General features: G+C 64.4%; 48 protein-coding genes and 2 tRNA genes (2 of these 50 cut by a window edge). 28 read left to right on the top strand and 22 right to left on the bottom strand.

The window, feature by feature from the left end; genetic code table 11:
• The 3 genes from rpsA to aroA form a co-directional block, all read right to left on the bottom strand.
• On the bottom strand, window positions 1–1,154 hold the 5' portion of the coding sequence (gene rpsA / locus HNR59_RS04570) for a 30S ribosomal protein S1 (RefSeq protein WP_183826580.1). Its footprint begins 544 nt before the window's first position; 1,154 of the gene's 1,698 nt are visible here — the first part of the coding sequence; it begins with the start codon at window positions 1,152–1,154; its stop codon lies beyond the left edge, outside the window.
• A 188-nt stretch (window positions 1,155–1,342) separates the two neighbouring features.
• On the bottom strand, window positions 1,343–1,996 hold the full coding sequence (gene cmk, locus HNR59_RS04565; protein WP_183826577.1) for a (d)CMP kinase: 654 nt from the start codon (window positions 1,994–1,996) through the stop codon (window positions 1,343–1,345).
• The gene (aroA, locus tag HNR59_RS04560; RefSeq protein ID WP_183826574.1) at window positions 1,993–3,354 is read right to left on the bottom strand and encodes a 3-phosphoshikimate 1-carboxyvinyltransferase; all 1,362 of its coding nucleotides are present in this window, start codon (window positions 3,352–3,354) and stop codon (window positions 1,993–1,995) included. Before aroA ends, cmk begins: the two co-directional genes overlap by 4 nt.
• 196 nt (window positions 3,355–3,550) lie before the next feature.
• On the opposite strand from aroA, the gene HNR59_RS04555 reads away from it, so the two are divergent.
• The 7 genes from HNR59_RS04555 (at window position 3,551) to HNR59_RS04525 (ending at window position 10,869) form a co-directional block, all read left to right on the top strand.
• Window positions 3,551–3,937: a TIGR02300 family protein gene (locus tag HNR59_RS04555; RefSeq protein WP_183826571.1), complete on the top strand. Its 387-nt coding sequence runs from the start codon at window positions 3,551–3,553 to the stop codon at window positions 3,935–3,937.
• Between the two features lie 165 nt (window positions 3,938–4,102).
• Window positions 4,103–4,178: transfer RNA gene (locus HNR59_RS04550), tRNA-Ala, on the top strand.
• A 349-nt stretch (window positions 4,179–4,527) separates the two neighbouring features.
• Window positions 4,528–5,031 carry an RNA polymerase sigma factor gene (locus HNR59_RS04545; RefSeq protein ID WP_183826568.1) on the top strand — a complete coding sequence of 168 codons (504 nt, stop codon included), beginning with the start codon at window positions 4,528–4,530 and terminating at the stop codon, window positions 5,029–5,031.
• 96 nt (window positions 5,032–5,127) lie between these two features.
• Window positions 5,128–6,081, top strand: coding sequence for a FecR family protein (locus HNR59_RS04540; RefSeq protein ID WP_183826565.1), 954 nt, complete (start codon window positions 5,128–5,130; stop codon window positions 6,079–6,081).
• A gap of 120 nt (window positions 6,082–6,201) precedes the next feature.
• Window positions 6,202–9,117: a TonB-dependent receptor gene (locus HNR59_RS04535; protein WP_210307203.1), complete on the top strand. Its 2,916-nt coding sequence runs from the start codon at window positions 6,202–6,204 to the stop codon at window positions 9,115–9,117.
• 192 nt (window positions 9,118–9,309) lie between these two features.
• Entirely contained in the window at window positions 9,310–10,455 is a 1,146-nt protein-coding gene (locus HNR59_RS04530; RefSeq protein WP_183826562.1) for a GGDEF domain-containing protein, read from the top strand.
• 84 nt (window positions 10,456–10,539) lie between these two features.
• Complete coding sequence (locus tag HNR59_RS04525; RefSeq protein WP_183826559.1) at window positions 10,540–10,869, top strand: hypothetical protein; 330 nt, start codon at window positions 10,540–10,542, stop codon at window positions 10,867–10,869.
• A 287-nt stretch (window positions 10,870–11,156) separates the two neighbouring features.
• Here HNR59_RS04525 and hisG read toward each other — a convergent pair whose 3' ends face one another.
• The 4 genes from hisG to HNR59_RS04505 all read right to left on the bottom strand — a co-directional run bounded on the left by hisG (window position 11,157) and on the right by HNR59_RS04505 (window position 15,277).
• Window positions 11,157–11,873 carry an ATP phosphoribosyltransferase gene (gene hisG / locus HNR59_RS04520; protein WP_183826556.1) on the bottom strand — a complete coding sequence of 239 codons (717 nt, stop codon included), beginning with the start codon at window positions 11,871–11,873 and terminating at the stop codon, window positions 11,157–11,159.
• Complete coding sequence (locus HNR59_RS04515) at window positions 11,870–12,994, bottom strand: ATP phosphoribosyltransferase regulatory subunit (protein WP_183826554.1); 1,125 nt, start codon at window positions 12,992–12,994, stop codon at window positions 11,870–11,872. Before HNR59_RS04515 ends, hisG begins: the two co-directional genes overlap by 4 nt.
• A 25-nt stretch (window positions 12,995–13,019) precedes the next feature.
• Window positions 13,020–14,525 carry a histidine--tRNA ligase gene (hisS, locus tag HNR59_RS04510; RefSeq protein WP_183826551.1) on the bottom strand — a complete coding sequence of 502 codons (1,506 nt, stop codon included), beginning with the start codon at window positions 14,523–14,525 and terminating at the stop codon, window positions 13,020–13,022.
• Between the two features lie 116 nt (window positions 14,526–14,641).
• Window positions 14,642–15,277, bottom strand: a complete 636-nt coding sequence (locus tag HNR59_RS04505) for a DNA-3-methyladenine glycosylase I (RefSeq protein ID WP_183826548.1) — start codon at window positions 15,275–15,277, stop codon at window positions 14,642–14,644.
• A gap of 205 nt (window positions 15,278–15,482) precedes the next feature.
• Here HNR59_RS04505 and HNR59_RS04500 point away from each other — a divergent pair, with 205 nt between their 5' ends.
• Entirely contained in the window at window positions 15,483–16,304 is an 822-nt protein-coding gene (locus HNR59_RS04500) for a L,D-transpeptidase (RefSeq protein WP_183826545.1), read from the top strand.
• 136 nt (window positions 16,305–16,440) lie between these two features.
• Here HNR59_RS04500 and glcF read toward each other — a convergent pair whose 3' ends face one another.
• From glcF to HNR59_RS04475, 5 genes are all read right to left on the bottom strand, one after another.
• Window positions 16,441–17,742, bottom strand: a complete 1,302-nt coding sequence (glcF, locus tag HNR59_RS04495) for a glycolate oxidase subunit GlcF (protein ID WP_183826543.1) — start codon at window positions 17,740–17,742, stop codon at window positions 16,441–16,443.
• Between the two features lie 3 nt (window positions 17,743–17,745).
• Window positions 17,746–18,981, bottom strand: a complete 1,236-nt coding sequence (locus tag HNR59_RS04490) for an FAD-binding protein (protein ID WP_183826540.1) — start codon at window positions 18,979–18,981, stop codon at window positions 17,746–17,748.
• Window positions 18,978–19,559 (bottom strand): ASCH domain-containing protein, encoded by a 582-nt coding sequence (locus HNR59_RS04485; protein WP_183826537.1) that lies wholly within the window; start codon window positions 19,557–19,559, stop codon window positions 18,978–18,980. The genes HNR59_RS04490 and HNR59_RS04485 overlap by 4 nt, the downstream gene beginning before the upstream one ends.
• Window positions 19,559–21,055: an FAD-linked oxidase C-terminal domain-containing protein gene (locus tag HNR59_RS04480; RefSeq protein WP_183826534.1), complete on the bottom strand. Its 1,497-nt coding sequence runs from the start codon at window positions 21,053–21,055 to the stop codon at window positions 19,559–19,561. The genes HNR59_RS04485 and HNR59_RS04480 overlap by 1 nt, the downstream gene beginning before the upstream one ends.
• 161 nt (window positions 21,056–21,216) lie before the next feature.
• Window positions 21,217–22,491 (bottom strand): DUF3422 family protein, encoded by a 1,275-nt coding sequence (locus HNR59_RS04475; RefSeq protein WP_183831324.1) that lies wholly within the window; start codon window positions 22,489–22,491, stop codon window positions 21,217–21,219.
• Between the two features lie 232 nt (window positions 22,492–22,723).
• Between HNR59_RS04475 and HNR59_RS04470 the strand changes: the two genes are divergently transcribed.
• From HNR59_RS04470 to HNR59_RS04460, 3 genes are read left to right on the top strand one after another with little or no spacing between them, the layout of a single operon-like run.
• Window positions 22,724–23,515 carry an FCD domain-containing protein gene (locus HNR59_RS04470; RefSeq protein ID WP_183826531.1) on the top strand — a complete coding sequence of 264 codons (792 nt, stop codon included), beginning with the start codon at window positions 22,724–22,726 and terminating at the stop codon, window positions 23,513–23,515.
• A gap of 7 nt (window positions 23,516–23,522) precedes the next feature.
• Window positions 23,523–24,662 (top strand): alpha-hydroxy acid oxidase, encoded by a 1,140-nt coding sequence (locus tag HNR59_RS04465; protein WP_183826528.1) that lies wholly within the window; start codon window positions 23,523–23,525, stop codon window positions 24,660–24,662.
• A gap of 4 nt (window positions 24,663–24,666) precedes the next feature.
• Entirely contained in the window at window positions 24,667–25,458 is a 792-nt protein-coding gene (locus HNR59_RS04460; protein WP_183826525.1) for a metallophosphoesterase, read from the top strand.
• Here HNR59_RS04460 and HNR59_RS04455 read toward each other — a convergent pair.
• Both HNR59_RS04455 and HNR59_RS04450 read right to left on the bottom strand, forming a co-directional pair.
• Window positions 25,431–25,571 carry a hypothetical protein gene (locus HNR59_RS04455; protein ID WP_183826522.1) on the bottom strand — a complete coding sequence of 47 codons (141 nt, stop codon included), beginning with the start codon at window positions 25,569–25,571 and terminating at the stop codon, window positions 25,431–25,433. The genes HNR59_RS04460 and HNR59_RS04455 overlap by 28 nt on opposite strands.
• 238 nt (window positions 25,572–25,809) lie before the next feature.
• Window positions 25,810–26,514, bottom strand: a complete 705-nt coding sequence (locus HNR59_RS04450; RefSeq protein WP_183826520.1) for a type 1 glutamine amidotransferase — start codon at window positions 26,512–26,514, stop codon at window positions 25,810–25,812.
• A 105-nt stretch (window positions 26,515–26,619) separates the two neighbouring features.
• Between HNR59_RS04450 and HNR59_RS04445 the strand changes: the two genes are divergently transcribed.
• A complete protein-coding gene (locus HNR59_RS04445; RefSeq protein WP_183826517.1) occupies window positions 26,620–27,282 on the top strand; it encodes a hypothetical protein in 663 nt (220 codons plus the stop codon).
• 31 nt (window positions 27,283–27,313) lie between these two features.
• Window positions 27,314–28,048: a 16S rRNA (uracil(1498)-N(3))-methyltransferase gene (locus tag HNR59_RS04440; RefSeq protein WP_183831322.1), complete on the top strand. Its 735-nt coding sequence runs from the start codon at window positions 27,314–27,316 to the stop codon at window positions 28,046–28,048.
• Window positions 28,049–28,150: 102 nt separating this feature from the next.
• Here HNR59_RS04440 and HNR59_RS04435 read toward each other — a convergent pair whose 3' ends face one another.
• Window positions 28,151–30,103 (bottom strand): AI-2E family transporter, encoded by a 1,953-nt coding sequence (locus HNR59_RS04435; RefSeq protein WP_183826514.1) that lies wholly within the window; start codon window positions 30,101–30,103, stop codon window positions 28,151–28,153.
• A gap of 230 nt (window positions 30,104–30,333) precedes the next feature.
• Here HNR59_RS04435 and HNR59_RS04430 point away from each other — a divergent pair, with 230 nt between their 5' ends.
• Together HNR59_RS04430 and HNR59_RS04425 are read left to right on the top strand one after the other, a co-directional pair.
• Entirely contained in the window at window positions 30,334–31,707 is a 1,374-nt protein-coding gene (locus tag HNR59_RS04430) for a glutamate--cysteine ligase (RefSeq protein WP_183826511.1), read from the top strand.
• Between the two features lie 66 nt (window positions 31,708–31,773).
• Window positions 31,774–32,673: a DUF937 domain-containing protein gene (locus tag HNR59_RS04425; RefSeq protein ID WP_183826508.1), complete on the top strand. Its 900-nt coding sequence runs from the start codon at window positions 31,774–31,776 to the stop codon at window positions 32,671–32,673.
• Between the two features lie 209 nt (window positions 32,674–32,882).
• Here HNR59_RS04425 and HNR59_RS04420 read toward each other — a convergent pair whose 3' ends face one another.
• Entirely contained in the window at window positions 32,883–33,167 is a 285-nt protein-coding gene (locus tag HNR59_RS04420) for a DUF1127 domain-containing protein (protein WP_183826505.1), read from the bottom strand.
• Window positions 33,168–33,391: 224 nt separating this feature from the next.
• On the opposite strand from HNR59_RS04420, the gene HNR59_RS04415 reads away from it, so the two are divergent.
• Both HNR59_RS04415 and xseA read left to right on the top strand, forming a co-directional pair.
• Window positions 33,392–34,345: a LysR substrate-binding domain-containing protein gene (locus tag HNR59_RS04415; protein WP_183826502.1), complete on the top strand. Its 954-nt coding sequence runs from the start codon at window positions 33,392–33,394 to the stop codon at window positions 34,343–34,345.
• Between the two features lie 63 nt (window positions 34,346–34,408).
• Window positions 34,409–35,983: an exodeoxyribonuclease VII large subunit gene (gene xseA / locus HNR59_RS04410; protein ID WP_183826498.1), complete on the top strand. Its 1,575-nt coding sequence runs from the start codon at window positions 34,409–34,411 to the stop codon at window positions 35,981–35,983.
• A 115-nt stretch (window positions 35,984–36,098) separates the two neighbouring features.
• On the opposite strand, the gene HNR59_RS04405 is transcribed toward xseA, so the two are convergent.
• From HNR59_RS04405 to HNR59_RS04395, 3 genes are all read right to left on the bottom strand, one after another.
• Window positions 36,099–36,401 carry a DUF768 domain-containing protein gene (locus tag HNR59_RS04405; protein ID WP_183826495.1) on the bottom strand — a complete coding sequence of 101 codons (303 nt, stop codon included), beginning with the start codon at window positions 36,399–36,401 and terminating at the stop codon, window positions 36,099–36,101.
• Between the two features lie 297 nt (window positions 36,402–36,698).
• Window positions 36,699–36,775 (bottom strand) — tRNA-His (locus HNR59_RS04400).
• A 263-nt stretch (window positions 36,776–37,038) separates the two neighbouring features.
• Window positions 37,039–37,488 (bottom strand): phasin, encoded by a 450-nt coding sequence (locus HNR59_RS04395; RefSeq protein WP_183826492.1) that lies wholly within the window; start codon window positions 37,486–37,488, stop codon window positions 37,039–37,041.
• 246 nt (window positions 37,489–37,734) lie between these two features.
• Between HNR59_RS04395 and HNR59_RS04390 the strand changes: the two genes are divergently transcribed.
• The gene (locus tag HNR59_RS04390) at window positions 37,735–41,055 is read left to right on the top strand and encodes a PAS domain S-box protein (protein WP_183826489.1); all 3,321 of its coding nucleotides are present in this window, start codon (window positions 37,735–37,737) and stop codon (window positions 41,053–41,055) included.
• A 538-nt stretch (window positions 41,056–41,593) separates the two neighbouring features.
• On the top strand, window positions 41,594–43,462 hold the full coding sequence (locus HNR59_RS04385; protein ID WP_183826485.1) for an AsmA family protein: 1,869 nt from the start codon (window positions 41,594–41,596) through the stop codon (window positions 43,460–43,462).
• Window positions 43,463–43,497: 35 nt separating this feature from the next.
• Here HNR59_RS04385 and HNR59_RS04380 read toward each other — a convergent pair whose 3' ends face one another.
• Window positions 43,498–44,064: a L,D-transpeptidase gene (locus HNR59_RS04380; RefSeq protein WP_484477024.1), complete on the bottom strand. Its 567-nt coding sequence runs from the start codon at window positions 44,062–44,064 to the stop codon at window positions 43,498–43,500.
• Window positions 44,065–44,504: 440 nt separating this feature from the next.
• Here HNR59_RS04380 and asnB point away from each other — a divergent pair, with 440 nt between their 5' ends.
• The 4 genes from asnB to nadE are packed head-to-tail and all read left to right on the top strand — an operon-like array spanning window position 44,505 to window position 49,288.
• Window positions 44,505–46,430, top strand: a complete 1,926-nt coding sequence (gene asnB, locus HNR59_RS04375) for an asparagine synthase (glutamine-hydrolyzing) (protein WP_183826482.1) — start codon at window positions 44,505–44,507, stop codon at window positions 46,428–46,430.
• A 24-nt stretch (window positions 46,431–46,454) separates the two neighbouring features.
• Window positions 46,455–46,715, top strand: coding sequence for an acyl carrier protein (locus HNR59_RS04370; protein ID WP_183826479.1), 261 nt, complete (start codon window positions 46,455–46,457; stop codon window positions 46,713–46,715).
• A 9-nt stretch (window positions 46,716–46,724) separates the two neighbouring features.
• The gene (locus HNR59_RS04365) at window positions 46,725–48,305 is read left to right on the top strand and encodes an AMP-binding protein (protein ID WP_183826476.1); all 1,581 of its coding nucleotides are present in this window, start codon (window positions 46,725–46,727) and stop codon (window positions 48,303–48,305) included.
• A gap of 2 nt (window positions 48,306–48,307) precedes the next feature.
• Window positions 48,308–49,288 (top strand): NAD(+) synthase, encoded by a 981-nt coding sequence (gene nadE / locus HNR59_RS04360; protein ID WP_183826473.1) that lies wholly within the window; start codon window positions 48,308–48,310, stop codon window positions 49,286–49,288.
• Between the two features lie 7 nt (window positions 49,289–49,295).
• On the opposite strand, the gene hutC is transcribed toward nadE, so the two are convergent.
• Window positions 49,296–50,021: a histidine utilization transcriptional repressor HutC gene (gene hutC, locus HNR59_RS04355; RefSeq protein ID WP_183826472.1), complete on the bottom strand. Its 726-nt coding sequence runs from the start codon at window positions 50,019–50,021 to the stop codon at window positions 49,296–49,298.
• 75 nt (window positions 50,022–50,096) lie between these two features.
• On the bottom strand, window positions 50,097–51,440 hold the full coding sequence (locus tag HNR59_RS04350) for a formimidoylglutamate deiminase (protein WP_183826469.1): 1,344 nt from the start codon (window positions 51,438–51,440) through the stop codon (window positions 50,097–50,099).
• Between the two features lie 114 nt (window positions 51,441–51,554).
• Here HNR59_RS04350 and hutI point away from each other — a divergent pair, with 114 nt between their 5' ends.
• The 5 genes in view from hutI to HNR59_RS04325 are tightly spaced (at most 23 nt apart) and all read left to right on the top strand, a layout consistent with a single transcriptional unit that may run on beyond the window.
• Window positions 51,555–52,781, top strand: a complete 1,227-nt coding sequence (gene hutI, locus HNR59_RS04345; protein ID WP_183826466.1) for an imidazolonepropionase — start codon at window positions 51,555–51,557, stop codon at window positions 52,779–52,781.
• Between the two features lie 23 nt (window positions 52,782–52,804).
• The gene (gene hutH, locus HNR59_RS04340; RefSeq protein ID WP_183826463.1) at window positions 52,805–54,340 is read left to right on the top strand and encodes a histidine ammonia-lyase; all 1,536 of its coding nucleotides are present in this window, start codon (window positions 52,805–52,807) and stop codon (window positions 54,338–54,340) included.
• A gap of 1 nt (window position 54,341) precedes the next feature.
• A complete protein-coding gene (hutG, locus tag HNR59_RS04335; protein ID WP_183826461.1) occupies window positions 54,342–55,145 on the top strand; it encodes an N-formylglutamate deformylase in 804 nt (267 codons plus the stop codon).
• Between the two features lie 14 nt (window positions 55,146–55,159).
• Window positions 55,160–56,833 (top strand): urocanate hydratase, encoded by a 1,674-nt coding sequence (gene hutU, locus HNR59_RS04330; RefSeq protein WP_183826458.1) that lies wholly within the window; start codon window positions 55,160–55,162, stop codon window positions 56,831–56,833.
• 8 nt (window positions 56,834–56,841) lie between these two features.
• Window positions 56,842–57,383 carry the 5' portion of a HutD/Ves family protein gene (locus tag HNR59_RS04325; RefSeq protein ID WP_183826455.1) on the top strand. Its footprint extends 28 nt past the window's final position, so 542 of the gene's 570 nt are visible here — the first part of the coding sequence; the start codon lies at window positions 56,842–56,844; its stop codon lies off the right edge, out of view.

The following is a 57,383-nucleotide window of genomic DNA, read 5'->3' as shown; positions in this document are numbered from 1 at the left end:
AGGCCGAACTCGGTCTTGTTCTTGACCTCGCCCTCGACTTCCGAACCAACCGGATGGTTGCGGGCGAAAGCTTCCCACGGATTCTCAAGCGTCTGCTTGAGGCCGAGCGAGATGCGGCGCTTGGCCGGATCAACCTCGAGCACGACCACGTCAACCTGCTGCGAGGTGGACAGGATCTTGCCGGGGTGCACGTTCTTCTTCGTCCACGACATTTCCGAAACGTGGATGAGGCCCTCGATGCCCGGCTCCAGCTCGACGAACGCGCCGTAGTCGGTGATGTTGGTGACGGTGCCGGTGATCTTCTTGCCGATCGGGAACTTGGTGCCGATGTCGGACCACGGATCGCTCTCAAGCTGCTTCATGCCCAGCGAGATGCGGTGCGTCTCCTGGTTGATGCGGATGATCTGCACCTTGACCGTCTGACCGATGTTGAGGATCTCGGTCGGATGGTTGACGCGGCGCCATGCCATGTCGGTGACGTGCAGCAGGCCGTCGATGCCGCCGAGATCAACGAACGCACCGTAGTCGGTGATGTTCTTGACCACGCCCTCGACGACCTGACCCTCTTCGAGGTTCTGGACGATCTCGGAGCGCTGCTCGGCACGGCTCTCTTCAAGCACGGTGCGGCGCGAAACGACGATGTTGCCGCGGCGCTTGTCCATCTTGAGGATTTCGAAGGGCTGCGGGTTGTGCATGAGCGGGGTGACGTCGCGGATCGGACGGATGTCGACCTGCGAACGCGGCAGGAAGGCGACGGCGCCGTCCAGATCGACGGTGAAGCCGCCCTTGACCTGGTTGAAGATGACGCCTTCGACGCGCTCACCCTTGCCGAACTTCTCTTCCAGACGGACCCAGCTTTCCTCGCGGCGAGCCTTTTCGCGCGACAGCATGGCCTCGCCCAGCGCGTTCTCGATGCGCTCGACATAGACCTCGACGGTGTCGCCGACCTTCAGCGTGCCGTCCTTGGCCTTGGCGCCGAATTCCTTCAGCGGAACGCGACCTTCGACCTTCAGGCCGACGTCGATGATGGCCATGTCCTTTTCGATGGCGGTGACGATACCGCGAACGACCTGGCCCTCACCGGCATGACCGTCGGCAAAGGATTCTTCGAGCAGGCTCGCGAAATCATCGCGAGTAGGGTTTGAAACTGACATATGTTCTCCTGAAATGCCTCATTACCGGAGGCGGCGCCGTGGGTTCGTGTTGCGTTTGCCCGACCGATATTCCGGACCCTCGGGTCCCGGACCGCACAGGGCGGTCGAAATACGGCGCGTAGAATGCCGGCAGGCAGTTTGGTCTCAGATCGAATGAGAAGCAGGCTTCACGTCGCCCACAATCCCGTTCAGCTTTCGCTTGCTGCAGCCACTATACCATCAATGATGGTTCTGGCGGCAATAAACGCGGTTTCTATATCCATTTCGCTGGTATCGAGCAAGTGCGCATCGGCGGCAGGCCGCAGCGGGGAGTCGGCGCGGCCCATGTCGCGCTCGTCCCGACGTGCTATATCGGCAAGAATGGTGGCGAAATCGCCGGTGCCGTCACGCGCCTCGATCTCGGCCAGCCGCCGCCGCGCCCGCACCTCGGCGCTCGCCGTCACATAAAGCTTCACCGTCGCATCCGGGCAGACGACCGTGCCTATGTCGCGGCCATCCAATACCGCCCCCGAGACCTGCGCGGCGAATGCGCGCTGCTTGTCCACCAATATGCGCCGCACCTCGGGAATGACGGCGATCTTCGAGGCCGCCTCGCCAACGGCGTGGACGGAGAGCACGTCGCGGTCCAGGCTGCCGAGATCGACAAGACGCGCGGCCTCCACCGCATGCGGCGCATCACCCAGCGGCCAGCCCTTCGTCAGCAGCATATGGGCGACCGCCCTGTAGGTCAGGCCGGTATCCAGATGCGGCAGGTGGTAATAGTCGGCCAGCCGCCGCGCCAGCGTGCCCTTGCCGGAAGCGGCAGGTCCGTCGATGGCGATGACGAGAGAAGCGGCGGTCATGCTGCGGCTTCCACCGCTTCAATCTGCGCTCCAAGCCCGGTCATCAGGCCCATGAACTCGGGAAACGAGGTCGCGATCATGGCCTGATCATCGATGGTGACCGGCTTTTCCGCAGCCAGCCCCATGATCAGGAAGCTCATTGCGATGCGATGGTCGAGATGGGTCCTGACCGCTTCACCCCCGCCCAGGCCCTTTCCGCCCGGAACGCCACGCACGGCGAGCGTCGCCTCGCCTTCCGTGCAGTCCACATTGTTCTGACGCAAACCGGCAGCAACTGCCGCAAGCCGGTCGCTTTCCTTCACGCGCAACTCTTCAAGCCCCTGCATCAGCGTTTCGCCTTCGGCAAAGGCGGCGGCAACGGCCAGCACCGGATATTCGTCGATCATCGACGGCGCCCGCTCGGCCGGAACGGTGACGCTCTTCAGCTGCGAATGACGCACACGCAGATCGGCAACATCTTCGCCACCCTCGCTGCGCGGGTCCTGCACCTCGATATCGGCGCCCATTTCCTGAAGCGTGAGAATCAAACCCGTCCGCGTCGGGTTCATCAGCACATTGCGGATGACGATGTCGGAACCGGGCACGATCAGGGCCGCAATCAGCGGGAATGCGGCCGAGGACGGGTCACCGGGCACGGCAATCGTCTGGCCGGCAAGCCTGCCCTGCCCCTCGATGAAGATATGACGCACGCCGCGCTCGTCGGTTTCCACATCTATATTGGCGCCGAAACCCTTCAGCATCTTTTCGGTGTGGTCGCGGGTCATCACCGGCTCGATGACGGTGGTGATGCCGGGCGTGTTGAGCGCGGCCAGCAGCACGGCCGACTTCACCTGCGCCGACGGCATCGGCACGCGGTAAGTGATGGGTGCGGCATGTTTGGGCCCGCGCAGGGTCAGCGGCATGCGATCGCCGGGGGCTGCATTCAGCACCTGCACGCCCATCTGGCGCAGCGGATCGAGCACGCGGCCCATGGGGCGCGAATGCAGCGACGCGTCGCCGATGAAGGTGGTTTCCATGTCATAGGTGCCGACAAGCCCCATGGTGAGGCGCGAGCCGGTGCCGGCATTGCCGAAATCAAGCGGACCCTGAGGCTGCAGGAGCGCGCCGTTGCCGGTGCCACGAATGATCCATTCGTCGCCCTTCTTTTCAATATGGGCGCCCATGGCCTTCATCGCTTCGCCGGTGCGCAGCACATCCTCGCCCTCAAGCAGACCGGTTATGCGCGTCTCGCCCGAAGCGAGGCCGCCAAACATAAAGGAGCGATGCGAAATCGACTTGTCGCCGGGAACCCGTGCCTCGCCCCGGAGGGCGGAAGAGCGGCGGGCGATGGCCGGTTGCGGGGCGGCGGAATGCGACATGACTATTCCTCTTGCGAAGATCCCGGTTGGCGGGCAATTTCAAAGGGAGCGCGGCGGTCTCGTATCATGACCGGCTGCGACGGTCATCCCCCTTGGTAAGCTGCAGGAAACTCCGGTTTTCCGGTGGCGGCATTTGGCTTTGACAGGCTTGCAAGGAGCCGTTAAGGGGACCAAACTTTTTTCGACGAGGCTTGTCGTGGCAAAATCCGAACTTGGCACCAAACGAATCGACCCGGAAACGGGCCAGAAATTCTATGATCTGAACAAGGATCCGATCGTCTCGCCTTATACGGGCAAGACCTATCCGCGTTCCTATTTCGAGGACACCAAGGCTTCCATCCTTGAAGAAGAGGATGAAGTTGCAGAGAAGGAGCTGGACGCCGAGGAAGATGGCGCCGTTCTGGTTCCGCTCGAAGACGCCGACGGTGATTCGAAGGACGACGATCTGCCGGATCTCGGCGACGACGATGACGACGTCGATCTGGGCGACGATGACGACACCTTCCTTGCCGACGAGGAAGAGGGTGACGACGACGTTTCCGACATGATCGGCGTTGGCGACGACGACGAAGACGACATCTGATCGGGACGATGTCCACATGCCGCGTTTTTATGCGCACGGCATGAAAAAAGCAGGCTGAAGAGGCTTGCTATTCACAACGGGCGGCGCTAGAAGCCGCCCACATCGGGTGAAGATGCTTTGCCCGATACCTAGCCGGAAACGGCTCCCGGCAAACAAACCGGGTGTGGGGCCATAGCTCAGCTGGGAGAGCGCCTGCATGGCATGCAGGAGGTCAGCGGTTCGATCCCGCTTGGCTCCACCAAATTTCCTCAGATCTGCAACATATGCTGCCGTTACGGGCTGCCGCTCACTCGTCCTGCATGCGATGTGGCCTGCACGGTCGCGCGCCTCACCGCCCTTTTTCATTTGTGTTGCAAATATGCAAATTGTTCGCGCTTTCGGTGACACAGGGCGATTTGTGCCTTGCCACAAAAACATGAGCTTATTAATCAACAAAATCATATTTGCCGGGTCTGGCTGGTCTCGATGGCCAATGCTGGATTTGTTCTGCCAGTTCCCGGAAGCGGCACAGGAATCAGCGCGGTAAAGACGGGCATCGTTACGGCCCTTTGTCCCACCTGCTGCCCTCGACGAGCAGGAACAGATTGCCAATGTGGGATTTGCAGCATCTTTTCAGAAAGCATGCGCGTGACATTGCCCAATCGCTGCGCCGCCGGGGCATAGCCGAAGAGACCGCAGCCGATCTCACGCAGGACACGTTCGTCCGCGTGCTCGTCTCTCCGCCGGCCAGTGGCACGGCCGCGCACAATCCGGCCGGCTATCTTTTCCGCGTTGCGCGCAACCTCGGCATCGACCATCAGCGCCGCGAACGGCGCGTCACCTTCGTGGATCTCGCACCGGAGGCGTTTGCCGCACTGGCCGACACTGCCCCTTCCGCGGAGACCATCGTCTACGACCGGCAAAAGCTCGCCCTTACGAAGGCCGCGCTTGCCGAATTGCCCGAGCGGACCCGCAAGGCTTTCGAGATGCACCGTCTCGAGGCGATGACCATTGCAGCAGTGGCGGCCGAGCTTGATCTTTCCGTATCGCGCACATGGTCTCTCATACGCCATGCCTATGAGCATATCGACACGCGGCTTTCCGCAGTGCGATAAGTTTTCCCTGCCTCCGCAGAAAATTTCTGCCCGCTAACCGTATTAGGTGTTACGGGCATTTTTTGCGTGCCCTGAACCGGCCATTGGGAGACCCGCATGAATGACGAGACGGATGGTCGCCAGCTGTTTCTTGAGGCAGCCGATCTCGCCATCCGCTTGCAGAACGACCCTGCCAATCCCGTTTCGGTCGAGACGATTCGCAACTGGGTGGCGCGCAGCCCGCATCATGCCGCTGCATGGGCACGGGTGGCTGAAATCCATGGCATGACCGGAAAGATACTGGCCGGCCAGCGCACACAGAGCACGGACGGCAAGCTTTCGCGCCGCAACCTGTTGATGGGCGGTGCCGCAGGTCTGGCCGCGGTGGCCGTCGGATCCTGGGGCGTTCCGCTGGCCTTGCTGCATGCCAGGGCCGACCACATCACCACCACAGCCGAAATCCGCCGGATTACCCTTCCGGATGGCAGCATGGCGACACTCGGGCCCGATACCGCCATTGCCACGCTTTACAGCGATTCACAGCGCATGATCGAATTGCTGGCCGGAATGGCCTTCTTCGAGGTTGCGCCCAATCCTCATCGTCCTTTTATGGTCAGCGCGGGACCGGTGACGGCGAGAGCCCTGGGCACCGCCTTCGATGTCTCGCAGGATGCAGGTTTCATTTCCGTATCCGTTTCGCACGGCATGGTGGAGGCGCGAGCTGACGATGCGCTTCCCGCACAGACAACCCGCCTGTCTGCAGGAGACTGGGCCACCCTCGACCCCGCCTCGCACCTTCTGAAGCGGGGCACGCGCGATGCGGATCAGGTTGCCGCATGGCGCGAAGGCCTGATCGTGGCCGAGCAGGAGACCGTCTCGGCCATGGTGGCGAAGATCGCGCGCTGGCTGCCGGGCCGCGTCATGCTGGCCGATCCTTCGCTCGGCAGGCGCGAGGTCAGCGGCGTTTTCGACCTCGGCGATCCTGGCCGCGCACTGGAAGCGGTGGTGAGCCCGTTCGGCGCGAAACTGCGCACTGTCGGCCCGCTGATGACGATAATCTCGCCCGTCTGAAAAAAGATCGGCAAAAAACAGAAAAAAACGCAGACCCGTTCGTAAGGCTTGAATAGGAGCTGCACCACCCGGCGATCAGGCATGTCAGCTCTCCCAATTCGAAAACGGAGTGCATAGGACATGGGGTTCGGGCCTGTGAAGAATAAAGCCGGCCGCATCGGCGGTAAAATGCTTGCTGCGGCGCTGCTGGCAACCACGGCATTGCCGCCGGGCATTGCGTTGATGTCGACCGGCAGTTTTGCCCAGTCACGCGCGGAAACGACCTTCAACATCCCCTCAGGCTCGCTCAGCCGGGCTCTGGCCGCGTTCGGCAGCCAGTCGGGAACTCAGGTCTCCTATGAAGCTTCGATCGCGGCAGGCAAATCGTCGCCCGGCATTCGTGGTGCGGCTACACGCGAGCAGGCACTGGCGCAGATCCTGCAGGGCTCCGGCCTCGTCTACACGTTCAAGGATCCGTCGAACGTTCTCATCACCGATCGTGTTTCGGCGGCCCATGCCACCACACCTTCGGGCAGCTCGATGCTTCTGAGCACCATCAATGTTTCCGGACGCGGCGGGGCGCAGTCCGTCTATACCGATCCGGCATCTTCCGTTTACATCACCGCTGAACAGCTCGACCGCTATGGCCGGCTGTCCCCTTCCGACATGCTCAGGGGCCAGCCCGGTGTTCAGGTGGGAGACAGCCGCAATGGCGGCGGTGTCGACGTCAACATTCGCGGATTGCAGGGTCAGAGCCGCGTTGCCGTCACGGTCGATGGCTCGCAGCAGTCGCTCAATGTCTATCGCGGCTATGCGGGCACGCAGCAGCGCAGCTATTTCGATCCGGACCTCATCAGCGACGTGACCATCACCAAGGGTCCGGGCCTGTCTCCTTCGGCCGCAGGCGCGATCGCCGGCACTGTCAACATGACGACGCTTCGCCCCGAAGACATCATCAAGCCCGGCAAGAACTGGGGCGTGCGCCTGAAGGGCGAGTTGTGGGACAACGGCGTGAAGCAGGCCTACCGGCCCGAATATCTGGGAAGCAGCAGCGAACTTACCACCACGCCCCATGACAGCCGCCCCAATCTCTTCGATTCCAAAGCCAAGTCCGGAAGCGTGGCGGCAGCCTTCACCAGCGACCATATCGATCTGGTGGCAGCCTATGCGCGCCGCAATCAGGGCAATTACTTCGCCGGCAAGCATGGACGCGAAAAATATCGCGAATTCGACAAATGGGGCTATGAGAACAATACCGTGGCCAAGTCCTACATGGCCGGCGAAGAGGTTCTCAACACCTCGGTCAGCACCGAGTCGGCTCTGCTGAAGGCCACCATCAAGCCAACCGACGAGCAGCAGCTGGAACTCAGCTACCGCTATTTCGACGGCGAGTTCGGCGAGATCATGCCTTCCGATATTTTCAGGTTCGGCACCGGCGGCGTCTACCAGTATCCGGTCGGCAGCATGGTCATCAATTCGGCCTCGGCGCGCTACTCGTTCGACCCGAAGGACAATGACCTGATCGACTTCAAGGCCAATTTCTGGGCCACGGGCGCCAAGAGCGACCAGATCAACGCCACCAACGGTCCGAAGTCGCAATGGGTCTATGGCAGCAGCGACCGCAGCTGGGTGCGCATGGACAACACCCGCGTCGGCGGCGATCTTTCCAACCGCTCGGAGTTCAAGACAGAGGCCGGCGCCTTCGCCCTCGATTTCGGCGGCGGATTCCAGTACGAGGACATCCGCCCGCAGGACGGAGTCGTGATCACCGAACACGACCTGAACTCCAACCGCAACCTGCGCGACGGCTACCGCACCGAAGTCAACCTCTCCGGCAAGCTCGAATACAAGCCGCGCGAGAACCTGCAGTTCTGGGCCGGCGGGCGCTATGGCCGCTACTCCTCGCACGACCGCAACGCGCCTTCGGTGGCCCGCCGTGAGAACGTCTATGGAAAGTGGGTCTCGGTCTACAACGGCAAGGTCTTCGGCAACATGTACTGGACGCCGGACGAAAACGGCCAGTTCACCGACGCTACCGATCCGCGCCTGAACAACGGCATGGTCATTACCGACACGAACAACCCGTTCGACGGCATTCCCTTCGACGAGTTCGGCACACCAACCTACATGGCCGAAGGCAATCCAGGCTACACCAACATGGTGGTCGGCTTCGATCGCGGCGAGAGGATGTCGAACAGCGCCAGCGGCTTCACACCGGCCATCGGCGTCAACTACGAGATTTCGCCGCAGACCTTCCTCTATGCAAGCTATACGCAGGGCTATCGCCTGCCGTCGCTGTTCGAGACGACGATCGGCACGTTGCAGGTCGACCCGGCCTCGGGACTGAAGCCGGAGCGCTCGCGCGCCATAGAGATCGGCGCCAGCACCACACGCGAAAGCCTGATCACCGAAGGCGACGTAGCCTCCTTCAAGCTCGCTTATTTCAACAATGACGTGAAGAACTACATCGTCCGCTACTATGACCCCTTCGGCACCGGACTGATGACTTTCTCCAACGCCGACAGCTATCAGACCAGCGGTCTGGAATTCCAGTCGAACTACGACAACGGCCGTTTCTTCGCCGAGCTTGGCGCAACCTACTATCTGCGAACAGAGACCTGTGATGCAGCCTTCGCAGCCTATCTGCGCGAAAAGGCGAATGCCTATGTGAAGACGCAGGATGCGCCTGACTGCACGCCCGGCAGCTATGTCGGCTCCTACATCAACACCCAGAACCCGCCGAAATATGCGGTGAACCTGACCGTGGGCGGCCGATTCTTTGAAGACAGGCTGACGGTGGGCGGTCGCATGACCTACACGTCAGGCCCGACAGAAACCATCGACAAGCCCTGGCAGAGCAGCGACACCACTCCGCAGCTCTATTACCACCCCGTCACCGTCTTCGACGCGTTTGTGAGCTACAAGCTGCGCGAGGACACGATCCTCAACGCCTCGGTGCAGAACATCACCGACCGCTACTATCTGGATCCGCTGGCGCAAAGCTATATGCCGGCACCCGGCCGTACCTTCCGGGCCGGCCTGACGGTGAAGTTCTGATCACTCCATTCCCCTGCCCGGCCTGAGGTCGCGGCAGGGGAACCTTCGTTTTCGGCCCTGTTCTGCACGGCATTGCAGTACAGGACGAGAACGCGTAACCTTCTGTTTACCCTTCTCGTAGTCGCTTTCGTATCACCTGCAGCCTTATGTTACGGGCAAGGAATCGGACCCACGGCAAGAGGCGTGACCAGAATGGGGATGGATTCGGACACGCTGTTCTTTGCAGCCGGCATCTGTGCGACCGCGCTTGCCCTGACGATGCTGAGTGTCTGGCTTCAGAACAGGATGGACCGTTTCCTCATCGGATGGTTCATCGGCATGGTGCTGCTGGGCTGCGGCGTCGTCATCTATTCGACGATCCCTTTCGAATTCACGGCCGTGACTGCTTCCGGTTTCGCTCTCCAGACGGCCGGCTTCATCGCCGTCTATGCCGCAGCAAAGCTGTTCGTCGGGAAACGAATGAACTGGCCGGCCACGGCAGCTCTGTTCGTCTGTCTCAGCGTTCCCGTAAGCGGGCTCATCGTCATGGGCTTCGAAGGGATCGGCATCGCTCTCTACAATCTGATCGCGGCAGGCCTGATCGTGCTGACAGCCCGGCTCTACTGGAATGCGCGGCGTGAGGCTCCAACCTCGATTACCGGCGTAACGGCGCTTTACCTGCTGACTGCCCTGTCATTCATGGCCTGCGCCGCCGTGCTCGTGCTGGACGGAAAATGGTCGCTGGATCACCGGCCCGACAACTGGGCGGAAAACCTCAATGCCATCATGGCCATCGCAGGCATAACCGGCATCGGCGCCCTTTCGCTCGGGCTCAATCAGTCGCGCGTGGCGCGCCGGCACCGGATAGAAGCCCGGACCGACCCGCTGACCGGCACGCTGAACCGGCGCGCGCTGCTGGACAGCCTGAAGATGGATCATCTGCAACCGGGCGACGCCGTAATCGTCTTCGATCTCGATAACTTCAAGTCCATAAACGACCAGTATGGGCATCATGCAGGCGACCGCATCCTGTGCCAGTTCGCGCATGAACTGCGTTCCATCCTGCGGCGCGGGGATCTGGCCGCCAGAATGGGCGGCGAAGAGTTCGTCGTGGTGATCCGGCAGGCTTCGGTGCCGTCGTCGATTGCGATAGCCGAGCGCGTGAGATCTGCCTTCGCGGCCAACCAGATCCAGACGGATCAGGGACCCGTTCCGGCCACGGCAAGTGCCGGCATCGCGATCATGCTTCCGTCTGACGATGGCTTCGAGAGCGTCTTTCGCAGAGCCGACAGCGCGCTCTATCGAGCCAAGAACAACGGCAGGAACCGCGTCGTCACCGAATTGCAGGTGGTTGCCTGAGGCTGCTTCCGGCCGGTTCGGCTTTGACAGGCGCGGCCACATGTTTCAGTTTCTCCGGCGTCATTGGCACAGAGGGAGAGCAGCATGCACATACGAGGGGTGCTCACAGTGATCGCGGCCGGCGTCATTCTAAGCGGCTGCGTAACGGAATCGAGCTACAAGCAGGCGCAGGAGATCGTGCGCGGCAGCCCGGCCATGAAGCGGGACGCGATCAACAAATGCTACAGCGGCGCCTCCAGGGCCTCGCCGGCCCGCAAGGCGGAGATGGCGAAGATCATGAATGTCAGCCCGCGCAGCAATGTCGCGCGCACCTATTGCACGCGCGCCTTCAACGGCATCGCCAGCGGCCGCATCACCTATGAGGATTTCCGCACCAAGAGCCCACGGTTCATCCGCGTCATTCAGGGCAGGTGACTTCCGCAGAAGGCAGGAGCCGGCGGGTCTGATGCGAGCAAGATCGGGAAGCCGATCAGCCGTGGCGCAGGTCACCCATTATCGTTCGGCCGGGATGCGGCCTCTTCCGGAGCCCGGCTGGCGGGATCCTCAAATCCCCACCGCTCTAAATCAGAATGCGCGTGAAATTCTGTTCCTGTTCCTGCGGCAGCAGTCAGCCGGTCTGGCCGCTGCCGCATGAGGAACTTACCCCATATGAACTGAGCGATCTCACGCGGCGGCGCGCGCTCTTTCGAAACCACCGCCGGTCAGGCTGATGCGGTTTCGCCCACGGAGGCACTGACGGCAGCGGCGATCTCGCGGATCAGCGCATCGTCGGATGCCGAACGCTCCCTGCGCGACGCGACCAGACAGGCCTGCGAGCGCAGGATCACGCCATCCCCCAGAATTTTGAGATGATTGGCGCGGAGCGTCGAGCCGGTGGAGGTGATGTCGACGATGACATCGGCGGAACCTGCCGCCGGAGCACCCTCGGTGGCGCCCAGGCTTTCGACGATGCGATAGACCTGAATGCCGTGCTTGCCGGAAAAGAACTGCTGCGTGAGACGCCAGTATTTGGTGGCGATGCGCAGCCGCCGGCCATGGCGCTGGCGGAAATCGGCCGCCACGTCGTCAAGATCGGCCATGGTGTCGACGTCGAGCCACATGTCGGGCACGGCCACCACCACGTCGGCATGGCCGAAGCCAAGCCGCGCGACGATTTCGGCACGGCTTTCCCAGTCGGCCAGATTCTCGCGCACCAGATCCTCGCCGGTGACGCCGAGATCGATGCCGCCGCTGCCGATCTCGCCCGAAATTTCCGAGGCCGACATGAACACGACCTCGATGTCGCTGCGGCCCTCGACATGGGCATGGTAACGGCGGTCATCCTCGGGCAGGCTGACGGCAAGACCTGCCCCAGCCAGTATTTCCAGCGTCTTTTCCTTCAGGCGCCCCTTGGAGGGAATGGCCAGCGTCACGCTCATGCCCGCACCTCGCTCAGCGCTTCGACCCGGTCGAGCCATACGGAGAAGCCGACGCCGGGAATGGCCTGCTTCGCGCCGAGCAGCGTCAGCAGGCGGTCATAGCGGCCACCGCCGGCGAGCGGGCGACCATCGGTTCCCTCGGCCCCGATCTCGAACACCAGCCCGGTGTAGTAATCGAGCGGACGCCCGAAGGCGGCATCGTAGCGCACCGCATCCGAGGCCAGCCCATGCCCGGCAATCGCCTGCGCGCGTTCCGCGAAGAGGTCGAGCGCACCGCCAAGCTCCAGCCCGGCCTCGCTGGCGAAATCGCGCAGCGCGTCGGCCGCGCCGGCAAGCGGCGTGTCGATGGCGAGAAAGCTCTTCAGGGCTGCAAAGGCATCGTCGGAGAGGCACACGCTGCGCAACTGCACCTTCTCGATCAGACGCCGCGCGATCTCGGCTGGCGTACGTCCGGCAGAGAGCGGCAGTCCCGCCTGCTCCATGCCCTTCGCGATCTGTGTGGTCAGCCCTTCCACGTCGCCATCGACGGCAAGCAGCGCCACCGGCCCGGCCAGCTGGCCGTTGCGCGGCGGGTTGGCGAGATCGGCAAGGGCGGCATCCAGCATTTCGTGCGAGCCGAAGGCCCGCGCCAGCCGCATGCGCCAGCCGCGCGGCAGGCCAAGTGCGGCCAGCACCGCCTCGAACACGGACTGATCGCCGATGGTCAGCGTCAGGCTGGCCTGCGGAACCGCCTTCGCCAGCAGGTCATGCGCATCCGCCACCAGCCGTGCATCTGCGGCGGCCGTATCGGTGTCGCCTAGATCCTCGATGCCGGCCTGAAAGAATTCGTTCGACCCGTCGCGGTGCTGGCGAAACACCTCGCCCAGATAGCCATAGCGGCGCGGCGTGCCGGCCTGTGACGCGATATGATCGAGGCACACGGGAATGGTGAATTCCGGGCGCAGGCACAGCGCCTGCCCGGTCTCGCTCTCGGTGAGGAATATGCGCCGGCGCAGATCCTCGCCCGCAATGTCGAGAAACGGATCGGCCGGCTGCAACACGCCGACTTCGACCAGATCGACGCTTTTGGCCGCGAACAGCGACCTCACGTCGCCCGCGACGGAAGGAGAGCGCGATGTCATCGCCGTTCCTCGTTCATCGCAGGGTTCATTGACCGGCCCTGTCGGCAGCCTGTGCGTCCAGGATCTTTTTCACCTCGGCGACCAGATCGCTTTCCGCAACGGTGACCTGCGCAGGACGTGCTGCACGCCATTCGGCATTGTCGGAAATCTCGGCCGACATGCGCGCGCCTTCGATCAGGTCCTTGATCTGGACCTCGCCCTTTTCGCGCTCGTCGCCGCCCTGAATGACGGCCACCGGACAACCGCGCCGGTCGGCATATTTGAGCTGCGCCTTCATGCCCGCGCCGCCGAGATACATCTCGGCGCGGATGCCGGCCCGGCGCAGATCCGACACCATCTTCTGGTAGCGGCCGAGGCTTGTCACGTCCTTGTCCATGACCAGCACCACGACCGGCTGGACGACATCGGACATGTCGAGCTTGCCGAGGTTCTTCAGCGCCGTCATCAGGCGCGAGACGCCGATGGAAAAGCCGGTCGCCGGCACAGGCTCGCCGCGGAAGCGCGACACCAGCCCGTCATAACGGCCGCCTCCGCCGACCGAGCCGAAGCGCACGATCTTTCCCTCGTCATTGGGAATCTCGGCCAGCAATTCGGCCTCGTAGACGGGGCCGGTGTAATATTCGAGGCCGCGCACCACGGAGGAGTCGATCTTGATACGGCCATCATCATAGCCGGCAGCGGCTACCATCGCACCGATATCGGCCAGTTCCTGCACGCCCTCTTCACCGCGCGGGGAGCCGGCAACGGCACCGCGCATGGCAGCCAAGGCGCCTGCAAGGTCGTCGCCGGTGGAGGAGGTCAGCAGCAGCACGCGATCCGCCTGCGCCTCGTCCAGACCCGCGCCCTTGGTGAAGTCGCCACTCTCGTCCAGACGGCCTTTGCCGAGCAGAGCCCGCACCCCGTCCGCCCCCACCTTGTCGAGCTTGTCCACGGCGCGCAGCACGGTGAGGCGGCGGCCGGCATTGTCCTCGCCACCCAGGCCGATGGCCTCCAGCACACCGTCAAGCACCTTGCGATTGTTGACACGGATGACGTAGTCGCCGCGCGCGATGCCCACGGCTTCCATGACGTCGGCCATCATCATCGCCATTTCGGCATCCGCCGCCACGCCCGGCGTACCGACCGTGTCGGCATCGAACTGCATGAACTGGCGGAAGCGCCCCGGGCCCGGCTTCTCGTTGCGGAACACCCAGCCCGCACGATAGGAGCGGAAAGGCTTCGGCAGCTTCTCGAAATTCTCGGCCACGAAACGGGCCATCGGCGCGGTCAGGTCGTAGCGCAGAGACAGCCACTGCTCATCATCGTCCTGAAAGGAAAAGACGCCCTCGTTCGGCCGGTCCTGATCGGGCAGGAATTTTCCCAGCGCATCGGTGTATTCGATCAGGGGCTGGTCGACCGGCTCGAAACCGTAAAGCTCATAGACCTCGCGGATACGCGCCATCATCCTGTCAACGGCGCGGATGTCGTCGGGGCTGCGGTCGACAAAGCCGCGCGGCAGGCGTGCTTTCATCTTTTCCGGTCGTTCGGCCATGGCGGGTACTCTGCGGTTCGGCAATAGGGCGGCAGCGGGCCGGCGTGCGCCAGACCGCGCGCTGTCCTAACCGATGCCGCACCCAGCGGCAAGGGCGGCTTAAGCCGGAGTTCGGCTCAGACCGGCCTGCGGAAGCCGGCGCGCGCAGCCTCCACCCCGGCGCGACAGGCGCAGCCCTCGATATGGTCGTTGACCATGCCCATGGCCTGCATGAAGGCATAGACGGTGGTCGGCCCCACAAAGCTCCAGCCGCGCTTCTTCAGTTCCTTGGAAATGCGCGCGGAAACGGCGGTGGTCGGGTTGGCCCGCAGATGGGCAAGGTCCACTATCGCAGGCCTCTCTTCAGGCGCGGGCTCGAACTTCCAGAACCACGCCGCCAGCGAGCCGGCCTCATCCACCAGTTCGCGGGCGCGGCGCGCATTGTTGATGGTGGAGACGATCTTGCCGCGATGGCGCACGATGCCGGCATTGCCCAGCAGGCTCTCGACATCGGCCCCGGTGAACTCCGCCACGCGCTCGAAATCGAAGCCGGCGAAGGCTTCACGAAAATTCTCGCGCTTGCGCAGGATCGTCAGCCACGACAGGCCGGACTGGAAACCTTCGAGGCAGATCTTCTCGAACAGGCGGCGGTCGTCGGCCACCGGCCGCCCCCATTCATGGTCGTGATAGTGGATGTAGTCGGGCAGGTTGCCGTGCCAGAAACAGCGGCCCACCCCGTCGGGGCCGGTGATGATGCCGTCTTTTTCGCTCATGCCACTATCCGTTAACGCGGTTTTCCGGTGCTTTACCGGCGCTTTACCAGATTCCTGAACCGCCGGATAACCATACCGAAAGCTTTACTGACAAAACGGCATTCGACGCATCCGGGATTCACCTTTCGGTTGTCCTTCGCGCACAGGATCGCGCCATGACCGGACACGCTTTTCCGGCCGACGACCGAACCCAGGATTGCGTCACATGAAACGAGCCCTTTTCCTGTTTACCTGCCTGGCCGGGGTCCTCTCCATGGGCTTTTTGCCGGCCATGGCCAATGACCGCTATATCGAGCGCCCGCCGGTGCGGGTGAGCCCCGACCTTGCCGCGCCATGGGTGCTGCAGCTCGGCAAGGCTCCTGACAATGCGAGGCGGGACAATGTCAGGCGCGTGGCGCCTGAGCCACGGCGCGTCTACCGCACCCAGCCGGCGACGCGCACCGCAGTGCAGGCACAGCCGCGCCAGCGCGTTGTTGTTCAGCCGCAGGCCACGCAGCAGGCGCGCCCGGCGCGGGTGCAGCAGGCGTCCGCCGGCCGCACCGTGCAGAAGCGCGCCGTGCGCCCGCAGATCAACCCGATCTACCTGCCGCAGGTCGTGAATTATGACGGCAAGCACAAGCCCGGCACCGTCGTCATCGATACCCGCGACAACTTCCTCTATCTGGTGGAAAAGGACGGCAAGGCGCGTCGCTACGGCGTCGGCACCGGCAAGCCCGGCTTTGAATGGGCCGGCACCCACAAGGTGACGTCGAAGCGGGAATGGCCAGACTGGCGCCCGCCGGCGGAAATGATCGCCCGCGAAAAGGCCAAGGGCCGGCATCTGCCGACATTCGTGTCCGGCGGCATCGAAAATCCGCTCGGCGCACGCGCGCTCTATCTTGGCTCGACGCTCTACCGCATCCACGGCACCAACCAGCCATGGACGATCGGCGCCGCCGTCTCCTCCGGCTGCATCCGCATGCGCAACGAGGACGTCGTCGATCTTTACGAACGCGTGCCTGTTGGCGCGACGGTCGTTGTCATGTAAAAGCTTTTCCCAACAACGGGGGACGGGCCGTGTCGGGGGACGTGGCCAGTCGCAGAAAAGGCAGCCGGTGAACGCCGCGCTGCCTTTTCTGTTTCCGGATTGGCCGCTGTAGTTTTTGACATTACTGCAACTGGCCTTACTGTAATTGTCTGGGCCGTTCCCCGCCATAGGCCCAGTCGAGCAGCTCGACGGTGTGCACCACGGGCAGCTTCGCGGCGGAAGCGATCTGGGTGATGCAGCCGATATTGCCGGTGGCGACGAGCTCAGCACCCGTGGCCGTGATGTTCTTCACCTTTCGGTCGCGCAGCCTTGCCGAAATTTCCGGCTGCATGATGTTGTAGGTGCCGGCCGAGCCGCAGCACAGATGCCCCTCGCGCGGCTCCTTCACCACGAAGCCCGCGCGCGTCAGCAACGCCTTGGGCTGGCGCGTGATCTTCTGGCCGTGCTGCATGGAACAGGCCGAATGATAGGCAATGGTGAGGCCGGGCTTCGCCGCCGGTTCCGGCAGGTCGAGCGTGTCGAGATATTCGGTCACGTCCTTCGCCAGTGCCGAGACCCGCGCTGCCTTCTCCGCATAGGCGGGGTCGAGGCGCAGCATGTAGCCGTAATCCTTGATCGTCGTGCCGCAGCCGGAAGCGGTGATGATGATGGCATCGAGCCCGCCCTCGTCGATCTGGCGCGTCCAGGCATCGACGTTGCGGCGGGCGAAATCCAGCGCCTCGCTTTCGCGGCCCATATGATGCACCAGCGCCCCGCAACAGCCCTCGCCCGGCGGCACCACCACCTCGACACCCAGCCGGTTGAGCAGCGAGATCGCGGCCTCGTTGATGCCGGGATCAAGCACCGGCTGGGCACAGCCGGTGAGGATGGCGACGCGCCCCCGTTTTGCGCCCCCGCCCTGATGCACGCCCGGCGATGCCGCGGAAGACGCGCGCGGCACGCTTGCCGGAGCGAGCTTCAGCATCGCCGCCAGCGGCTTCAGCGCGCTGGTCCGTTCAAAAAGGCCAGCGAAAGGCCGGCCCAGCTTCGCCAGCTTCAGGGCTGCGCGGAACCGCGCCGGATAGGGCAGCACTGCGGCCAGAACAGCGCGGATCAGCCGGTCCGGCAGCGGGCGCCTGTAGGTTTCCTCGATATGGGCGCGGGCATGATCGACCAGATGCATGTAATTGACGCCAGACGGACATGTGGTCATGCACGACAGGCAGGACAGGCAACGGTCGATATGGGTGACGATCTCGCGGTCGGCGGGACGGCCGCCCTCCAGCATGTCCTTGATCAGGTAGATGCGGCCGCGCGGGCTGTCGAGCTCGTTGCCGAGCGTCACATAGGTCGGGCAGGTGGCGGTGCAGAAGCCGCAATGCACGCATTTGCGGAGGATCTTTTCCGATTCCGCCACATGCGGATCGGCAAGCTGCTCGGGGGTGAAATGGGTCTGCATGTCTCAGGCAGCTCCCTTCCGGGTCTTGCCGGGCGCAACAATCCGGCCCGGATTCAAAATGTTCTTCGGATCGAACTCGGCCTTCAGCCGTGCCGACAGGGCGGCAAGCGCTGGCGGCTGCGGCTGGAAGACCGGAATTTCGGCGCGTTGTTGGGGCGTCGCGCGCACCAGCGTGGCATGGCCGCCGCCGTATTTCTGCACCAGCGAGCGCACCAGCCCGGCTTCCGGGTCGCCTGCCGCCATGGCGAGCCAGATCAACCCGCCCTGCCAGTCGTAAAAGGCCTCGACAGCCGCCTGCATGCGCAGGGCCATGACCATGGTGTGGCCATCCGCCGGCGGCATGGACACGCGCCACACCGGCATATGCGGCACCGAGGCGAAGGGGATGCAATCGCGGACTTCGCGCCACATGGTGCGCGAGGCTTCCGCCTCGATCTCCTGCATGGGACCCGCTTTTTCCAGAAGCTGCCGCAGCAATCTGATCCGGTAGGCGACCGAAGGCCCGAAACCTTCGACGCGCAGCAACGTCGCCTGGTCGCTGCCGAGTTCTGCGCCGGCAACGCGGGTGACGGCCGGATAGGGCAGATGCGCGGCGCCCGAAACCTCGGCGCTCGAACCGAGCGCCAGCCCCATGGCGGCCACGGCATTGTCGTCGAGCAGACCGGAGATGACCAGCGTGGTTTCCGTTTCCGCCGCCGGCAGCACCTTGAAGGTGACGTCGGTGGCCACCGCCAGCGTGCCCCAGCTGTTGGCCAGCGCCTTGGAGAGATCGTAGCCGGTGACGTTCTTGACCACCCGGCCGCCGGATTTGAACGCCTCGCCCCGCCCCGAAACAGCGTGGATGCCAAGGATATGGTCGCGCGCCGCACCCGCCTTCAGCCGCCTTGGCCCGCTGAGGTTGGCCGCCAGCACGCCGCCGATGGTGCCGCGCCCCGGCGGTCCGCCCAGCAGAGGGCCATAATCCATCGGCTCGAAAGCAAACTCCTGCCCGCGCGCCGCCACCGCCGCCTCGATCTCCGCCAGCGGCGTGCCGGCTTTGGCGGACAGCACAAGCTCCTCCGGCTCGTAGAGCGTGATGCCGGACAGCCCGGAAAGATCGAGCACATGTTCGGCCCCGCCCTCATTGCCAATGGCGCGCTTCGAGCCATGGCCGATGATTTCCAGCTTCTGTTCCTCGGACACCGCCCATTGCACGGCTTCCAGAACTTCGTCTGCTGATGTGGGGGCAAATGTGGTCATGGTCGAATTCCCAGACGCCTGATGGCTGCCTCGCCCCGCGCGGAAAGCCGATATCCCGTTGCAAGGCTTTCGGTAAGGCCGAGTTCCTTCAGCTTGCGCACGTCCTGCTTGAACCGCAGCTTTTCGACCTTCAGGCTTTCCGCCAGCACAGCCGCCGGCACCTCCGGATGGTCGTCGATCGCCTTCAGGATCGCGGGGAAATAGCCGGGTTGCGCCTTTTCCCAGCGAGCGAAGTGCCGTTCAAGTTCCGCGATCTCCGCCGCATCGAGGCGAGCGTTCATGCGCAGCGCCACCCGCCTGTCGGCCTCAATGCCCGTCAGTGTGATCCTGTAGAGCGGCTTTTCGCCATCCGTGCCAAGCTCCCCCACCAGAGCAGCGAGGTCGTCATAGCCTGCCTTCCGCGCATCCGCCGGCGTGATGTCGCCAGGTTCGATTACATCGATGGAACCGATGCGGACAACACCCGCCGCGGTGCGAACGGCACCACCCGCCCTGACGGACGGGCGGCTCCAGCGGCGGAAGGCAAGCGTGATGCGGCCTTCGGCAATTCCTTCGAGAACGGCTTGCCTGAACAGCATCAGAACCTCGGAATGTCCGGGAACGGCATCTGGCCGCGATGGATGTGCATGCGGCCGAGCTCGGCGCAGCGGCGCAGTTGCGGAAACACCTTGCCCGGATTGAGCAGATGGCCCGGATCGAAAGCGCATTTGACCCGCATCTGCTGGTCGAGATCGGTCTCGGAGAACATTTCCGGCATCAGGTCGCGCTTTTCCACGCCCACCCCATGCTCGCCGGTCAGCACGCCACCAACTTTCACGCACAGCCGCAATATGTCCGCGCCGAAGGACTCGGCCTTGTCCAGTTCGCCCGGCACATTGGCGTCGTAGAGAATGAGCGGATGGAGATTGCCGTCGCCGGCGTGGAAGACATTGGCGACGCGCAGGCCGTAATGCTCCGACAACTCACGCATGCCGGCCAGAACGCGCGGCAGCTCCTTGCGCGGAATGGTGCCGTCCATGCAGTAATAATCGGGTGAGATGCGTCCCACGGCTGGGAACGCCGCCTTGCGGCCGGCCCAGAAACGCAGCCGTTCCTCCTCGCTCTGCGAAATGCGGCAGGATGTGGAGCCGTTACGGATGGCGATCTTCTCGACCAGATCGATGAGGTGATCGACCTCGACCGCCGGACCGTCCAGCTCGACGATCAGCAGCGCCTCGCAATCCAGCGGATAGCCGGCATGGACGAAATCCTCGGCCGCGCGGATCGCCGGCAGGTCCATCATCTCCATACCGCCGGGAATAATGCCGGCGCCGATGATGTCGGCCACGCACTGGCCGCCCTGCTCACTGGTGGGAAAGCCGATCAGCAGCGCCCGCGCCGTCTCCGGCTTGCGCAATATGCGCACCGTCACCTCTGTGACGACGCCCAGTAGTCCTTCCGATCCGGTCATGACGCCCAGAAGATCGTAGCCCTCGGCATCGAGATGCCGGCCGCCGAGGCGCACCACCTCGCCATTCATCAGCACCATTTCCAGCCCCAGCAGATTGTTGGCGGTGAGGCCATATTTGAGGCAATGCACGCCGCCCGAATTCTCGGCCACATTGCCGCCGATGGAACAGGCGATCTGCGACGACGGATCAGGCGCATAGTAAAAACCCTCGGCCTCGACCGCATGGGTTATGCCGAGATTGGTGACGCCCGGCTGGGCGACCACGGCGCGGTTGGGATAATCGATTTCCAGAATGCGGTTGAAGCGGCTCATGACCAGGAGCACGGCGTCTTCCAGCGGCAGCGCACCGCCCGAAAGCGAGGTGCCGGACCCGCGCGGCACGACACGGATGTTGCGCTCGTTGCAATATTCCAGCACGCGCGACACCTGAGAGGTCGTTTCCGGCAGCACCACGACCAGCGGAAGCTGGCGATAGGCGGTCAGCCCGTCGCTCTCGAAAGCGCGCATCTCGCTGACCGTATCGACCACGCCCTCGCCCGGCACGATGGCGCACAGGTCGGCGACGATTTCACCGCGGCGGGCAAGCGTCGCGCCATCGGGCGCGGGCATGGCAAGTCCGGACATGCGAAACAGCTCCTCCAACTGGTAAACTCCTTTTACCAGTTATCGACGGTGCCTGTAAATCGGGCAATAGTTCAAAGCAAGAGGCGAGCGCGCGCAAGACGGCCAGCGTCAATGTGACGCTGGACCGGGCGGCACGGGCATCGGAAACGCCGGATGAGGGGCTACTCGGCGCCCGCGTGCTTCGCCGGCTCCGAATGCAGGCGGCGCACCCGCCGCACCGCCCACCACACAAGCAGGATAGCCACCGGCACGGACAGGGCCGTCACCACCTCGGGCGCGACGGCATGGCCGAACCATGAGGAAACGCCCTTGGCCAGATAGCCGATCAGCCCCACCACATAATAGGACACCGCCGCCACCGAAAGGCCCTCGACCGTCTGCTGCAGGCGAAGCTGGAGGCGGGCGCGGTTGTTCATGGAAGCCAGCAAGTCGCGGTTCTGCTTCTCGACCTCCACGTCTACCCATGTGCGCAGCAATGTCGTGGCGCGGGTGAGCTTGCGCGACAGGTTCGCCTGCCGCTCCTCGACCGAACGGCAGGTGCGCATGGCCGGCGCCATGCGGCGTTGCAGAAAGCTGCCCCATGTCTCGTGGCCCGGCACCACGGCCTCTTCGAGCGCGTCCAGACGCTCGGTGACGATGCCGTCATAGGCGCGGCTGGCGCCGAAGCGGTAGAGGCTGGAGGCCGCATCCGCTTCCAGTTCGGCTGCAAGTTCCGTCAGGTCGGCGAGAAGCTTCTGGTTTTCGCGCGTTTCCGGCACCCGCATCTCGGCGGTGATGACGGCGAGCTTGTCCTCGATGCGCCGCACGCGGCCCGACAGCGACAGGGCCAGCGGCAGACCGAGCATGGCAAGCGTGCGATAAGTCTCGATGTCGATGAGGCGGTGCGAAAGCGCGCCGGCGCGGGCTGGCGTCAGGCCGCGATCGAGAATGAGAATGCGCGTCAGCCCGTCGCCGTCCTGCCGGAAATCGGTAACGATGGCCGCATTGCCGCCTTCCACCAGCGAATAGCACAGGCTGGTCGGGTCGAAACCCTCGATCAGCTTCTCGCTGGCCGGCGTCCAGTTGCGGATTTCGAGCCTTATGCCGGAAATGACCGTGCCGGGCGGCGAAAACCCGTTACCGAAGGGCGAATCCTCCTGCGCGCGACGGCTTTCGGAAAGGGGGCCTTCCCACAGATAGGTGGAGAATTCGGTGTGCCGCTCCCAGCGCAGCGTGCCCTTGCCCCATTTCATGGCGTGGTGGCGGGCCTGCCGGTCGGGCGCCGCGATGCCCAGACGGCGTGACAGTTCCGACAGCACGGCCTGATCGACGACGGAGCCGCCCTCGGTCATGAAGGAAAGCTGCACCAGAACGCGCGGCGTGGTCACCAGCGGATAGGGCCTGGAATGCACTTCGCCCAGCGCGCCGGGCCGTGCCTCATGCGCCGGAAAGCCCATGACGCTGCCGGTCGGGCGCGTTTCGAACTCGGGACCGATCGGACCTTTCTGCACGGCTCATATTCCCGGAACTGGTTTGCAAATGCCGGTTTAAGGCCGTTCCGCGCCCCGCGCAAACGTTCAGTTCAACGCCGGCGGGCTGAGGAAAACCGGCAAACTGGATAAACTATTTGACCAATTTTGGCGATTGCCGTTATGTTTTGCCACCGTCGCTCCTTTATCTGGCACTCAAGTGACCGAAATCTTCACCCGGATCGAACATTCGCGCACCGCCGACGAGGTGGTGCAGCAGATCGAGAGCCTGATTCTCGAAGGCGTTCTGCGCACCGGCGACAGACTGCCGGGCGAACGCGAACTGGCGCGGCAGTTCGAGGTTTCGCGGCCGATCCTGCGGGATGCGCTGAAGGCGCTGGAAGCGCGCGACCTGCTCGTCACCCGTCATGGCGGCGGCACCTTCGTTGCCGACGTCATCGGGCAGGTGTTCTCCCGGCCGGTGATCGAGCTGATCTCCAGCCACCGCAAGGCGGCGGCCGACTATCTCGAATATCGCCGTGAGATGGAAGGCGTGGCAGCCGAATACGCGGCGCGGCGCGCAACGGCCGACGACCTCGCTTTGCTCGACGAGATCATGGCGCGCATGGACGCCGCCTACCGCGCCGACGATTTCGAGGCCGAGGCCGAGGTCGACGTGGAATTTCATCACGCCGTCGGCGAATGCGCGCACAACATCATCCTGTTGCACACGCTGCGCTCCTGCTACCGGCTTCTGTCGGAAGACGTGTTCCAGAACCGCCTTCTGGTTTTTGCGCTGCCCGGCGCGCGCGAGATGCTGCTCGAACAGCACCGCGCCATTCATTCCGCGATCGTGGCCGGAGATCCGGCTGCGGCGCGCAAAGCCGCGATGGATCACATCGCCTATGTCGAACGCACCACCGCCGAGGCCGAACGGGCCGGAGACTGGCAGCGCGTTTCCCGGCTGCGGTTGCGCCAGCGCACCGAACCGGGCCCCCAACAGAAAGACTGAAGCAGAAATGACCGAACCGCTGACCATAGACGAACTGAAGCAGCTTGCCCGGCGGCGTGTGCCCAAGATGTTCTTCGACTACGCCGATTCCGGTTCGTGGACGGAAGGCACCTACCGCGCCAACGAGGAAGATTTCGCGAAGATCAAACTGCGGCAGCGGGTGCTGGTGGACATGACCAACCGCTCGCTGAAAACCACCATGCTGGGCGAGGATGTGGCGATGCCCGTGGCGCTGGCGCCCACCGGCATGACCGGCATGCAGCATGCAGACGGCGAAATGCTGGCGGCGCAGGCAGCCGAGGAATTCGGCGTGCCGTTCACCCTCTCCACCATGAGCATCTGCTCGATCGAGGACGTTGCCTCGGTGACGAAGAAGCCCTTCTGGTTCCAGCTCTATGTAATGAAGGACCGCGGCTTTGTGGAGAACCTGATCGAGCGCGCGAAAGCCGCCAGATGCTCGGCGCTGGTGCTCACCCTCGATCTGCAGGTTCTCGGCCAGCGCCACAAGGACCTGCGCAACGGCCTTTCGGCTCCGCCCAAATTCACGGCAAAGCACATCTGGCAGATGGCAACCCGCCCGAAATGGTGCATGGGCATGCTGGGCACCAAGCGCCACACCTTCCGCAACATTGCCGGCCACGTCAAAGGCGTCGCCGACCTGTCGTCGCTGTCTTCCTGGACGGCTGACCAGTTCGATCCAAAGCTGTCGTGGGAGGATGTCGAGTGGATCCGCAAGCGCTGGGGCGGCAAGCTGATCCTCAAGGGCATTCTGGACCACGAGGACGCGGAACTGGCGGCCAAAAGCGGCGCCGACGCCATCATCGTCTCCAACCATGGCGGACGCCAGCTCGACGGCGCGCCTTCCTCCATCTCCGTGCTGGAGCCGATCGCGGATAAGGTTGGCGACCGGATCGAGGTGTTCATGGATGGCGGCATCCGCTCGGGCCAGGACGTGCTGAAGGCCTTGTGCCTCGGCGCGAAGGGCGTTTTCATCGGCAGGCCTTTCCTCTACGGGCTGGGCGCTCAGGGCAGGCAGGGCGTGACCAATGCGCTGAACATCATCTCCAGGGAGCTGGACACGACGATGGCGCTGTGCGGCAAGCGCGACATCCGCGACCTTGGCAAGGACATGCTCTTCAGGGGCTGACAACATGGCCGGCAGCATCGATTTCAGCCATGCCCGAACGCCACCGGGTCTGCGGCTCTATGCTGTCGGCGATCTCCACGGCCGCCTCGATCTGCTCCGGGCTTTCCACCGCCATGCGGAGGCGGAGTTGCACGCCGATGCGCCGGCGGACTGGCGCATCGTCTATCTGGGCGACTATGTGGATCGTGGCCCGGATTCGCGCGGCGTGCTGGAATTTCTGGCTGAGGCAAAGACCCGCGACCCGCGCCATGTCGTTCTGGCGGGCAACCACGACCTCGGCCTGCTCGACTTTCTGGCCAGACCCGATCCCTGCGGGATTTTCATCACGCATGGCGGCCTCGAAACGGCTGCGTCTTATGGCGTTCATGCCGCGCATTTCGGCGCCGTGGAAGAAGGCGGCGATGCGCTGCACGCATTCCATGCGGCGCTGGCGGCCGCGATACCGCAATCCCATCTCGCGCTGCTCCATGCGCTGGAGACGTCGTTCGACTGTGGCGACTTCTTCTGCTGCCACGCCGGCATCCGGCCGGGCGTGGCGCTGGAGCGCCAGTCAGTTGACGATCTTGTCTGGATTCGCGGCGAATTCCATCGTTACGAGGGGCTTCATCCGAGGGTGATCCTGCACGGCCACACGCCGTCAGGCGTGGTCACGGTGAGGCCGAACCGCGTCAACCTCGATACCGGCGCCTATCGCACGGGAAGGCTGAGCGTCCTCCGCATCGACGACGCGCGCAAGACAATTCTGACGGTGAGGCAAGAAGGCGTGTTTCAGTCCAGCGCGGCGGTGACGCCGTAGCCGTCAACCGCATTGTGGCCGTTCGCCGCGTCGGCGGCATAGATGCCGAAACCGCCGATGGCGAGACCGGAGAGCATGGCGAAGGTCAGAAGGGCTGCTTTCACTGAGGTCATCTCTGAATTCTGTCTGCCGCTCATCCTGCACGGATATGATTACCATTGCATTGAAACGCAGAAGTCCCCGAAGGGTTCGTCAGCAGAAAGGAAAAATCTTTCGGCCCAGCGCCATGCCTTTGCGAGCGCGTTCTAGAAGCAGGGGAAGGCCGGGCCAAGACCTGAAACGGTCCTCCACAGGAGTTTCGCCGCGACGTGCCAAAATTGTCACGCCCCGAGACATGGCAGGCGGCGGACCTTATGCCCTGATGGCGGAAACCCAGGCGCGGGCAATGGACAGGCCCGCCGCATCCGCCTGCTGCCCTCTTGTGGCCGCTTCCTCGTCCAGATCTTCCGCCCAGCCGGGGCGGCGCTCCGCGATCGTTGCCGCGAAAAGCTCGCTCCATTCCCGCACAAGCCCGGTATCGGCCTCGAAATGGAACTGGAAGCCATAGGTGGCGCGGCCGATGCGATAGGCCTGATTCTGCGCCACCGCGCTGCCGGCAAGGCGCGTCGCGCGCTCGGGCAGCGAGAAGGTGTCGTCATGCCACTGGAAAATGGGGAAATTTTGCGGAAGCTTGCCGAGCACCGCATCGCCTTCCGCCTCGGGTGCCAGATCGACCTGCTGCCAGCCGAACTCGCGGGCCCCGCCGATCCGGTTCTCGCCGCCGAAGGCGCGGGCGATGAGCTGGCTGCCGAGGCAGATGCCGGCAACGGCCCGGTCTCTCGCTTCGAAATCGCGGATGAGGTCGAGAAGTGCCGGGAAATAGGGGCTGACATCGTCGGCAAGCGCATTCTGCACGCCGCCCAGCACGATCAGCGCGTCATGACCGGCCGCATTCAGCGGAAGCGCCTCACCCAGATGAGCCCGGCGCATGTCGATCGCGCCGCCGGCTTCCTCGATGGCCGCGCCCATCTGGCCAAGGCCGGTATTCGCGAAATTTTCCACGACAAGAACACGCATTGACTCACCCACCCGTGACAAAGCTGTGGCGACCGATACCATGGCCGGTAGAGGCAGGCCAAGCGGTGCAGGCCTGTCGCCAGCCGGCAGTTTCAGGAAAAAGCTATGCCACTGCAGAACCGGGTCGATCCCTTCGGTGTCATCCATGCGGTGGCGGAACGCGGCATGTTCACCGGCAATCGCGGCATCATCCACGATCCCGACACCAGAACCCTGCTTCCGCGCCGCTGGACGACGAAGGCATGGATCATCTGCGAATGCGATTTCGGCGACCAGCGGCGTGTGCCCATGGGGCGCAATGGCGGACGCGATGGAGCGCGCAAGGAGCCCGGCGGAAAAGCAGGCTGGACGGAATTGTTCTTCCTAGACGAGGTGACGGCGCTCGCGGCCGGGCATCGGCCCTGCTTCTATTGCCGGCGCGAGCGGGCGAAGGATTTTCTCGGCCGCTTCGCAACGGCCTCAGGCATTGCCGAACCACGTGCGCCGCAGCTCGACACGCGCCTGCATGGCGAAAGGCTGGCCAGCAGGACAAAGCCGGCAGTGATGACGCCCGCCGACATCGCGAAGCTGCCGGAGGGCGCCATGTTCAGCACTGGCGCCACCTGTTTCACCAGACGGGATGGCCGCTATCTGCAATGGTCGTTTGCCGGCTATATTTCGGCCTCAATACCCGAAGCAGACGGCTTTGTGCTGCTGACCCCGCCAGCCACCGTGGCGGTGCTGCGCGCAGGCTACCGGCCAGACTGGCATGCTTCTGCGGGTGCTTGACGCGAAGGCCCGCCTGCCGCATCAAGCGCCGATGCGCGCCAATTACAAGCTCCAGAGACTTTTCGTGCCCGGCGATCTTGCGGCAGACATGGAAATCGACGCCGATCCGCAGCAGAGCCATTACCTCGCCCATGTGCTGAGACTTGGTCCGGGCGCCGAGCTTCTCCTGTTCAACGGCCGCGACGGGGAATGGTCGGCTGCCGTTTCCGAGGTCAGGAAGAAGGTGGTGCGGCTCACCGTGAACAGCCTGCAACGCCCGCAACCGGCCCCCTGCGATCTGGTCTACTGCTTTGCGCCCCTCAAGCAGGCGCGGCTGGATTATCTGGTGCAGAAGGCGGTGGAGATGGGTGCGGGGGTGCTGCAGCCCGTTCTCACCCAGCACACGCAGGTGACGAAGACCGCTTCCGATCGCCTGCGCGCCAATGTGATCGAGGCAGCCGAGCAATGCGGCATCCTTGCCGTGCCGGAGGTGCGCGAGGCGGTGCGGCTGGAACGCCTGCTGTCCGGCTGGGACAGGGAGCGGCGGCTGATCTTCTGCGACGAGGACGCGGCCACCAACAACCCCGTTGCAGCGCTGCGGGCCATCGGCGAGAAGCGGCTGGCGCTGCTGGTCGGCCCGGAAGGCGGCTTCTCCGAAGACGAACGCCGCATGCTGCGGGCGCTCGATTTCGTCACCGCCATTCCGCTCGGGCCGCGCATATTGCGCGCCGATACGGCAGCGGTCGCCGCACTCGCCGTCATTCAGGCAACGATCGGCGACTGGTAGGATCAGAGCGCCGGACCGAAAAGGGACTCCGGTTTCCGATTATTCCGATGACCTCTCGACAGTCAGATCGTCCTTTGTGCGCCCGAATGGACGCAGGGCGATCTAGGCGGTTTCGGCCACCGGCTTCTTCGGTCGCGTTTTCCGGCGCGTCAGGCGGGCCGTCGTTGCCTTCAGCTTCACCGCCGGCTTGTCGTCGAGCCCTTCCTTCACCGCTCCGGCAATGGAGAAGGCGACGAAATCCGCGCTGATGGACGCTGCCTCGATGGATTTTTCGTCGTCGGCACGCGGCATGAGGATGCCGACCCGCAAGGCAGGCCTCGCCCGCTTCAGACGCCGCACCGCATGGCGGGCGTGGGCGAGCGACGCCGTGTTGAGGAAAGCCACGATGACGGTATCGACGTCGGCCAGCGGCAGGGAAGATACGGCGCGGCCTTCCAGAACGGCATGGGCGGCGGTGGCGACCTCAGCGCCCTGAACCTCCAGCACCTGCGCCAGCATGGCCGCCGCGGCATCGTCCAGTTCGCCGCGCCCGCCGAGGCACAGCAATGAGCGTCCCTCGCCGTCCGGCAGGTCGGGTGTTTCGATATCATCCTCGCCGGAGGGGGCGGTGCGCTTGCCAGCTTCTTCAGCGGCTTCCTCTTCCTCCTCCTCTTCTTCCTGCGCCACGTCCTCCAGATTTTCGACCAGCGCAAGCGCGCTGGCCGCGATCTGGCGGCGCTGCTCGTCGGTCATGACGCCGCGCTGGCGATCGGTCTCGCCGATGAGCAGGGCGGGAATGCCGATATGGTCGTAGTAGTCGACCAGATAGCGCTCCTCCAGAAACTCCTCGGCATAGTCGGTCGCCTCGTCGGGATCGCCGGCCAGCAGGCGCTGGTAGAGCCGGGCATGCGGCTCCAGCACCGGCTCGTTGCCGAGCATCACGTCCAGAAACGCGAATTGCGGCACATGGCGGCCGAGCACGACGAGGCAGACCGTCAGCGGCGTCGAGATGACGAGGCCGAGCGGCCCCCACAGCCATGTCCAGAAGATCGCCGCCACGATGATGGCGAGCGACGACAGGCCGGTGCGCGACCCGTAGAGCCACGGCTCCATGATGTTGTTGGAGATCAGCTCCATGACGAGGAAAAGCCCCGCCGTCCACAGCACCATCGACCAGCCGGGCGCGACGGCCAGCGCCAGAAGCATCGGCAGAAGCATGGCGATGGCCGGCCCGATATAGGGCACGAAGCGCAGCACCAGCGCCAAAAGGCCCCACAGGAGCGCATTAGGAATGCCGATCAGCCACAGGCCGATGGTTATGGGAATGGCATAGGTGGTGTTGACCACCAGTTGCATGAGCAGATAGCGCCCGACGCGCTTGCCGGCATCCTGCAACGCCTCGGTGGTGCGGTGAAGGTCGCTGTAGCCGACGAGGCGGATGAAGCGGTCGCGCAGGTCCTCGCGCTCCAGAAGCATGAAGATGACGACGATGATGATCAGGCCGGCGGTGGCGAAGGGAGCTGCCAGCGGCACGATGACGTTCTTCAGGATCTCAACGGGGTTCTGGCGCGAAACGATCTCCACCGGCAGCGGCTCGCGCGCCGGCTCCTGCGGCTCTGCCTGCTCGGGCACCCGGGTTCCGCGCTGGAGCTCGGCCCCCACGCGTTCGACCGCATTGCTCAACCGCTCGATGATGCCGCCATTGGCCCCCACCTCCCGCAGCGACCGGACCTTTTCCAGAATGTTCGACTGATAGGTGGGAATGTTCTGCGCCAGATTGCTGACCTGCGTGGCGACGACGAAGGAAAAGAGCCCGATGGCGAGGAAGGCGAGCGTCACCGTCACCACCACCGCCGGCACCTTCGGGATCGAGCGCTTGCGCAGCGCCGACACGATTGGGGCCAGCGCGAAGGTCAGCAGGAAGGCGATCGCCAGCGGCAGGAACACCTCGCGCCCGAGATAGAGGATGGCGACGACGCCCACCATGGTGACGGCGGTGGGCACGAAGGGGCGCACATAATCGCCCGCCCCGGACGCGTTCGCCGGACGCTTTTCCGCTTCATCCGTTGCAGCCATGGCAGTTCCCCCTCGCCTGTGGTGATGCGCACATTGCGCTACAACCGGAAATGTCGCAGCCCGCGCAAGGTTCCCGGCCCTCCCGGACGAAACATCCATGCTACGCATCCGCGCTTGCGCAGCATGAAGTTTCGTTGAAGCGTGGCTCTACAGTTTTCGCTTGATCGGGTACGGTCATATCGTCCAACTAGCCCGAAAATTTCCCGGAAAGCCCCGGCAATGAGGTATTCATGGCGCGCGATACGACCGATTTCAGCCCGATAGAGGGCATCGACGAGCTGGTGGATTACCTGTCCGATGGCTGCAAGCCGCAGGAGAAATGGCGCATCGGCACCGAGCACGAGAAGTTCCCCTTCTATGTCGATGGCCATGCGCCGGTGCCCTATGGCGGCGAGCGCGGCATCCGCTCCCTGCTGGAAGGCATGCAGGAGAAGCTGGGCTGGGACCCGATCGTCGACGCGGGACGCATCATCGGGCTTGTCGAGCCGACCGGACAGGGGGCGATCAGCCTGGAACCCGGCGGACAGTTCGAGCTTTCGGGCGCGCCGGTGGAAACCATTCACCAGACCTGCCGCGAAGGCAACGCGCATCTGGCGCAGCTGCGCGAGATCGCCGAGCCGCTCGGCATTCGTTTCCTCGGCCTTGGCGGCAGTCCGAAATGGACGCTGGCCGAAACGCCGGTGATGCCGAAGTCGCGCTACGAGATCATGACCCGCTACATGCCGAAGGTCGGCAGCCACGGCCTCGACATGATGTACCGCACCTGTACCATTCAGGTTAACCTCGACTTCGGCAGCGAGGCGGACATGCGCCGCAAGATGCAGGTTTCGCTTAAGCTGCAGCCGCTGTCGACGGCGCTGTTCGCCAATTCGCCCTTTACCGATGGCAGGCCCAACGGCCTGCAAAGCTGGCGCGGCGAGATCTGGCGCGACACCGACAACGAGCGCTCGGGCATGCCGCGCTTCTGCTTCTCGCCCGATTTCGGTTTCGCCGATTATGTCGAATGGGCGCTGGACGTGCCGATGTACTTCGTCATCCGTGACGGGCAGTACCATGACATGACGCACATGACCTTCCGCCAGTTCATGGACGGCGCAGCCCGCAACGAACTGAGCGACGGGTTGCCGACCATGGGCGACTGGGCCAACCATCTTTCGACCCTGTTCCCGGATGTGCGCCTGAAGCGCTTCCTCGAAATGCGCGGCGCCGACGGCGGCCCGTGGCGGCGCATCTGCGCCCTGCCGGCCTTCTGGGTGGGCCTGCTCTACGACGAGGAGGCGCTTGCCGCCGCCGAGACGCTGACTTCGAGCTGGACATATGAGGAAGTCGTCGCAATGCGCGACGCGGTGCCGGCGCAGGGTATCGCCACCCCGTTCCGCAACACCACGCTGCGCGAGATCGGCCGCGAGGTGCTGGCGCTCTCCCGCCTCGGCCTGAAGAACCGCGCCCGCCTCAACCGCGATGGTTACGACGAGACCTCCTTCCTGCAGACGCTGGACGAGGTGGTCGGCCGCGGCACGACGAGCGCCGAAGAGATGCTTTCGGCCTATCACACGCGCTGGGGCGGCTCGATCGAGCCTGTATTCCTCGAATACGCCTACTGATTTCCCTTCAACAGAAGGGCGAAAGGTTCTAGGCTTCACCCCCACGCGTGTGCCGGAGGATTTAGGATGCAAAACCTGTTCGAAATGCTGACCCAGGCCCAGAACGGTCAGGGCATGGAAGCGCTGGCCCGGCAGTTCAACCTCTCGCAGGAGCAGGCGCAGGCCGCCGTTGAAGCGCTTTTGCCCGCCTTCTCGCAGGGGCTGAAGCGCAACACGGCAGACCCCTACGGCCTCGGCAGCTTTCTCAATGCGCTGTCCAGTGGCCAGCACGCCAAATATTTCGAGGATGCCAGCCGCGCCTTCTCCCCGCAGGGAGTCGAGGAAGGCAACGGCATCCTCGGCCATCTGTTCGGCTCCAAGGACCTCTCGCGTGCCGTGGCCGCGCAGGCCGCACAGGCCACCGGCCTCAGCCAGCAGCTTCTGCAGCAGATGCTGCCGGTCATCGCCTCGATGGTCATGGGCGGCCTGTTCAAGCAGACCGCCGCCCAGCCACAGGCCGCCGCCGGTTTCGGCGACAATCCTCTGGGGCAGATCATCGGCGAGATGATGAAGCAGATGGGTGGCGGACAGGCCACACAAGGCCGGAGCGCGCCGCAAGGCGGCGGCAATCCCCTCGGCGACAATCCGTTCGGCAAGATCCTGACCGACATGTTCGGCGGCGGTCAGGCTGCGCCGCAGACCCGGCAGCAGACGCAAAGCCCGGCACAGAACCCGTTCGGCGATACTCCGTGGGGCAAGATTCTCACCGACATGCTGGGCGGAGCGGGGCAGGCAACGCCCGAGCCGCAGACCCGCACCCAATCCCGCAAGCCGCGTCAGGCTGATTCCGGCGAAGCCGCGAAAAACCCATATGACGATCTGTTCGGCCAGATGTTCGAGACCGGCCGGAAGCAGCGCGACGAATACCAGAAGGGCATGGAATCGGTCTTCGACCAGTTCCTGCGCGGCATGGACCGCAACCGGTAGAGCGTTTCCAGAAAAAGTGGGAACCGTTTTCCGGTTCGAAAACTTGACAAACCAATGACTTAGAGCTGTTCAGTGCTTCCGTGAAACACTGAATCTCCCTAAGCTGGCATGAAAAAAGCCCGGTGCCCTTCTGCCGTTGCGGCGAAAGGAACCGGGCAATGCAGGCAAGCCGGAGGGAGACCGGGCGGGGAGATGCCTGCTCGGGGAATTCAGACGGACTTCGCGGACACCGTCAGGCCTGCGCGCGCATCGGCGATGGCCATCAGCCGCGCAGTGGGGTCATCTGAAAGCGAAACCTCGGTCGCGGCATCGAGATCGGCACGGGTGATGCCGATATCGGCAAGTTCCGCGTCGGTCATTTCTGAAAGCCGGCGGAATGTGCGTCGGTTCCTCCACAGCGTCACCAGCCGCAGTACAGCATGGCCAAGGCGCGTGACGGCCGAAGGCCGGACAGACAAGCGCGACGTTTCTGCAGCGCAGTCACAGGCAGTCATTTCACCGTTCTCCGACATCTGCGCGCAACGATACCCGCCATCCGTGATGACGCATTCGTGGGCGCAACTTTCCATTCATTGTTGGGTCGACACGAGGCAGGACATCGGGCGAAACGCACATCGCATCCGGCCTTGTGCAGGCATGGTCTGTTTGTCACAGGCAGATTGATTAATCCAACGAATGTTTTTAATGTTTGAGATCAATCTTGCTGATAGGTATGCCGATGAAGCCGCCCCTTGATCTCGACCAGTTGCAAACCTTCATCACCATTGCCGATACCGGCAGCTTCACGCGCGCCGCCGAAGGCGTGCATCGCACCCAGTCGGCGGTGTCGATGCAGATGCGGCGGCTGGAGGAGCGCATCGGCAAGCCGCTGTTCGAAAAGGAGGGCCGCACCAACCGGCTGACTGAAGAGGGCGAGCGGCTGCTTTCCTATGCCCGGCGGCTTCTTTTTCTCAACCGGGAGACGCTGGCCGCCTTCGACGACCAGCGGCTGGAAGGCACCATCCGCATCGGCACGCCCGACGATTATGCCGACCGCTTCCTGCCCGAGATCATGGCGCGCTTCTCGCGCTCCAACCCGCGCGTCGAGTTGACGGTGGTGTGCGAGCCGACACCTGGGCTGGTCGACCAAATCAGGCGTGGCCAGCTCGACATCGCGCTCGTCACCCACAGCGATGCCCGCGGCCAGTCCGAGGTGGTGCGGCGCGAGCCCCTGCTGTGGGTCAGTTCCATCAACCATGCCACCCATGAGCAGGAGGTGCTGCCCATGGCCTTCGGGCGGCCGACATGCGTGTGGCGGCGTGCCGCCTGCGATGTGCTCGACGGCATGAACCGTGAATACCGCATTCTGTTCACTTCCTTCTCGGCCACCGTCATCACCGCTGCCGTGCTCTCCGGTCTCGCCATTTCCGTGCTGCCGGAATGCGCGCTGAGGCCCGGCATGCGGGTTCTGGGCGAGGCGGACGGTTTCGGCCCCCTGCCCGACTGCCGCATCGGCCTGATGCGCGGCCAGACCGACCAGCCCGAAATCGTCGACGCGCTGGCCCGCCACATCGCCGAAAGCCTCGACAACATCTCGGTGCCGGCGCTCGACGATGCGACCGGGCTCGGCTTTGGAGGGCAGGCATTCAACCGCACAAGGCGCGGCGCACCGACAGTGCTGCCCGGCTGGTGAGGAAACAGCGGACAACGCCCCGCACGCCTTGACCGGGCGCGGCTGGCGCGGCCCTATTGCCCCATGAACGAGACTGCATCCGAATCACGCACCAACGCGACGGAATTCAGCGTCAGCGAGATTTCCGGCGCGCTGAAGCGCACGGTCGAAGACGTGTTCGGCAATGTGCGGGTGCGCGGCGAGATTTCCGGCTATCGCGGGCCGCATTCCTCCGGCCACGCCTATTTCGCGCTGAAGGACGACCGCGCCCGGCTGGAGGCTGTGGTCTGGAAGGGCACCATGTCGCGCCTCAAGTTCCGGCCGGAGGAAGGCATGGAGGTGGTGGCGAGCGGCAAGCTCACCACCTATCCGGGCTCCTCCAAGTACCAGATCGTCATCGACAATCTGGAGCCGGCAGGTGCCGGCGCGCTGATGGCGCTTCTGGAAGAGCGCAAGCGCCGGCTGGCCGCCGAAGGCCTGTTTGATCCCGCCGCCAAGCGCCGCCTGCCCTTCATGCCAGCGGTCATCGGGGTCATCACCTCGCCGACAGGAGCCGTGATCCGCGACATCCTTCACCGCATCCGCGACCGCTTTCCGCTGCACGTCATCGTCTGGCCGGTGCGGGTGCAGGGCGAAACTTCCGGCGCGGAAGCAGCCGCAGCCGTCACCGGCTTCAACGAGCTGACCTCTGACGGGCCGATCCGGCGTCCGGACGTGCTGATCGTGGCGCGCGGCGGCGGCAGCCTGGAAGACCTGTGGGGCTTCAACGACGAGGCGCTGTCGCGCGCCGTCGCCGCCTCGCGGATCCCGGTGATCTCGGCGGTCGGCCACGAGACCGACTGGACGCTGATCGACCTTGCCGCGGACGTGCGCGCGCCAACGCCGACGGGGGCGGCTGAGATGGCGGTGCCGGTGCGGGCCGAGCTGGAAGCGGCGCTGGCCGCACTGGCTTCACGGCTGCAAGGCTGCGTCACCCGCCTTCTGGAACGCGACCGGCAGGCGGTGCGGGCGGCAGCGCGCGCCCTGCCCACGCCGGACCAGTTGCTGGGGCTGAAGCGGCGCCGCTTCGACGAGGCCGAAAGCCGGCTGCAACGGGCGCTGGAAGTGGGACTTGAACGCAAGCGGGCGCGGCTGGCGGCAATCCGGCTGACGCCGGCTGCCCTTTCGCGGCGCATGAGCGAGGCGCGCCTGCTGATCGGCCGCGACATGGCGCGCGCGCAGGCAGCCCTTTTCGCCGTGGTGCGCGAACGGCGCGAGCGGTTTCGCAACAGCTCCGCGAGGCTGACGCCTATCTCCATCCTGCGACGCCAGCGGCAGCAGACGGAGACACTCGCCGGACTGGCACGGCGGGGCGATCAGGCGCTGGATGTGCGGCTTGAACGGCTGCGTGCCCGGCTGACGCAGGCAGACCGGCTTCTCTCCACGCTGAAGCTTTCGGAACAGTCCATTCTTGAACGCGGCTACGCCCTGGTGCTGGACGAACAGGGCGCACTGGTGCGGCGGGCGGGCGACATCGCCGCCGGCCAGACGCTGGAGCTGCGCTTCGCCGATGGCGCGGCAACGGCGACCGCGAAAGGCGGCAAACCCGTGGCCGAGCCGGCACGGGCCCGCCCCGTACAGAAGCCGAAGGACAGCGGCAACCAGGGTTCGCTTTTCTAAGCTCGGGATTTTTCAGCTGCCGGCAGCAGCGTGACGCCTGACGGCCGAAGCCGCTTCAACGATATGCCAAAAAAGCAGCGCAAGGTTGCGAGGCTAAAAGATTGAGCCACGGGCTTCAGTGGCTTCCGGCTGCGGCAGCGGGTGGAGCAGACTGGCCGTCCTGTCCGGCTTCGCCATTTTCAGCGTCCGTTTCGGCGGCATCTTCCAGATGCAGCGCGATCAGTTCCTGTATGTCGCCCACTTCTTCCTGAATGTCCTCAAGCGGAATGCCGGCCTGAGCGGCCTCCTCGGTGCATTCGCGCGCCAGCGTCTCGGCCTGTTCGTCGATTTTCGCGGGGTCGGTGCCGGCCGGCACAGAAGGGGACTGGCAATTTTCGCCGATCCATTCCTGAAGGAATTTGATCGCTTGTTCACTCATTTTCCTGCGTACCCCGTATCTGGTGATCCGGTTCCGTTACAGCCCAAGGCTGGCTAGCTTAAAAAATCGCCGGATGCTCATCACACTGCGTTGCCGCGTGTCAGAAAACGCCGCCGCTCACCGGGTCCGGACAGCATATGTGGTTGCCGCTTATGGGGGCGAGGCGATGGATCATCGTCGGGAACACCATTCCGGCAAACTTGTTCTTCGGCAGTCTCAATCTAGGCATTCACGCCTGAGGCTGCAATATGCACAAGACGACACCCACAGGCCGATACACAACGAAGGCGGGAGAGGTGGTACCGTTGGCTGGGTTCGAACCAGCGACCTCCGGATCCACAATCCGGCGCTCTAACCAACTGAGCTACAACGGCACAGGCCCATTTTGGGCATATCCCGAACCTCACCTTCCACAGACAGCGGAACGGCTTCGGCCCGGCGAAGCGTCAATACGGTTTAATGAAGCCTAATTCAAGCCATGTGTGAGGGAAAACAACACACGAGGCGCAGAAGCTTCCACATCTTGTTCCCGAACAGTCCGGAAACGCAAAAAGGCCAGCGGGAGGTGGCCGGCCTTTCTGGTATTCTGCGAAATTTCCGGCGCCGGGCGGGAGGAGATCCGGCGACCGGAAGCGGGTCAGGCAGCCTTGCCGGTCTTGAAGGACTTCTCGACAGCCGACTTGATCGGCTTGGAGACGTCTTCGGCAGCCTTTGCGGCAACAGACTGGAAGTCCTTTGCCTGAGCCACGGCATCTTCGAAACGCTGACGCAGGAACGAGGTCTGAAGTTCGACCACTTCCGACAGCGAACGGGCACCGACCAGGGCTTCGAGGTGGTTGAAGCCTGCTTCTGCGTTGGCGCGCAGGGTGGAAATGGCCTTCAGCGACAGATCGCTGGAGTTCGAACGGACAGCTTCATAGGTCGACTCGAACGCCTTCTGGGCTTCTTCGGTGCCGGCCTTCAGCTTGGTGTAGGCTTCCTTCGACTGCTCGATGCCCTTTTCAGCGAAATTGCGAACGCTGTCAGCGGCCTTGGAAGCGTCAAAAGTGGGGAATTCAACGGTTTCTGCGGTTTTGGTCTTGGTCATGTCGATCCTTTCGGGGGCTGGGTCTTTGACTCAACGCCAATGTGTTCCACGGTGATGGGAGGTATATAGCACAAATTTTGTGCAATGCAATATCTTTGCTGCATCGCAACATGCAACGGCGCGCGCGTTAACCACACAGGCAGGATTCGGCGCTATGGAAGTCTGAGGTTGTGGACGAGCGCGCGCTGGCCTTTTACTAACAAAGCGTTAATCTCAACCAGCCGACCCCGAGGGTTCGTCGAGAGCATGTCGTCTCAAGCCTACTCCTTTCTGGACGTTGCCGTACTCGATACGGTACGGCGGCGCTTTGCCGCGGGGGATGCGATGGTCATCCTGTCAACGGATCTGGAACTCGTTCTGTGGGCGAACGGTCCGGGTGCTGCCCTGTTTGGCCACGCGGGTGTCGATGATGCAATCGGTGCGGCAGCAGGCCTGCCGGCAATCGCCCGGCGCCAGATAGCGTCCACCGGCTCATTTCCCGACATCGGCACGGACCGGCCGCTTCTTGTGCGCCTCACCGCAGGCATAACCGGCGCGAGCACTCCGCTGCTCGCCAGCAGCGTGAGGATGCCGGATGGGGAGAAGGCCATCCTGCTGGCCGTACCGAAAGCGCCGGGCGATGCCGCGCCTGCCAGGCCCGATCCCGGTGCGCTGAGCGGTTTTGATGCCGACGTGCAGTTTCTGGCTTTTATCGACGGCAAGGGCCATGTCGAAGCGGATTCCGCCGGCTTTTCCGATCTGGGCATTCCTGCATCGACCCTTACGACCCTGGTCTCGGAGGTGGCGGGAGAGCGGGACCGCATGGTCAAGCGCCTGATCCGCGCCGGTGCGCGCTCCTATCCTGCAGGCATTGCGCGTCTCACCGACGAACCGCTGCGCCATCTTCTGGTTGTGGTCGATGATGGCATGGCCGAGCCGGAAACCATGCCACGAGCGGGCGGCAAGCCTGCCCACGCGCCCGGTGATGAAGCGGGCAACCGGCACGACCACTGGTATTTCAGCCACGACGACAAGCCGTCTGCCATACAGGAACGAAACAACCCCACCCCATCCGGCAACGGAACCCGCGCTGCACATGCGGCGGCTCCGCAGGAAGACGCACCTGCCGTGCGCTTCGTGTGGCGCACCGATGCGGAGGGACGCTTCAGCGCTCTTTCCGATGAGTTCGGCGCTGCTGTCGGTGCGGAAGCGGCAAATGTCATCGGTCGCCGGTTCCGTGAAGTGGCCACGACCTTCGGCTTTGATCCCGGCGGCGAAGTTGCAGGTCTTCTGGAACGGCGCGACACATGGTCCGGCCGCTCGGTGCTGTGGCCAGTCGCCGGCACCGACCAGTGCGTGCCGGTCGATCTGGCGGCCCTGCCCGTTTACAACCGCGATCGTGAGTTTGAAGGGTTCCGCGGCTTCGGCATCGTGCGCATGGCGGAGATGCGGGCGGACCCGGAAAAGATCGGGCTGGCCCTGGTTCCCAATCCACCGCAGCCAGCTGAACATTTTCCTTCCGATGAAACGGGGCTTCCAGCCGATCCGTTCAATGGCGAGGTTCCGGCGATCAGCATCGCTCCGCAACCGGAACGCCGCTTCGCCGACAAGGTCATAAGACTTGCCGAACATCGCCCGCCGGCACAGGAACCTGCGGGCAAGGACAGGGGGCTTTCCTCGTCCGAGCGCAATGCCTTCCGCGAAATCGCGGAACGCCTCAGAAGAGACAGCACCGTCGCCGCGCCGGCAGACGAACCGAAGGCAGAGGCGCCCACCGCCGCAAGGGATCAGGAGACGCCCCCTCTCAGGTCGCCGGAACAGGTGGCGGTTGTGCCTTCCCGTCGGACAAGCCGTTCGCTGCTCGACTACGCGCAGGAAGATGACAATGACAGCATGGCGGATGCGGATTTCCGCGACGCCCGGCTGGATGGTGATGCCATAGGGGTGTCTTTCGAAGAAGATGCCGGGACCGGTGCAGATGAGCCGGGCGAGACGGCGCAAGCCGGCTTGTCGTCAAGACTGCCGGAGGCCGAACCCGCCGAAAACGCGATTGCCGGCACCGTTTCCCCCGACACCACCATTCTCTCTCACCTGCCTGTGCCGTTGCTGATCCATTCCGGCGACGAGCTTCATTACTGCAACGACGAGTTCCTTGCTCTCACCGGCTATGAATCGCTCGGCGATCTGGGGGCGTGCGGCGGGCTGGACGCCCTGTTCATCGACCATCCGCAGGAACAGGTCGCGGCAGAAAGTTCAGACGAGGACCATGGTCGTCACGCCCTCTTCCTTCGCACGAAGGATGGCGGTGAATTTCCTGTCGAAGCCGTGCTGCGGTCCGTGCCGTGGCAGGAGCGCAAGGCACTTATGCTCGTTCTTCGCCGTCTGGACGACGATCCATCCGGCGCGGGAACCGACGCGGAGGCGATCGCCCGCGCCGCGAACGCAGCCCATCAGGCCGACATCGCCGAGCTGAAGATGCGCATCAGCGAGATGCGTACCATCATCGACACCGCCACCGACGGCGTGGTGCTGATCGGACGCGACGGCACGATCCGTTCCATCAGCCGCCCGGCCGAGGCCCTGTTCGGCTTCGACAGCGACGAAGTGACCGGCAAATCCTTCGCCTCGCTCTTTGCCATCGAAAGCCAGCGCGCGGCGCGCGACTATCTGGCGGGGCTGACCGAACCCGGCGTCGCCAGCGTCCTGAATGACGGGCGCGAGGTCATCGGACGCGAGGCGCAGGGGCGCTTCATCCCGCTGTTCATGACCATCGGCCGTCTGCCCAACGACAGCGGCTTCTGCGCGGTCGTGCGCGACATCACGCAATGGAAGCGCGCCGAGGAAGACCTGACCCAGGCGCGCGCGCTGGCCGAACGGGCCTCGTCGCAGAAGAGCGACTTCCTCGCCCGCATCAGTCACGAGATCAGGACGCCGCTCAACGCCATCATCGGCTTTTCGGAACTGATGGTGGACGAGAAATTCGGCCCCATCGCCAATGATCGCTACCGCGACTATCTGCGCGACATCAACCGCTCCGGCACCCATGTGCTGGATCTGGTGAACGACCTGCTGGACATTTCCAAGATCGAGGCCGGGCAGCAGGAGATGGACTATGAGGCGGTGTCGCTCAACGACACGCTGACCGAGACCGTCGCGCTGATGCAGCCGCAGGCCAATCGCGAGCGCGTCATCATCCGCTCCAGCTTCGCCTCGAAGCTGCCGGATGTGGTGGCGGATCTGCGCAGCGTGCGCCAGATCGCGCTCAACATCCTGTCGAACGCCGTGCGCTATACACAGGCCGGCGGGCAGGTGATCGTCTCCACCGCCTACGAGCCTTCCGGCGATGTCGTGATGCGGGTGCGCGACACCGGCATAGGCATGACGCAGGCTGAGATCGAACAGGCACTCAAGCCCTTCAAGCAGGTCAACGCGCTGAAGCGCGGCCGCAGCGACGGCACCGGCCTCGGCCTGCCGCTGACCAAGGCCATGGTGGAAGCCAACCGTGCCCGCTTCACCATCACCTCGACACCCGGCGAAGGCACACTTGTCGAAGTGGCGTTTCCTTCGGTGCGGGTGCTGGCGGGATAAACCATGTCGCCCAAACGTGGGAGCGCGGTTTTGGGCGACATGCGCGAAAACAGGAACTTGAAGCGTAAGGGAGCGATCTGAAAGATCGCGGCACGCTGTGGCTTGCGCCGGGCATCGGCACGGCGGGCGCAAAAAGAAAGGCGCCCGAAGGCGCCTGAAATTGAATTGTCACAACGGGCAGGGAAAATTCCATCAGGCGCGGGGGCGTTACCGGACGGGATCTCTCTTAACTCGAGCGTAACTATCGCCGTCAACCCCTTAACAAGTCCTTACCCGGATGCAGAAAAATTTACGAATCGGTTCCACATCTGAACTTTAGGTAAACTTCGTTCTTAAGCCTTCTTTGACCATGTCACGCCATGTTTCCCGCGGTTTTCGCGGCCGTATCACAGCGGCGGGCCGCCAAACCCGGTCGGTGAAGCTCTCAGGTTTGACGGCCGGATGTGGGCAACAGGCCATCAGCAAGCCATAAAGACTTGAAAAGCGTCATCCACTGGTTACACCTTGCGCCCACCTGACATGACGCGGAAAGGGCGAGATGACGTCGAGCTGGATCCGGCGTGGCTTATGGGTCGTCGGCATCGCTGCGGTTGCCGCGGCGCTGATGGTGGCTGCCCTGCCCTATGTCGCATCCAACCGCATCGTTCGCGACCGCATCGCATGGGAAATGAGCCGCTGGACCGGCTACCGCGTCACCATCTCCGGCTCCCCACAGGTCGAGGTCTGGCCGCAGCTGAGCGCCGTGCTGACGGAAGTCTCCATGTCACGGTGGAGCGACCCTGAGCGTACCCCCGTCATCTATGCGGAGCGGGTCGAGGTCGGTCTGGCCGCCATGGCCGCACTGCGCGGCGAGGTGTCGTTTTCATCCACCCGGCTGGTGCGCCCCACGGTCAGGGTGGAGCGCACGGCATCCGGGCTCTATCTGCCCTCCCTGCCGGAAAGCGGCAGCATCGGCTATTCCATCGAACTGGCGCGCGGCATGGTCAGATCCGGCGCGGTGGAGCCTGATCCGAAGCTCGTTCCGGGAGGCGCGCTCGGCAATATCGAAATCCGCGACGGGCGCATCGTCACCGCCATCAACGGCAAGGACAGCGAGGTTCTCAGCGGCGTCAGCGCGAAAGCCAACTGGCCCGCTCCCGGTGCAGCGGCTTCCTTTTCAGCCTCGGCGATCTGGCGCGGCGAAAACGTCACCGTCGAGGCTGCCACGCAAAAACCTCTGGCGCTGGCGGCCGGCAGTTCCGCGCCTATCAGCTTCTCCGTCAAATCGGCACCGGCAAACCTGTCGTTTGAAGGCAAGGCCGGGCTTGCCGCCAATCCTTTCATCGATGGCGATGTCAAATTCCAGTCGCCCTCCATACGCCGTGTCATGGAATGGACAGGCATGCGGATGGCGAGCGCCACCACCATCGCGGCCATGTCGGTTTCGAGCCATGTCTCCGGCGATGCGGAGCGCGTGAAGCTCGACAACACCCAGATCACGCTGGGCAAGAACCCCGGCACAGGCGTGCTCGACCTTGCCTTTGGCGAACACGGCCGGCCGACCCTTTCGGGCACGCTGGCCTTCGAGACGCTGGATCTCGGGCCCTTCGTGTCGGCGTTCACGCCGCTGGCGGCACCGGCCAGCCCCGGTGCCGACGACATCGACGCGACGCTCGCCGGCTTCATCAACCTGGACCTGCGCCTTTCGGCGGCCAAGGCCACGGCCGGACCCATTCCGCTGAATTCGCTGGCGGCAACGGCTCAGGTGAGGGACGGCCTTTCGGTGTTCGATGTTTCCGACGCCAGCGCCTTCGGCGGCAACATCCAGACCGGCATCCGCTTCGACCGCACCCCCGGCGGCACCCAGGCCGAGATGAGACTGCTGGCCTCGGATATCAATGGCGCTGCGTTCGGCGAAGCCGTGGGCATGACGCGCCTAATGCCTACCGGAAAGGGCAACATTTCCGTCATCCTGAAGGGACCGGGCAAGGGCTGGAATTCCATCATGGAGAATGCCGACGGCTCCATCTCCGCCACCTTCGGACCCGGCTCGCTTTCCGGCCTCGATCTGGCGGCTTTCGTGAAACGCAATGCCGAAGGCGGCTTTTTCCCGCTCGACGAGGTCGCCAATGGCAGCGTGCCGATCGACGGCGCAGAATTCAAGGCCAATGTCGCCAAGGGTGTGGTGCGCATCGAAAAAGCGCAGGCCAACCACGGCAATTCGCGCCTGTGGCTGACCGGCATCATGCCCTATGCCGGACGTGGCCTTGCCCTGACGGGTGGCATTTCCAGCCAGCAGCCACCACCCGCATCGAATGGTGAGAACGGCGAAGCGCCCGCTTCTCCCACGAACCAGACATGGTTCTTCGTCGGAGGAAGCTGGAGCGCGCCTTTCATATCGCCGATTTCCGGCTCGTCCCCGAACTGAGCCCATGGCAGCAGTCGTTTGCGGCTGCAAATGGCTTACACGGCAAGCAGATGCTTCTTCGCGGGATCCGGGATCACCACGATCGGGCTGCCGTCCCTGACATTGTCATGAAGATGGATGATGTCCTGATTGACCAGCCGGATGCAGCCGGACGACACTTCCTTGCCGATCGACCACTCCTCTGGCGAACCGTGAATGCGGTAGAGCGTGTCCTTGCCGTCCTTGTGGATATAGAGCGCCCGGGCGCCGAGCGGATTGCGCAGGCCCGGCGGCATGCCGCCATTGGCGATGCTGTAGGGTTCGAGCTCCGGCTGACGCGCCACCATCTCGTCGGGCGGTGTCCAGCGCGGCCATTCGCGCCTGTACGCCATGATTGCGCGCCCTGCCCATGAGAAGCCATCGCGTCCGACGCCGATGCCGTAGCGCGTGGCGCGCCCGCCGGACTTAACATGGTAAAGATATTTTTCGGGCGTATCGACGATCAGCGTGCCCGGTTTCTCGGGCGTCTCATAATCTATCTCCGCGCGCCAGAACCGTTCGTCAAGTTTGGCAATGTTGACGGCCGGCACGGGAAACTGCTCGTACGGCAACGCGTCATACATGGGCGGCCTGACAGATTTGGGCCGAGCTGAAGCCACATTCGGCACCATTTTTGAAGGCGGCCGGGTCGACGTGCAGCCGGCAAGTGCTACTGCGCCAACTCCGATAACGAACACACGGCGCGTCACAGCGGCCGGAATTCTGCTTTGATCACCCAAGGTCCGGAATTCCTCTTCATCATTGCCTGGGCGGCGGATGAAACCGCCCGGCCTTAAGCGGACCTTAAGGCTATCTGCGGGATGCAACCTCGCGGGGCCCACGCTTGAGGGGTTGTTAGGAATCGCAGCCTAATTTGGCCGGTAACGGAAAGTTCATCGGGGAATGAATTGGCAAGCCACGTCCGGCCCTCGTCATGGGACAGCGCAACCCTGACAGCCTGCCTGCCCGCCACAGGCGTCAGGCCGGGCAAGGCCTTGCCGTGGCATATTGCCGGGAGCCGATCATGTGCGGGATAGCCGGCTATCACGGCCATCTGCCGGCTGGCGAAGCGCAGGCGCTGTTGCAGCGCATGTGCGCGGCGATCGCCCATCGTGGCCCGGACGGACAAGGCATCCATGTCGAGGCCGAGGTGGGGTTCGGGCATCGCAGGCTTGCCATCATCGACCTGTCGGAAGACGGCGCGCAGCCGATGGCCAATGACGACGGCACCGTCCGCGTCACCTACAATGGCGAGATCTTCAATCATGTGGAGCTGCGCTCCATGCTGGAGGCGCGCGGCCGCCGTTTCCGCACATCCAGCGACACGGAAGTGCTGCTGCGGCTTTACGAAGAATTCGGCGCGGAATGCATAAGCCATATCAACGGCGATTTTGCCTTCGCCATATGGGACGGGGCGCGCCGCCGCCTGCTTCTGGCGCGCGACCGCATGGGCGTGCGGCCGCTGTTCCACACCATGCACGAAGGCCGTTTCTATTTTGCCTCGGAGGCGAAAGCCCTGTTCGCGGTGCCGGGCATCGCGCCGGAGATCGACCCTGTGGCGCTCGACCAGATCTTTACGCTGTGGGCGCCGATCGCGCCGCGCACCGCCTTCAAAGGCATTTTTGAGCTTCCGCCTGCGCATCTGATGATCGTGGAGGAAGGCAGGACCGAGCTTCGGCCCTACTGGGCGCTTTCCTTTCCCGACGCCGGCGACGGGGACAACCGTTCACGTGCAGCACTGGCCGAAGAGCTTCGTACGCTTCTGGAGGATGCAACCCGCATCCGCCTTCGCGCCGATGTCGAGGTCGGTTCGCTTCTGTCGGGCGGCCTCGATTCCTCCGTCATCACGGCGCTCGCCGCGCGGCTGGCTCCGGGGCGGCTGCGCAGCTTCGGCGTCACCTTCGACGATCCCGAATTCGACGAAAGCGCGTGGCAGCAGACCATGGCGCAGGCGCTCGGCGTGACACACCATGCCGTTGCCTGCCGGGCCGGCGACATTGCCGCCATGTTCCCCGCCGTCATCCGCCATTGCGAACGCAGCGTGCTGCGCACCGCACCGGCTCCCCTTTACCGGCTCGCCCGATCGGTGCGGGAACAATCGGTGAAAGTCGTTCTCTCCGGGGAGGGCGCGGACGAAATATTTGCCGGCTACGATATTTTCCGCGAGGCACGCATCCGCCGTTTCTGCGGACGCCAGCCTGAATCCAGAACACGGCCGCATCTGTTCCGCAGGATCTATCCCTACCTGCCCTCCCTGCAGCAACAGAGCCCCGAATATCTGGCCGCCTTTTTCGGTGTGGGCGTGGATTCACCGGAAGACCCGCTGTTCTCGCATCGGCCCCGTTTTCGCACCACGGCGGGCGGCAAGATGTTCTTTTCGCCGGAGCTGCGCTCGACGCTCGCCGGATACGATGCCGCCGGCGAACTGGCGAGCCTTTTGCCCGACGACTTCAGGCGCTGGCATCCGCTGCATCAGGCGCAATATCTGGAAACACGCCTCCTGCTGCCCGGCTACATATTGTCCAGCCAGGGCGACCGTATGGCCATGGCGCATGGCGTCGAAGGGCGCTTTCCCTTCCTCGATCACCGCATGGTGGAATTCGCCAGCCGGCTGCCGCCCGAGGCCAAGCTCAACGGACTGCGCGAGAAGCACATACTGCGCGAGGCGGCAACAGGCCTGCTGCCGCCCACCATCGCCAACCGGCCAAAGCAGCCCTACCGGGCGCCGGACAGCGCCTCGTTCCGGGACGCGAACTATGCGGCGGACCTGCTTTCTCCCGCGGCCATATCGGCCACAGGCCTCTTCAACCCGGCCACAATCGCAAAGCTTCTTGAAAAGAGCCGGCGCAGCGGACTTTCCGGGTTCCGCGACAATGCCGCCTTCGTCGGCATTCTCTCGACCCAGTTGTTGTCGAAAGACCTCCCGAAACCAGCGCCTTCCGGCGCGTGATCGTTCATGAAAGGCCAGAATTCCATGTCAGAAACCATCCACAGCCAGATCCGCACGTTCGTGGTCGACAATTTTCTGTTCGGCGACCACAGCGCACCGCTCGCCGACGACCAGTCACTGATCGAAAACGACGTCATGGATTCCACCGGCGTACTCGAACTGGTGTCCTTCATCGAGGAGCGCTTCGGCATCGCCATGGCGGATGCGGACATCGTGCCGGCCAATCTGGATTCGGTGGCGCGCATCGTTTCCTTCATCGAACGCAAGCGCGAACCCGTGAACTGAGCAGACCCCGTGCGCGTCGAGACCTTCCTCAGGCAAAGTGCTGCGGCCGATCCCGACAGGATCGCGATCACGGCCGGCGATACATGCCTGAGTTATGGCGCGCTCGATTCCGCCTCCGACCGTCTCGCCGCCGCGCTGATTGCACATGGCGCGAAACGCGGCGACCGCATTGCCGTGCTGATGGAAAACGTCCCCGAAGCCGCCGTCTCGATCTTCGCGGTGCTGAAGGCGGGGGCGATCTTCTGTCCAGTCAACCCGCAGCTCAGGGCTGACGGCATCGCCTTCATCCTGCGCGACGCGCGCCCGGTCGCGATCCTGACGCAGGCAAAATTCCTGCGCGCCTGCGAGGAGGCCGCCGCCGGGCTGGACACGCAGCCGCTGCTGATCTCAACGCGCGCTCTGGCCGCCCTGCCGCAAGGCGTTCTGGCATTCGACACGGCAATGCCGGAAGCCGAACATGCGCTGCTTCCTGATCCCGGCGACGACGACGACCTCGCCATGATCCTCTACACATCGGGCTCGACCGGCCGTCCCAAGGGTGTGATGATGACGCATCGCGCCATGGATGCGGTGTCGGCCTCGATCGCGCTCTACCTGCGCAACAGCGCCAACGACGTGGTTCTGTGCGCGCTACCGCTCGCCTTCACCTATGGGCTCTATCAGCTTCTGGTCTGCGTGCGCACCGGCGCGCGGCTGGTGCTGGAGCGCAATTTCGCGTTTCCGCAAGCGGTGCTGGACAAGGCGCGCGCCGAAGGCGTGACCGGCCTGCCGCTGGTGCCGACCATCGCCGCCATGCTGCTGTCGATGAAGGACCTCGGCCCGCAGGCGCTGCCTTCCCTGCGCTATCTCACCAATGCGGCGGCGCCCCTGCCGCCTGCCCATGTCGAGGGCCTGCGCAAGCTGTTTCCGCAGGCTGAGCTCTACTGCATGTACGGGCTGACCGAATGCGCGCGGGCTGCTTATCTCGAGCCTGATGAACTGGAGCGTCGGCAAGGTTCGGTCGGCAAGGCCATACCGGGAACCGAAGCCGTAGTCGTGGACGAGCGGGGACGCGAGGCTGCACCCGGCACTGTCGGGGAACTGGTCGTGCGCGGCCCGCACCTGATGCGCGGCTACTGGGAAAACCCGGCTGCCACCGAAGCCGTGCTCCGGCCGGACCCGCAAACCGGTCAGCCGCAGCTCCATACGGGCGACCTGTTCCGCACCGATGCGGACGGCTTCCTCTATTTCGTCGGCCGCAAGGACGACATGCTGAAGGTTCGGGGCGAGAAGGTGGCTCCGCGCGAGGTGGAGGCGGCTCTTTGCACCTGCCACGGCGTGGTCGAGGCGGTCGTCTGGGGCGAGCCGGACCCCGTTCAGGGCACCTTGCTGCGCGCTGCCGTCGTCGCCTGCGACCCTGCCCTTGCAGAGCGCGACCTGTTGCGTCACTGCGCCCGCATCCTGCCCGATTACATGGTGCCCCGGACGGTCGAGTTCCGGGAAGAATTGCCAAAGACCGCCAGCGGCAAGATCGCCCGCCGGCTGCTCGTCGAACCAGATGCCCCACCCCTCGCGCCCGCCACCGGCCCGGCTGCGAAAACCGGAGACTGAGAATGTCCGACACCAAACCCTTTTCCGCGCGCACGCTGGACATCGATCCGGAAGCCGAAACCGCGCGCATTGTCGAGGCCTTGCGCATGCAGCTGCGCACCTCGGTGCGGCGGCGTGGTCTGGTTCTGGGGCTTTCGGGGGGCATCGATTCCAGCGTCTGCGCGGCCCTTGCCGCACGCGCCGTGGGCCCGAAAAACGCCTACTGCCTGTTCATGCCCGAGCATGATTCCGATCCTGAAAGCCTGCGCCTCGGCCGGCTGGTCGCCGGCACATTCGGCCTCGATGGCACCGTCGAGGACATCGGGCCGACGCTGGCCGCCATGGGCTGCTACGAGCGCCGCGACGCCTTCATCCGTGAGGTGGAGCCGGACTACGGGCCGGGCTGGAGCAACAAGATCGTGTTCGCCAACGCGCTCACCACCTCAGGCTTCAACATTTCCTCTCTGGTGGTGCAGACCCCGCAGGGCGAAATCCGCAAGCACCGCCTGCCGGCGCAGGCCTATCTCGGCATCGTCGCCGCCACCAACATGAAGCAGCGCACCCGCAAGCAGTTCGAATATTACCATGCCGACCGGCTGAACTATGCTGTCATCGGCACGCCGAACCTTCTGGAATACGATCAGGGTTTCTTCGTCAAGAATGGCGACGGCGCCGCCGACGTGAAACCCATCGCCCATCTCTACAAGAGCCAGGTCTATCAGCTCGCCGAATATCTGGGCGTGCCGGAAGAGGTGCGCCGCCGCCCGCCGACCACAGACACCTATTCGCTGGCGCAGACGCAGGAGGAATTCTATTTCGCCCTGCCCTATGACCGGATGGACCTTTGCCTCTACGGGCTGAACCATGGCATTCCCACCGCAGACGTTGCGAAAGCCGTGTCGCTGTCGGAAGAACAGGTGGGGCTGGTGTGGAACGACATCGCAGCCAAGCGCAAGGTGGCGCGCTATCTGCATCTGCCGCCGCAGACTGTTGTGCCTGTCTGAAGGAAGATCAGGAGGCGGGCGCGAAACGGGCGACGAGCGTGTGGTTGTCGCCCGGATAGGTCAGCCGCACGAAGGTGACCGGCCCCGCATGGCTCCAGGTGCGCCGCTCGACCACGAGGCAGGGCGTATCCTTCGGGCGGTTGAGCTGGCGGCCGATCTCTGAGGTCGCGGCCACCGCCATGATCCGGTTTTCCGCCGCACTCCACGGCACCTGCGCAATCAGCCAGCCGCCCGGCGCATTGACCGTGAAATCGGCCTCCGCAGCCTCCGGCACGACGCCGGCATTGATGCGGCGCTCTTCCACGCAGAACGGCTTGCCGCCGGCGAAGTGCACGGCGAGCAGGTCGATCATCGGGGTGGGCTCTGCCAGTTCCATCAGGCGCTTGTCTTCCGCGTTGGAGCGGCGCTGCTTTCTGGAGATGAGCGTGTAGCTGTAGGGCAGGCCGAGCGAGCGGACTTCCGCCTCGATGTCATGAAGTTCCAGCACGGCAGACTGGGCGCGCGGCATGGTGACGAAGCTGCCGGCCTTGCGATGGCGCTCGATCAGCCCGGCCTTGGCAAGCTGGGTCATGACCTTGTTCACGGTCATGCGCGAACAGCCATAATGTTCGGCCAGATCGACCTCGAACGGCAGGCGGAAGCCCGGCGGCCATTCGCCGGACACGATGCGCCCCTCGATCTCGTTCAGGATCGTCTGGTGGAGGGTCGCATCCTTGCCGTTACCGTTTGCCACGTCGCCTTCACTCTTGCGCTGCCTGAGCTTCCCTATCGCATCAACAGGCTCATCGGAATCCTTTTTCCGCAACAATCAGGCCGACAGCTCGGTCATCACTTTGGCGAAGCGGGCGGCAATGGCATCGCGCCTGCGATGGCGGCCGCCCTCGACCTGCTTTGCACCGCCCACCCAGACGCTGTCGACGCCGATGCCGCGGGCGAAGACGAAATGGTCGAGCACCTTTTCCGCCGGCAGATATTGCGTGGCCGAAAGATCGAGCGCGAGAAGATCAGCCGGAAGGCCTGCCTCGATGCCGCTGGTGGTGCCGAGCGCCTGCGCGCCGCCCTTCAGCGCTCGCGCGTACAGGTTCAGGCCGGTGGACTGACCGGGATCGGCCACCACATTGCGCGAGCGGCGCAGGAGGCGCTGCGAATATTCCAGCGTACGCAGCTCTTCTTCCAGCGAGATCAGGATGTTGCTGTCCGAGCCGATGCCGAAGTGCCCGCCGGCGGCGAGGAAGTCGGGGGCCTCGAACACGCCGTCGCCCAGGTTGGCCTCGGTGATCGGGCAAAGGCCCGCGACCGCGCCGCTTTTCGCCATGCGCGTGGTTTCGTCAGCGGTCATGTGGGTGGCGTGGATCAGGCACCAGCGCCCGTCCAGATCCATGTTGTCGAGCAGCCATTCAACCGGGCGCTTGCCAGACCATGCAATGCAATCCTCGACCTCCTTCACCTGTTCGGCGACATGGATGTGGACTGGCCCGCCCTTTGCGAAGGGAATGACCTGCTGAAGCTCTTCCGGCGTGGCGGCGCGCAGGCTGTGCGGAGCGATGCCGAGCACGGCGCCCGGCAGGCCGGCGACGATCTCTTCCGCGCGTTGCATCAGCCTTGCGAAAGCGTCGACGTCATGGATGAAGCGGCGCTGCCCCTCGATCGGCGAGGTTCCGCCAAAGCCGGAATGGGCATAGAATACCGGCAACAGGGTCAGAGCGATGCCGGTTTCCGCGCTGGCCGCACCGATGCGCGCGGCCATCTCGGCCGGATCGGCATAGTGCGACCCGTCCTTATCGTGATGCAGATAGTGGAACTCGCCGACCCGGCAGAACCCCGCCTCCAGCATTTCCACATAGAGTTGCGACGCGACCGCCTCGACCTGCTCCGGCGTCATCGACAGGGCGGCGCGGTACATTTCCGTGCGCCAGCTCCAGAACGAGTCCGCACCCGGTCCGCGCGTCTCGGCCAGACCCGCCATGGCTCGCTGGAAGGCATGGCTGTGCAGATTGGGCATGGCCGGAACCACGAAGCGGTGGCGCTCGTCGCCCGCCTTGGCCTGCACCCCCGTTTCCACACGTTCGATGCCGGCATCGGAGAAGGTGATGCGCACGTCGCGCGCCAGCCCGTCCGCCAGCAGGGCATTCTCAGCGTGGATGACTGTCATGATGGACCTCCCGGGTCAGGGTGAGCGACATTTTTGGCTTGCGCCGATCTGTATTAAGTATATACATATCAGCAAGGCGAAGCTGACGCAACGTGCTTGTCGAGGAGATCACCAATGGCAAAAGGCGACCGCATCTGGACCAATGCGCGGCTGGCGACGCTCGATCCCGCCCGGTCGGGGCTCGGTATCGTCGACAATGGCGCGATCGCCGTTCGCGACGGCCGCATCCTCTTCGCCGGCTCTGCCGCCGACCTGCCTTCCACCGAGCTGTCCGGCGCCGGGACCATCGATTGCGACGGCCGCTGGATCACGCCCGGCCTGATCGACTGCCATACCCATATCGTCCATGCCGGCAACCGGGCGCGCGAGTTCGAGATGCGGCTGGCCGGCGCTTCCTATGAAGAGATCGCGCGGGCCGGCGGCGGCATCGTTTCCTCCGTCACCAATGTGCGCGCCGCCGACGAGGACACGCTGATCGCTGAGAGCCTGCCGCGTCTCGACGCGCTGCTGGCCGAAGGCGCCACCACGATCGAGATCAAGTCCGGCTACGGCCTCACCATCGCCGATGAACTGAAGATGTTGCGCGCCGCGCGCGCACTCGCCGGAAAACGCGACGTGGACATCGCCACTACCTATCTCGGCGCGCACGCGACGCCTGTCGAATACAAGGGCCGCAACGGCGACTTCCTGCGCGAGGTCGTGCTGCCGGGGCTGGACGCCGCGCATGCCGAGGGCCTTGTCGATGCCGTCGACGGCTTCTGCGAAGGCATCGCCTTCTCGCCCGACGACATGCGGCTGGTGTTCGATGCCGCGCAGAAGCTCGGCCTGCGGGTCAAGCTGCATGCCGACCAGCTTTCCAACCTGCATGGCGCGGCGCTCGCCGCCTCCTATGGTGCGCTGTCGGCCGACCACCTTGAATATACCGACGATGCGGGTGCTGCCGCCATGGCGAAAGCCGGCACCGTCGCGGTGCTTCTGCCCGGCGCCTTCTACTTCATCCGCGAGACGAAGAAGCCGCCGGTCGATCTGTTCCGCAAGCACGGCACGCACATCGCGCTTGCCACCGACAACAATCCCGGCACCTCGCCGCTGACCTCGCTGCTGCTCACCATGAACATGGGTGCGACGCTGTTTGCGCTGACCGTGGAGGAGTGCCTTGCCGGCATCACCCGCGAGGCCGCGCGGGCGCTGGGCAAGCTGGACACCATAGGCACGCTGGAAGCCGGCAAGCAGGCCGACCTCGCCATCTGGGACATCGCCGAGCCGGCCGAGCTCGTCTACCGCATCGGCTTCAACCCGCTGCATGCCCGCATCCGCGCCGGCCGCGACGCCACGATCTGAACCCTTCCCGGAGGAAACCACGCATGACCATCACGCTTCATCCCGGTTCCGTGCCGCTGGCCGATCTGGCCGCGATCTACTGGAATGGCGAGAATGCCGTTCTCGACCGCAGCTTCGATGCCCGCATCGAGAAGGCAGCAGCCCGCATCGCCGCCATCGCCGCCGGCAACGAGCCGGTCTATGGCGTCAACACCGGCTTCGGCAAGCTGGCCTCGATCAAGATCGACGCCGCCGACACCGCCACCCTGCAACGCAACCTCATCCTGTCGCATTGCTGCGGCGTCGGCGCACCCATGCCGGAAAATGTCGTGCGCCTGATCATGGCGCTGAAGCTGGTTTCGCTGGGCCGTGGCGCTTCGGGCGTGCGGCTTGAACTGGTGCGCCTGATCGAAGGCATGCTGGAAAAAGGCGTGGTGCCGCTGATCCCGGAAAAGGGCTCGGTCGGCGCATCGGGCGACCTTGCCCCGCTCGCCCATTTCGCCGCCGTGATGATGGGCGAAGGCGAAGCCTTCTATCAGGGTGAACAGCTTTCGGGCCGCGCCGCACTTGAGCGCGCCGGCCTCACCCCGGTCGTGCTCGCCGCCAAGGAAGGTCTGGCGCTGATCAACGGCACGCAGGCCTCAACCGCGCTGGCGCTGGCCGGCCTGTTCCGCGCCCATCGCGCCGCTCAGGCAGCGCTGATCACCGGCGCACTCTCGACCGACGCCGCCATGGGCTCGTCCGCGCCCTTCACCGCCGACATCCACACGCTGCGCGGCCACAGGGGCCAGATCGACACGGCGGCGGCGCTCCGCGCCCTGCTCGACGGCTCGGCCATCCGCCAGAGCCATATCGACGGCGACGAGCGCGTGCAGGACCCTTACTGCATCCGCTGCCAGCCGCAGGTGGATGGTGCCTGCCTCGACCTGCTTCGTCAGGTCGGCCGCACGCTGGAAATCGAGGCCAACGCCGTTACCGACAACCCGCTGGTGCTGTCCGACGACAGCGTCGTCTCGGGCGGCAACTTCCACGCCGAGCCGGTGGCCTTCGCCGCCGACCAGATCGCGCTTGCCGTGTGCGAGATCGGCGCGATTGCCCAGCGCCGCATCGCACTGCTGGTCGACCCCGCCCTCTCCTACGGCCTGCCGCCCTTCCTCGCCCGCAATCCCGGCCTCAACTCCGGCCTGATGATCGCCGAGGTGACGTCAGCCGCGCTGATGAGCGAGAACAAGCAGATGTCGCATCCAGCCTCGGTGGATTCCACGCCGACCTCGGCCAATCAGGAAGACCATGTGTCCATGGCCTGCCACGGCGCACGCCGCCTGCTGCAGATGACCGACAATCTGTTCAACATCATCGGCATCGAGGCGCTGGCCGGCACACAGGGCGTGGAACTGCGCGGACCGCTGACCACCAGCCCCGAATTGCAGAAGGCGATTGCCTGCCTGCGCGCTGCCGTTCCGGCTCTGGAAAACGACCGTTACATGGCGCCTGATCTTGCCGTCGCGGCAAAGCTGGTCGCCGACGGATCGCTGACCGGCAGCGTTTCGGCCGGCCTGCTGCCTGCTCTGGAGGGTTGAGATGGCTGACGTCTTCGAAGTCCGTCAGGGCACCTCGCCGGTCATTCTGGGCCTGCCGCACACCGGCACCGACGTGCCGGACGACATCCGGGTGCGCCTGAACGACAATGGCCTGCTTCTGGCCGACACCGACTGGCACATCGAGCAGCTCTATGACGGGCTGCTCGACAACGTGACCACGGTGCGCGCCACCTTCCATCGCTATTGCATCGACGCCAACCGCGATCCGGCTGGCAGCAGCCTTTATCCCGGCCAGAACACCACGTCGCTGATCCCGGAGACCGATTTCGACGGCGTTTCGATCTGGAAGGACGGCGAGGCTCCGACCGAAGCCGACACCGCCGACCGCATCGCGCGCTTCCACAAGCCCTACCACGATGCGCTCGCCGCCGAGATCGAGCGGGTGAAGGCGATCCATGGCGTGGCGATCCTCTACGACTGCCATTCCATCCGCTCGTATATTCCCTTCCTGTTCGAGGGCAAGCTGCCGGATTTCAACATCGGCACGCTCCTGGGCAAGACCTGCGACCCCGCGATCGAAGCCGCTGTCGTTGAGATCACCGGCAAGGCGCAAGGCTACACATCGGTGCTGAACGGCCGCTTCAAGGGCGGCTGGACGACACGCCACTACGGCAGGCCGGAAACGGGCGTGCACGCCATCCAGATGGAGCTTGCCCAATCCACCCATCTCGCCACCGAGGCGGTGCCCTTCAACTATGACGAAACGAAAGCCGCGCGCCTGCGCGTGCCTTTGAAAGCCATTCTCGAACGCATCGAAGAGATCGCGTCCGGGCTTAAACGCTGAGAGGAACCTAACCCATGTCAAATCCCCGTCACAACGAACGCGAAGTCCGCGCCCCGCGCGGCGACGAGCTCAACGCCAAGAGCTGGCTGACCGAAGCGCCGCTGCGCATGCTGATGAACAACCTCGACCCGGACGTGGCCGAGCGTCCGCATGAGTTGGTCGTCTATGGCGGCATCGGCCGCGCCGCCCGCACCTGGGCCGATTTCGACCGCATCGTCGCCACGCTGAAGACGCTGAACGAAGACGAGACGCTGCTGGTGCAGTCGGGCAAGCCGGTCGGTGTGTTCCGCACCCACAAGGACGCGCCGCGCGTGCTGATCGCCAACTCGAACCTCGTTCCGCACTGGGCCAACTGGGACCACTTCAACGAGCTGGATAAGAAGGGCCTCGCCATGTACGGCCAGATGACGGCCGGCTCCTGGATCTATATCGGCGCGCAGGGCATCGTGCAGGGCACTTACGAGACCTTCGTGGAAGCCGGCCGCCAGCATTACGAAGGCAACCTCAAGGGCAAGTGGATCCTCACCGGCGGCCTCGGCGGCATGGGCGGCGCACAGCCGCTGGCGGCCGTGATGGCCGGCGCCTGCTGCCTTGCCGTGGAATGCGACGAAACCCGCGCCGACTTCCGCCTGCGCACCCGCTATGTCGATGAAAAGACCCACAGCCTCGACGAAGCGCTGGCCAAGATCGACGAATGGACCAAGGCCGGCGAGGCGAAGTCCATCGCCCTGATCGGCAATGCGGCGGAAGTGTTCCCCGAGCTGGTCAAGCGCGGCGTGCGCCCCGACATCGTCACCGACCAGACCTCGGCGCACGATCCGGTTCACGGCTACCTGCCGATCGGCTGGACCGTCGCCGAATGGCGCGCCAAGCAGGAGAGCGACCCCAAGGCCGTCGAGAAGGCCGCCCGCGCCTCCATGCGCATTCAGGTCGAGGCGATGGTTGCCTTCCACGACATGGGCATCCCCACCGTCGACTACGGCAACAACATCCGCCAGATGGCGCTGGAAGAGGGCTTTGAAAACGCCTTCGCCTTCCCCGGCTTCGTGCCGGCCTATATCCGCCCGCTGTTCTGCCGCGGCGTTGGCCCGTTCCGCTGGGCGGCCCTGTCGGGCGATCCGGAGGACATCTACAAGACCGACGCCAAGGTCAAGGAACTGATCCCCGACAACGCCCACCTGCACAACTGGCTCGACATGGCGCGCGAGCGCATCGAGTTCCAGGGTCTGCCGGCGCGCATCTGCTGGGTCGGCCTCGGCGACCGTCACCGCCTCGGCCTCGCCTTCAACGAAATGGTGAAGAACGGCGAGCTGAAGGCCCCGATCGTCATCGGCCGCGACCACCTCGATTCCGGCTCGGTCGCCTCGCCGAACCGCGAGACGGAAGCCATGAAGGACGGTTCGGACGCCGTGTCCGACTGGCCGCTGCTCAACGCCCTCCTCAACACAGCCTCGGGTGCGACCTGGGTGTCGCTGCACCATGGCGGCGGCGTCGGCATGGGCTTCTCGCAGCACTCCGGCATGGTGATCTGCTGCGACGGCACCGATGATGCGGCCCGCCGCATCGAGCGCGTGCTGTGGAACGACCCGGCCACCGGCGTCATGCGCCACGCCGATGCCGGCTACGATATCGCGCTGGACTGGGCGAAGAAGCAGGGCCTGCGCCTGCCGGGCATCCTCGGAAACTGAGGCCGGCCATGAAGATCGCGCGCCGCGCCGACCACAAGCGCATGGCATGGAAGAACGGGCAGGGCCTCACCGAAGAGGTGGCAGCCTTCCCCGCGGGCAGCGACACCGACAGCTTCGACTGGCGGCTGTCGATCGCCCATGTCGGCGCCGACGGACCCTTCTCGGTGTTCGCCGGCATCGACCGCACCATCGCCCTGCTCGACGGTCCGGGGCTGGCGCTCGATCTGCCTGAGGGGAAAACCATCGAGCTGCGGCCCGACGGTGCGCCCTTCGCCTTCCCGGGCGACTGGACGATTTCCAGCCGCAACACGGGCGGGCCGACCATCGACCTCAACATCATGACACGGCGCGGGCGCTGCTCGCATGAGATGCAGCGCCTGACGCTCGAACCGGGCGCGCGTTTCACCACAACCGGCGCGGGCTGGGCGGTGTTCAACACCGCAGCCAGAATCGATGCCGATGGCGAGAACCTGACCATCGAGCGTTTCGATGCAATCGCGCTCGACGCAGGCGAAGGCTTCGTCAATCGCACGGAGACAGCCGCGCAAAT

This window comes from Aquamicrobium lusatiense (assembly GCF_014201615.1).
Taxonomy (GTDB): Bacteria; Pseudomonadota; Alphaproteobacteria; order Rhizobiales; family Rhizobiaceae; genus Mesorhizobium; species Mesorhizobium lusatiense.
This window is presented reverse-complemented; position numbering and strand designations above follow the sequence as displayed.

What these genes read in the sequence shown, in the direction of transcription:
- HNR59_RS04505 (WP_183826548.1), bottom strand. Translation starts at nt 15,277, where the DNA reads ATGAGCGAAAAAGACGGCATCATCACCGGCCCCGACGGGGTGGGCCGC.
- glcF (WP_183826543.1), bottom strand. Translation starts at nt 17,742, where the DNA reads ATGCAGACCCATTTCACCCCCGAGCAGCTTGCCGATCCGCATGTGGCG.
- hutU (WP_183826458.1), top strand. Translation starts at nt 55,160, where the DNA reads ATGTCAAATCCCCGTCACAACGAACGCGAAGTCCGCGCCCCGCGCGGC.
- hutH (WP_183826463.1), top strand. Translation starts at nt 52,805, where the DNA reads ATGACCATCACGCTTCATCCCGGTTCCGTGCCGCTGGCCGATCTGGCC.
- HNR59_RS04385 (WP_183826485.1), top strand. Translation starts at nt 41,594, where the DNA reads ATGACGTCGAGCTGGATCCGGCGTGGCTTATGGGTCGTCGGCATCGCT.
- HNR59_RS04455 (WP_183826522.1), bottom strand. Translation starts at nt 25,571, where the DNA reads ATGACCTCAGTGAAAGCAGCCCTTCTGACCTTCGCCATGCTCTCCGGT.
- hisG (WP_183826556.1), bottom strand. Translation starts at nt 11,873, where the DNA reads ATGAGCGTGACGCTGGCCATTCCCTCCAAGGGGCGCCTGAAGGAAAAG.
- HNR59_RS04540 (WP_183826565.1), top strand. Translation starts at nt 5,128, where the DNA reads ATGAATGACGAGACGGATGGTCGCCAGCTGTTTCTTGAGGCAGCCGAT.
- HNR59_RS04515 (WP_183826554.1), bottom strand. Translation starts at nt 12,994, where the DNA reads ATGACATCGCGCTCTCCTTCCGTCGCGGGCGACGTGAGGTCGCTGTTC.
- HNR59_RS04420 (WP_183826505.1), bottom strand. Translation starts at nt 33,167, where the DNA reads ATGACTGCCTGTGACTGCGCTGCAGAAACGTCGCGCTTGTCTGTCCGG.
- hutG (WP_183826461.1), top strand. Translation starts at nt 54,342, where the DNA reads ATGGCTGACGTCTTCGAAGTCCGTCAGGGCACCTCGCCGGTCATTCTG.
- hisS (WP_183826551.1), bottom strand. Translation starts at nt 14,525, where the DNA reads ATGGCCGAACGACCGGAAAAGATGAAAGCACGCCTGCCGCGCGGCTTT.
- HNR59_RS04350 (WP_183826469.1), bottom strand. Translation starts at nt 51,440, where the DNA reads ATGACAGTCATCCACGCTGAGAATGCCCTGCTGGCGGACGGGCTGGCG.
- HNR59_RS04465 (WP_183826528.1), top strand. Translation starts at nt 23,523, where the DNA reads ATGACCGAACCGCTGACCATAGACGAACTGAAGCAGCTTGCCCGGCGG.
- xseA (WP_183826498.1), top strand. Translation starts at nt 34,409, where the DNA reads ATGAACGAGACTGCATCCGAATCACGCACCAACGCGACGGAATTCAGC.
- HNR59_RS04395 (WP_183826492.1), bottom strand. Translation starts at nt 37,488, where the DNA reads ATGACCAAGACCAAAACCGCAGAAACCGTTGAATTCCCCACTTTTGAC.
- HNR59_RS04485 (WP_183826537.1), bottom strand. Translation starts at nt 19,559, where the DNA reads ATGCTGTTCAGGCAAGCCGTTCTCGAAGGAATTGCCGAAGGCCGCATC.
- HNR59_RS04545 (WP_183826568.1), top strand. Translation starts at nt 4,528, where the DNA reads ATGTGGGATTTGCAGCATCTTTTCAGAAAGCATGCGCGTGACATTGCC.
- HNR59_RS04490 (WP_183826540.1), bottom strand. Translation starts at nt 18,981, where the DNA reads ATGACCACATTTGCCCCCACATCAGCAGACGAAGTTCTGGAAGCCGTG.
- HNR59_RS04425 (WP_183826508.1), top strand. Translation starts at nt 31,774, where the DNA reads ATGCAAAACCTGTTCGAAATGCTGACCCAGGCCCAGAACGGTCAGGGC.
- HNR59_RS04435 (WP_183826514.1), bottom strand. Translation starts at nt 30,103, where the DNA reads ATGGCTGCAACGGATGAAGCGGAAAAGCGTCCGGCGAACGCGTCCGGG.
- HNR59_RS04440 (WP_183831322.1), top strand. Translation starts at nt 27,314, where the DNA reads ATGCGCGCCAATTACAAGCTCCAGAGACTTTTCGTGCCCGGCGATCTT.
- HNR59_RS04390 (WP_183826489.1), top strand. Translation starts at nt 37,735, where the DNA reads ATGTCGTCTCAAGCCTACTCCTTTCTGGACGTTGCCGTACTCGATACG.
- HNR59_RS04475 (WP_183831324.1), bottom strand. Translation starts at nt 22,491, where the DNA reads ATGGGCTTTCCGGCGCATGAGGCACGGCCCGGCGCGCTGGGCGAAGTG.
- HNR59_RS04415 (WP_183826502.1), top strand. Translation starts at nt 33,392, where the DNA reads ATGAAGCCGCCCCTTGATCTCGACCAGTTGCAAACCTTCATCACCATT.
- HNR59_RS04380 (WP_484477024.1), bottom strand. Translation starts at nt 44,064, where the DNA reads ATGTATGACGCGTTGCCGTACGAGCAGTTTCCCGTGCCGGCCGTCAAC.
- asnB (WP_183826482.1), top strand. Translation starts at nt 44,505, where the DNA reads ATGTGCGGGATAGCCGGCTATCACGGCCATCTGCCGGCTGGCGAAGCG.
- HNR59_RS04430 (WP_183826511.1), top strand. Translation starts at nt 30,334, where the DNA reads ATGGCGCGCGATACGACCGATTTCAGCCCGATAGAGGGCATCGACGAG.
- HNR59_RS04460 (WP_183826525.1), top strand. Translation starts at nt 24,667, where the DNA reads ATGGCCGGCAGCATCGATTTCAGCCATGCCCGAACGCCACCGGGTCTG.
- aroA (WP_183826574.1), bottom strand. Translation starts at nt 3,354, where the DNA reads ATGTCGCATTCCGCCGCCCCGCAACCGGCCATCGCCCGCCGCTCTTCC.
- hutI (WP_183826466.1), top strand. Translation starts at nt 51,555, where the DNA reads ATGGCAAAAGGCGACCGCATCTGGACCAATGCGCGGCTGGCGACGCTC.
- HNR59_RS04445 (WP_183826517.1), top strand. Translation starts at nt 26,620, where the DNA reads ATGCCACTGCAGAACCGGGTCGATCCCTTCGGTGTCATCCATGCGGTG.
- cmk (WP_183826577.1), bottom strand. Translation starts at nt 1,996, where the DNA reads ATGACCGCCGCTTCTCTCGTCATCGCCATCGACGGACCTGCCGCTTCC.
- HNR59_RS04500 (WP_183826545.1), top strand. Translation starts at nt 15,483, where the DNA reads ATGAAACGAGCCCTTTTCCTGTTTACCTGCCTGGCCGGGGTCCTCTCC.
- nadE (WP_183826473.1), top strand. Translation starts at nt 48,308, where the DNA reads ATGTCCGACACCAAACCCTTTTCCGCGCGCACGCTGGACATCGATCCG.
- HNR59_RS04480 (WP_183826534.1), bottom strand. Translation starts at nt 21,055, where the DNA reads ATGTCCGGACTTGCCATGCCCGCGCCCGATGGCGCGACGCTTGCCCGC.
- HNR59_RS04450 (WP_183826520.1), bottom strand. Translation starts at nt 26,514, where the DNA reads ATGCGTGTTCTTGTCGTGGAAAATTTCGCGAATACCGGCCTTGGCCAG.
- HNR59_RS04405 (WP_183826495.1), bottom strand. Translation starts at nt 36,401, where the DNA reads ATGAGTGAACAAGCGATCAAATTCCTTCAGGAATGGATCGGCGAAAAT.
- HNR59_RS04535 (WP_210307203.1), top strand. Translation starts at nt 6,202, where the DNA reads ATGGGGTTCGGGCCTGTGAAGAATAAAGCCGGCCGCATCGGCGGTAAA.
- HNR59_RS04525 (WP_183826559.1), top strand. Translation starts at nt 10,540, where the DNA reads ATGCACATACGAGGGGTGCTCACAGTGATCGCGGCCGGCGTCATTCTA.
- HNR59_RS04370 (WP_183826479.1), top strand. Translation starts at nt 46,455, where the DNA reads ATGTCAGAAACCATCCACAGCCAGATCCGCACGTTCGTGGTCGACAAT.
- HNR59_RS04530 (WP_183826562.1), top strand. Translation starts at nt 9,310, where the DNA reads ATGGGGATGGATTCGGACACGCTGTTCTTTGCAGCCGGCATCTGTGCG.